General features: G+C 74.9%; 40 protein-coding genes and 1 riboswitch. Of the genes, 19 read left to right on the plus strand and 21 right to left on the minus strand.

Going from position 1 to position 52256, the window contains the following annotated elements; all coding sequences use genetic code 11:
• Both ABTZ17_RS15145 and kstD read left to right on the plus strand, forming a co-directional pair.
• The coding region (locus ABTZ17_RS15145) for a dihydrofolate reductase family protein (protein ID WP_352196049.1) at positions 1-199 on the plus strand (199 nt) is incomplete at its 5' end.
• A 90-nt stretch (positions 200-289) separates the two neighbouring features.
• Positions 290-2080 carry a 3-oxosteroid 1-dehydrogenase gene (gene kstD / locus ABTZ17_RS15150; protein ID WP_352196050.1) on the plus strand — a complete coding sequence of 597 codons (1791 nt, stop codon included), beginning with the start codon at positions 290-292 and terminating at the stop codon, positions 2078-2080.
• A 45-nt stretch (positions 2081-2125) separates the two neighbouring features.
• On the opposite strand, the gene ABTZ17_RS15155 is transcribed toward kstD, so the two are convergent.
• From ABTZ17_RS15155 to ABTZ17_RS15180, 6 genes are all read right to left on the minus strand, one after another.
• A complete protein-coding gene (locus ABTZ17_RS15155) occupies positions 2126-2626 on the minus strand; it encodes a hypothetical protein (RefSeq protein ID WP_352196051.1) in 501 nt (166 codons plus the stop codon).
• A gap of 185 nt (positions 2627-2811) precedes the next feature.
• The gene (locus tag ABTZ17_RS15160; protein ID WP_352196052.1) at positions 2812-5661 is read right to left on the minus strand and encodes an ATP-binding protein; all 2850 of its coding nucleotides are present in this window, start codon (positions 5659-5661) and stop codon (positions 2812-2814) included.
• A gap of 443 nt (positions 5662-6104) precedes the next feature.
• Positions 6105-7271: a thiolase family protein gene (locus tag ABTZ17_RS15165; protein ID WP_352196053.1), complete on the minus strand. Its 1167-nt coding sequence runs from the start codon at positions 7269-7271 to the stop codon at positions 6105-6107.
• Positions 7268-8338: a thiolase family protein gene (locus ABTZ17_RS15170; protein WP_352196054.1), complete on the minus strand. Its 1071-nt coding sequence runs from the start codon at positions 8336-8338 to the stop codon at positions 7268-7270. The genes ABTZ17_RS15165 and ABTZ17_RS15170 overlap by 4 nt, the downstream gene beginning before the upstream one ends.
• A complete protein-coding gene (locus ABTZ17_RS15175) occupies positions 8335-9309 on the minus strand; it encodes a Zn-ribbon domain-containing OB-fold protein (protein WP_352196055.1) in 975 nt (324 codons plus the stop codon). The genes ABTZ17_RS15170 and ABTZ17_RS15175 overlap by 4 nt, the downstream gene beginning before the upstream one ends.
• A gap of 133 nt (positions 9310-9442) precedes the next feature.
• Positions 9443-10243, minus strand: coding sequence for a crotonase/enoyl-CoA hydratase family protein (locus tag ABTZ17_RS15180; protein ID WP_352196056.1), 801 nt, complete (start codon positions 10241-10243; stop codon positions 9443-9445).
• A 160-nt stretch (positions 10244-10403) separates the two neighbouring features.
• Here ABTZ17_RS15180 and ABTZ17_RS15185 point away from each other — a divergent pair, with 160 nt between their 5' ends.
• On the plus strand, positions 10404-12095 hold the full coding sequence (locus ABTZ17_RS15185; protein WP_352196057.1) for an acyl-CoA synthetase: 1692 nt from the start codon (positions 10404-10406) through the stop codon (positions 12093-12095).
• Positions 12096-12156: 61 nt separating this feature from the next.
• Here ABTZ17_RS15185 and ABTZ17_RS15190 read toward each other — a convergent pair whose 3' ends face one another.
• Both ABTZ17_RS15190 and ABTZ17_RS15195 read right to left on the minus strand, forming a co-directional pair.
• Positions 12157-12882: a sporulation protein gene (locus ABTZ17_RS15190; RefSeq protein WP_352196058.1), complete on the minus strand. Its 726-nt coding sequence runs from the start codon at positions 12880-12882 to the stop codon at positions 12157-12159.
• Positions 12883-13018: 136 nt separating this feature from the next.
• A complete protein-coding gene (locus tag ABTZ17_RS15195) occupies positions 13019-13873 on the minus strand; it encodes an alpha/beta fold hydrolase (protein ID WP_352196059.1) in 855 nt (284 codons plus the stop codon).
• A gap of 203 nt (positions 13874-14076) precedes the next feature.
• Between ABTZ17_RS15195 and paaK the strand changes: the two genes are divergently transcribed.
• From paaK to ABTZ17_RS15210, 3 genes are all read left to right on the plus strand, one after another.
• Positions 14077-15492 carry a phenylacetate--CoA ligase PaaK gene (paaK, locus tag ABTZ17_RS15200; protein WP_352196060.1) on the plus strand — a complete coding sequence of 472 codons (1416 nt, stop codon included), beginning with the start codon at positions 14077-14079 and terminating at the stop codon, positions 15490-15492.
• A gap of 300 nt (positions 15493-15792) precedes the next feature.
• Positions 15793-16533: a YhjD/YihY/BrkB family envelope integrity protein gene (locus tag ABTZ17_RS15205; RefSeq protein WP_352196086.1), complete on the plus strand. Its 741-nt coding sequence runs from the start codon at positions 15793-15795 to the stop codon at positions 16531-16533.
• Between the two features lie 143 nt (positions 16534-16676).
• Positions 16677-19124 (plus strand): penicillin acylase family protein, encoded by a 2448-nt coding sequence (locus tag ABTZ17_RS15210; protein ID WP_352196061.1) that lies wholly within the window; start codon positions 16677-16679, stop codon positions 19122-19124.
• A gap of 117 nt (positions 19125-19241) precedes the next feature.
• On the opposite strand, the gene ABTZ17_RS15215 is transcribed toward ABTZ17_RS15210, so the two are convergent.
• The 3 genes from ABTZ17_RS15215 to ABTZ17_RS15225 all read right to left on the minus strand — a co-directional run bounded on the left by ABTZ17_RS15215 (position 19242) and on the right by ABTZ17_RS15225 (position 23272).
• Positions 19242-20348 (minus strand): calcium:cation antiporter, encoded by a 1107-nt coding sequence (locus ABTZ17_RS15215; protein ID WP_352196062.1) that lies wholly within the window; start codon positions 20346-20348, stop codon positions 19242-19244.
• Positions 20349-20538: 190 nt separating this feature from the next.
• Positions 20539-22122, minus strand: coding sequence for an acyl-CoA synthetase (locus ABTZ17_RS15220; RefSeq protein ID WP_352196063.1), 1584 nt, complete (start codon positions 22120-22122; stop codon positions 20539-20541).
• Positions 22123-22168: 46 nt separating this feature from the next.
• A complete protein-coding gene (locus ABTZ17_RS15225) occupies positions 22169-23272 on the minus strand; it encodes an NAD(P)H-dependent flavin oxidoreductase (protein ID WP_352196064.1) in 1104 nt (367 codons plus the stop codon).
• Between the two features lie 183 nt (positions 23273-23455).
• Here ABTZ17_RS15225 and ABTZ17_RS15230 point away from each other — a divergent pair, with 183 nt between their 5' ends.
• Entirely contained in the window at positions 23456-25363 is a 1908-nt protein-coding gene (locus ABTZ17_RS15230) for a serine hydrolase domain-containing protein (RefSeq protein WP_352196065.1), read from the plus strand.
• A gap of 91 nt (positions 25364-25454) precedes the next feature.
• On the opposite strand, the gene ABTZ17_RS15235 is transcribed toward ABTZ17_RS15230, so the two are convergent.
• From ABTZ17_RS15235 to ABTZ17_RS15265, 7 genes are all read right to left on the minus strand, one after another.
• A complete protein-coding gene (locus ABTZ17_RS15235; RefSeq protein WP_352196066.1) occupies positions 25455-27029 on the minus strand; it encodes a phytoene desaturase family protein in 1575 nt (524 codons plus the stop codon).
• A 99-nt stretch (positions 27030-27128) separates the two neighbouring features.
• Positions 27129-29606, minus strand: coding sequence for a serine/threonine-protein kinase (locus ABTZ17_RS15240; protein ID WP_352196087.1), 2478 nt, complete (start codon positions 29604-29606; stop codon positions 27129-27131).
• On the minus strand, positions 29588-30655 hold the full coding sequence (locus ABTZ17_RS15245) for an oxygenase MpaB family protein (protein ID WP_352196067.1): 1068 nt from the start codon (positions 30653-30655) through the stop codon (positions 29588-29590). The genes ABTZ17_RS15240 and ABTZ17_RS15245 overlap by 19 nt, the downstream gene beginning before the upstream one ends.
• A 36-nt stretch (positions 30656-30691) precedes the next feature.
• On the minus strand, positions 30692-31114 hold the full coding sequence (locus tag ABTZ17_RS15250; RefSeq protein ID WP_352196068.1) for a hypothetical protein: 423 nt from the start codon (positions 31112-31114) through the stop codon (positions 30692-30694).
• A 118-nt stretch (positions 31115-31232) separates the two neighbouring features.
• Positions 31233-32423, minus strand: coding sequence for an acyl-CoA dehydrogenase family protein (locus ABTZ17_RS15255; protein WP_352196069.1), 1191 nt, complete (start codon positions 32421-32423; stop codon positions 31233-31235).
• 294 nt (positions 32424-32717) lie between these two features.
• On the minus strand, positions 32718-33599 hold the full coding sequence (locus tag ABTZ17_RS15260; RefSeq protein WP_352196070.1) for a class II fructose-bisphosphate aldolase: 882 nt from the start codon (positions 33597-33599) through the stop codon (positions 32718-32720).
• Positions 33596-34486 (minus strand): SIS domain-containing protein, encoded by an 891-nt coding sequence (locus ABTZ17_RS15265; protein WP_352196071.1) that lies wholly within the window; start codon positions 34484-34486, stop codon positions 33596-33598. The genes ABTZ17_RS15260 and ABTZ17_RS15265 overlap by 4 nt, the downstream gene beginning before the upstream one ends.
• Before the next feature lie 229 nt (positions 34487-34715).
• Here ABTZ17_RS15265 and ABTZ17_RS15270 point away from each other — a divergent pair, with 229 nt between their 5' ends.
• Positions 34716-35504, plus strand: a complete 789-nt coding sequence (locus ABTZ17_RS15270) for a DeoR/GlpR family DNA-binding transcription regulator (RefSeq protein WP_352196072.1) — start codon at positions 34716-34718, stop codon at positions 35502-35504.
• A gap of 217 nt (positions 35505-35721) precedes the next feature.
• Positions 35722-36678 carry a LysR family transcriptional regulator gene (locus ABTZ17_RS15275; protein WP_352196073.1) on the plus strand — a complete coding sequence of 319 codons (957 nt, stop codon included), beginning with the start codon at positions 35722-35724 and terminating at the stop codon, positions 36676-36678.
• 151 nt (positions 36679-36829) lie between these two features.
• Here the strand turns inward: ABTZ17_RS15275 and ABTZ17_RS15280 are convergent, their stop codons facing one another.
• From ABTZ17_RS15280 to tdh, 3 genes are all read right to left on the minus strand, one after another.
• On the minus strand, positions 36830-37756 hold the full coding sequence (locus ABTZ17_RS15280) for a LysR family transcriptional regulator (protein ID WP_352196074.1): 927 nt from the start codon (positions 37754-37756) through the stop codon (positions 36830-36832).
• A 195-nt stretch (positions 37757-37951) separates the two neighbouring features.
• Positions 37952-39151, minus strand: a complete 1200-nt coding sequence (locus ABTZ17_RS15285) for a glycine C-acetyltransferase (protein WP_352196075.1) — start codon at positions 39149-39151, stop codon at positions 37952-37954.
• A gap of 189 nt (positions 39152-39340) precedes the next feature.
• Positions 39341-40369, minus strand: coding sequence for an L-threonine 3-dehydrogenase (tdh, locus tag ABTZ17_RS15290; protein ID WP_352196076.1), 1029 nt, complete (start codon positions 40367-40369; stop codon positions 39341-39343).
• Between the two features lie 222 nt (positions 40370-40591).
• On the opposite strand from tdh, the gene ABTZ17_RS15295 reads away from it, so the two are divergent.
• The 10 genes from ABTZ17_RS15295 (at position 40592) to ABTZ17_RS15340 (ending at position 52107) form a co-directional block, all read left to right on the plus strand.
• Entirely contained in the window at positions 40592-41491 is a 900-nt protein-coding gene (locus ABTZ17_RS15295) for an alpha/beta hydrolase fold domain-containing protein (RefSeq protein ID WP_352196077.1), read from the plus strand.
• A 241-nt stretch (positions 41492-41732) separates the two neighbouring features.
• Complete coding sequence (locus ABTZ17_RS15300; protein ID WP_352196088.1) at positions 41733-42668, plus strand: AAC(3) family N-acetyltransferase; 936 nt, start codon at positions 41733-41735, stop codon at positions 42666-42668.
• 82 nt (positions 42669-42750) lie between these two features.
• Positions 42751-44538, plus strand: a complete 1788-nt coding sequence (locus ABTZ17_RS15305; protein ID WP_352196078.1) for a serine hydrolase — start codon at positions 42751-42753, stop codon at positions 44536-44538.
• 252 nt (positions 44539-44790) lie between these two features.
• Positions 44791-45183 carry a hypothetical protein gene (locus ABTZ17_RS15310; RefSeq protein ID WP_352196079.1) on the plus strand — a complete coding sequence of 131 codons (393 nt, stop codon included), beginning with the start codon at positions 44791-44793 and terminating at the stop codon, positions 45181-45183.
• A 138-nt stretch (positions 45184-45321) separates the two neighbouring features.
• Complete coding sequence (locus ABTZ17_RS15315) at positions 45322-46083, plus strand: 3-hydroxybutyrate dehydrogenase (protein ID WP_352196080.1); 762 nt, start codon at positions 45322-45324, stop codon at positions 46081-46083.
• 195 nt (positions 46084-46278) lie between these two features.
• Positions 46279-46449, plus strand: a riboswitch (cobalamin riboswitch).
• A 229-nt stretch (positions 46450-46678) separates the two neighbouring features.
• Positions 46679-48178, plus strand: a complete 1500-nt coding sequence (locus tag ABTZ17_RS15320) for a CoA-acylating methylmalonate-semialdehyde dehydrogenase (protein ID WP_352196081.1) — start codon at positions 46679-46681, stop codon at positions 48176-48178.
• Entirely contained in the window at positions 48175-49329 is a 1155-nt protein-coding gene (locus ABTZ17_RS15325; RefSeq protein WP_352196082.1) for an acyl-CoA dehydrogenase family protein, read from the plus strand. Before ABTZ17_RS15320 ends, ABTZ17_RS15325 begins: the two co-directional genes overlap by 4 nt.
• Positions 49326-50426 (plus strand): enoyl-CoA hydratase/isomerase family protein, encoded by a 1101-nt coding sequence (locus ABTZ17_RS15330; protein WP_352196083.1) that lies wholly within the window; start codon positions 49326-49328, stop codon positions 50424-50426. The genes ABTZ17_RS15325 and ABTZ17_RS15330 overlap by 4 nt, the downstream gene beginning before the upstream one ends.
• Positions 50423-51337, plus strand: a complete 915-nt coding sequence (gene mmsB / locus ABTZ17_RS15335; RefSeq protein WP_352196084.1) for a 3-hydroxyisobutyrate dehydrogenase — start codon at positions 50423-50425, stop codon at positions 51335-51337. Before ABTZ17_RS15330 ends, mmsB begins: the two co-directional genes overlap by 4 nt.
• Positions 51334-52107: an enoyl-CoA hydratase gene (locus ABTZ17_RS15340; protein WP_352196085.1), complete on the plus strand. Its 774-nt coding sequence runs from the start codon at positions 51334-51336 to the stop codon at positions 52105-52107. The genes mmsB and ABTZ17_RS15340 overlap by 4 nt, the downstream gene beginning before the upstream one ends.
• Positions 52108-52256: the final 149 nt, after the last annotated feature.

The following is a 52256-nucleotide window of genomic DNA, read 5'->3' on the forward strand; positions in this document are numbered from 1 at the left end:
CATCGCCGAGGGCCTGGTGGACGAACTGCGCCTGATCACCATGCCGGTGCTGCTCGGCGGCGGTAAGTCGATCTTCCCGGCGGAGGGCGGGAAGCCGAGGGGCCGGCGGCCGTGCGCGCGGACCGTCGGCGGGCGGAGCGGGTCGGGGCGAGGGGCCGCCGGGGCGCGGCGCGGGCGCACGTGTCTTGACTTCACATGATCCCCCGAACACCTTGGCCGGCACCGCACTTCCGCCTCCGCATCAGGCTGCGCCCGCCGCCGATCCCCCTCGCCCCGCTGGAGCCCGCCCATGTCCTCAAGCGCCGCGTCCTCCTCCCGCCCGTCCCGCTCCCCCGCCGCCCCCTCCCGTCGCTCCGTGCTCGCCGGCGCCGGGGCGGGGGTGTTGGCCGCCGGACTGCCCTCGACCGCGGGGGCGGCGGAGGGGCCGCCGCTCGGCGAGTACGACGTGGTCGTGGTCGGTGCCGGGGCGGCCGGGATGACGGCCGCCCTGACCGCCGCCCAGCGGGGGTTGAGCTGTCTGGTGGTGGAGAAGGCGCCCACCTTCGGCGGTTCGGCGGCGCGTTCGGGCGCCGGCATCTGGCTGCCGAACAACAGCGTGATCCTGGCCGCGGGGGTCCCCGACACCCCCGCGAAGGCGGAGCAGTACCTGGCGGCCGTGGTGGGCGCGGAGGTGCCGGCCGCCCGACAGCGCGCCTTCCTGGCACAGGGGCCGCGGATGCTGGACTTCGTGATGGCGAACAGCCCGCTGAGGTTCCGTCACATGCCGGGCTACAGCGACTACTACCCCGATCTGCCGGGCGGGCTGGCGGGCGGCCGGTCCATCGAGCCCGACCAACTCGACGGCAACGTCCTCGGCGCCGAACTGGCCCGGCTGAACCCGGCGTACATGCCGGTCCCGGCGGGGATGGTCGTGTTCAGCCAGGACTACAAGTGGCTCACCCTGGCCGCGGTCAACGCCCGTGGCGCGGCGGTCTCCGCGGAGTGCCTGGCGCGCGGCGCCAAGGCGGCCCTGCGCGGGGAGAAGCCGCTCACGATGGGTCAGGCCCTGGCGGCGGGGCTGCGGGCCGGGCTCCAGCGGGCCGGGGTCCCGGTGTGGTTGGAGACACCGTTGGTGGACCTGGTTCAGGAGGGTGGCGCGGTCACCGGGGTGGTGGTGGAGCGGGGCGGGGCACGGGGGGTGGTGCGGGCCCGCAAGGGGGTGGTCGTCGGCTCGGGCGGTTTCGAGCACAGCGCTGAGATGCGGGCCCAGTACCAGCAGCAGCCGATCGGCACCCAGTGGTCGGTGGGCGCGAAGGAGAACACCGGTGACGGCATCCGGGCCGGTCGGCGGGCAGGGGCGGCGCTGGCGCTGATGGAGGACGCCTGGTGGGGGCCGACGATCCCGCTGCCCGGGGAGCCGTACTTCTGCCTGGCGGAGCGGACCCTGCCGGGCGGGCTGGTCGTGAACGGGGCGGGGGCCCGGTTCGTCAACGAGGCCGCCCCGTACAGCGACGTGGTGCACGTGATGTACGAGAAGGACCGGGGGGCGCCGGGTTCGCACATTCCCGCCTGGCTGGTCGTGGACCAGAACTACCGGAACCGGTACCTGTTCAAGGACGTGCTGCCGACCTTCGTGTTCCCGGACGCGTGGTACGCCTCGGGGGCGGTGAAGAAGTCCTGGAGCTGGGACGGGCTGGCGGGGCAGATCGGGGTGCCGGCGGCGGCGCTGCGGGCCACCCTGAACCGCTTCAACGCGCAGGCGTGGCACGGCACCGACGCCGACTTCCGGCGGGGCGCCTCCGCGTACGACCACTACTACACGGACCCGGCGGTGGAGCCGAACTCCTGCCTGGCCCCGGTGTGGGTGCCGCCGTTCTACGCCTTCCGGATCGTCCCCGGTGACCTGGGGACCAAGGGCGGGATCGTGACGGACGAGCGGGCCCGGGCCCTGCGGCCCGACGGCACGGTGATCCCGGGGCTGTACGCGGCGGGGAACGCCAGTGCGGCGGTGATGGGGCACAGCTACGCGGGGGCGGGTTCCACGATCGGGCCCGCGATGACCTTCGGGTACATCGCGGCGAACGATCTGGCCGCGGCCTGAGCGGGGGCCCGAAGGGGCCAGGGGGGCGCCCCCCGGGGCCCGGGTTCAGCCCTGCTGGAAGAGCTCGGCGGGGAGCGGCTTCAGGAGGGCGTACAGGTCGTCGCTGATGGGGCGGTCCCAGCTGGCGATGGTGACGAGGACGTTGTCGCTGCGGTCGAACTGCACGCAGGAGATCCGGGTCTCCGACAGCTTGATCTTGCGGACGATGAGGAGGTTGTCGCCCTGCATGACGGGGCAGTCCTCGATGCCGGTGACCTCGATCTCCTCGTCGTTCTCGAGGGCGTCGAGGAGCTGGGCCACCTCGAAGGGGACCTGCTTGTCGTCGAGCTCGCGGGCCGGGGAGCCCTCGGGGAGGTTGCCGATGATCATCGCGGGGCCGCGACCACCGAAGAGGTCGTAGCGGAGGAACACGCCCTGGCAGCTGCCGTCGGGGGCGGGGAGCAGACCCGCTCCGAGGTTGCCCGGCCAGTCACCCGGGTCCATGGCGAGGACGTCGAAGTCCGGCCCGGCGGGGGTGGCGGCGCTGCGGCGGCGGAGGAAGGACATGCCGCCATGGTACGTCCCCCGGCCCGGTTCCCGGCCCTCGGGGCGGGGCGCCCGCCGGGTGGGCGGGCCGGGTGGCGGAGGGGCGGGGGCGGGTGCACAATGCGGCGCGCGCCGCACGGGGCCCGCTCCCCCGCCCCCGGCCCCGCCCCCCTCGCGTGCTGGGCGCCCCCGAGGGCCCGGCCGGGTCAGCCCCGGGCGGGCGGGAGGGCCTCGTGGAGCCCGGCCCGGCTGGTGCCGAGCTTGCGGTACACGGAGGACAGGAGCCGGGACACCTCGGTCTCGTCGGTGGAGAGGTCCGCGGCGACCTTGGCCCGCGGTTCGCCGCCCGCGATCAGTCGGGCGGCCCGTTCCTCCCGGGAGGTGAGCTCGACCCCGCCGTTGAGCGGGGTCCTGGGTCGTGCCCCGACCGCGGCGAGTGCGGCCCGGGCGGTGGCGGCGAGCCCGTCGGCGCCGCAGTCCAGGGCTCCTTCGAGGCCCTCGTGCAGGAGTTCCGGTACGTGCTGTTCGGCGCCGAGGGTGACCTGGGCGCAGGCGAGCTCGTACGCGGCGGGTGAGGCGGCGAGGTGTTCCATGGCCTCGGCCAGGCCCTCGCCGGTGACCTCGTGGGCGAGGCGGAGGGCCTGTCCGATGGCGGAGGAGGTGCCGAACTCGCGGGCCCGCCGGACGGCGTCCTCGGCGAGGAACCGGGCGCGCTCGGGGTTGCGGCCGGCCTCGGCGCGGGCGAGGTGGAGCTGCCAGGGGCACCAGGACGGGTTCCGCACGCCGCGGGCGCCGAGCCGTTTGCCGACGGCTTCGAGTTCCAGGATGGCGGCCTTGGTGTTGCCGCGGGCCAGGAGCAGTTCGGCGTACACGGTCTGCGAGTCGGGGAAGACCACGGCGGCCGGGTACGCCTCGCCGAACTGGTGCTCCGCGGCGAGGGCCCACGCCTCCTCGACGCGGCCGCGGGCGAGCAGCACTTCGATGAGGATGCTGACGGCGTACCAGTGCACGGGGGTGCGGGGTCCCACGCGGCCCGCGAGGCGGAGTCCGTCGCGGGCGTAGCCCTCGGCCTTGATGAGGTCGCCGCGGCGGTAGCGGATGTAGCCGAGGAGGCTGTAGGCGAAGGCCAGGTGGGCGCCGCGCCAGCCGCGCTTCTCGAACTCGGTGATCCCGGAGGCGAAAAGGGCCTCGGCCTCGCCGGGGCGGTCGGCGTACATGAAGGTGAGGGCGACGATCACGGGCAGTTCGAAGCCGCGCTCCTCCTGGGCCCAGCTGAGGTCGTCGCCGAGGGCGCGACGGGCGTAGCCGAGGACGGTCTCGACGGGTTCGCCGCGCAGGGTGGCGTCCCAGGCGCGCATGCCGATGATCCAGCGTTCGGTGAGGCCGTTGCCGGGGAGGGCGCCCGCGAGCTTGCGGAGCCGTCGGGACCGGGCCGGGGCTTCCGGTTCGTCGGTGCGGAAGGCGTCCCACATGAACTGGTCGGCCTGGAGGCGCAGCTTCGCGCGGGCGTCCTTGGTGCGCAGGATCTCCTGGCCGAGGACGGCGGAGGCGTCGTCGTGGCGGCTGCTGTGGGCGAGTACCTGGGCGAGTCGGGTGATGATCTTCTGGCGGAGGTCCGGGTCGCGGTCGAGGTGGGGGTCGGCGAGGGCGGACTTGAAGTGGTTGACGGTGTTGTGGGGTTCGGTGAGCAGGGAGGCGCAGCCGAGTTCGAAGAGGACCTCGGCGCGGTCCTCGTCGGCGGGCGGTTCGAGGAGGGCGCGGTAGAGCTGTTTCCGGGCGGCCTCGGGTGCGCCGAGGCGGATGTTCTCGGCGGCGGATTCGCGGAGGGTTTCGACGACCCAGGGGTCGTCCTCGCAGCCGACCTCCAGCAGGTGGCGGGCCGCGGCGGTGGCGCCGTGTCCGGCGTCGATGACGGCGCGGGCGGCGAGGCCGTGCATGGCCACGCGCATGCTGTCGCCGATGCTGCGGTACACGGCGGTGGCGATCAGCGGGTGGACGAAGTCGAGGCGGACCTCGCCGCGGTCGGAGGCGGTGGTGAGGATGTTGGCCTCGACGAGGCGTTCGGTGGCGTCGACGGCCTCTTCGGCGCCCAGGGGTGCCAGCCGGGCGGCGAGGCTGCGGGGCACGTCGGTGCCGAGGACGGCGCATGCTTCCGCCAGGCGGCGGGAGGAGGCGCCGAGGCTCTTGAGCCGGCCGAGGTAGTGGCCGCCCTGGTTGGCGGCGGCCATGTCGCGGAGCTGGGAGGTGCCGCTCTCGTCGAGGGCGAGCTTGCGGTCGGCGACCTTGGCGACGAGTTCCACGGTGTGGAAGGGGTTGCCTTCGGTGAGGGTCCACAGCTCTTGGCAGAAGACCTCGTCGGCCTCGTCCCCGACGGCCTCGCGGAGGAACTGGCGGACGGCCTTGGGCGTGAGCGGGCCGAGGTCGCGCGGGCGCTGGCCGGGACCGCCCGGTTCGCGGAAGGCGCGGGCGTGTTCGGGGAGTTCGTCGGGTCGGTAGGCGACCACGACGAGCAGGGGCAGCTGTTCGGCGCGGTGGACGAAGGAGGCCAGCCAGCTCAGGGACTCGTTGTCGGCCCAGTGGGCGTCGTCGAGGACGAGGACCACCGGGGCCTGGGTCATGACGAGGTGGGACAGGACCCAGTCGAGGCCGTCGCGCAGACCCTGGGGGTCGGGCGAGACGCCGACGGGCGGGCACAGGCCGAGGGCGGGGCCGACGATGTCGAACCAGCTGCCGAGGCTGCGGGTGAGTTCGTCGGCGGAGTGCGGGGACAGCAGCGGGTACATCAGCTGGCGGGCGACGCGGAAGGCGAGTCCGCGTTCCTGTTCGCCGCCGCGGGCGGACAGGACGGTGCAGTTCCGTTCGCGGGCCCGTCTGCGGATCTCGGCGAGGAGGGTGGTCTTGCCGAGACCGGCGCTGCCCGCGAAGGCGAGGACTCCTCCGCCGGGACCGGCTCCTGGACCGGTTTCGGTCAGTTCGGCCAGGGCCTCGTCCACCGCGGCCAGTTCGGCTTCGCGTTCGAGCAGGTTGCGCCGCTTCCTGAGCTGGCGTTCCGTCATCGCTGGTACCCCCAAGGGCGGTTCAGAGGGTTCAGCGTACGCCCGCGCGTACGCGGGTGTGGCCCGGTGTCCGGCTCTGATCGGATCTTTTCGGGTGGTCGCCCAGGGGGTGGCTCCGGGCGTCCGGGGGCGTGCTCCGGGCGCTTCCGCGGGCGGGCGGCGGGCGCCGTCCGGAGGGGTCCGGGGCGGCTCCGCCGCTCACCCGTTCGGACCGGGGCGGCGGTGGCCGGGGAGTACGAGGTGATACGGCCTGTTCCGCGCGGCCGGAACTCGACGGGAAAGGGTGCATCCGGATCCGCGCCGGAGCGGAACGCGCGACTGTGGCGGGTGCCCGGCCCGCCCCGGCGGGCCGGGGCGGTGCCGTGGCGGACCCGCGGCGCCGGGCTCGGCCGGTGGGGGTCGGCCGGGCGGGGGCAGCCGGTGGGGGACAGCCGGTGGGGGGGTCAGCCGGTGGGGGGTTCGCTGCCGACCAACCACATCGCGAAGAACTGGGCGCCGCCCCCGTAGGCGTGCCCGAGGGCGCGGCGGGCCCCGGGCACCTGGTGTTCCCCGGCCCGGCCGCTGACCTGGAGGGCGGCCTCGGCGAACCGGATCATGCCGGAGGCGCCGATGGGGTTGGTGGAGAGCACCCCGCCGGAGGGGTTCACGGGGAGGTCGCCGTCGAGTTCGGTGACGCCCGCCTCGGTGAGCTTCCAGCCCTCGCCCTCCTCGGCGAAGCCGAGGTTCTCCAGCCACATGGGCTCGTACCAGGAGAAGGGCACGTACATCTCCACCGCGTCGATCTCGCGCCGCGGGTCGGTGATCCCGGCCTGCCGGTACACGTCCGCCGCGCAGTCCTTGCCGGCCTGGGGGGAGACGAAGTCCTTGCCCGCGAAGAGGGTGGGCTCGCTGCGCATGGCGCCGCCGTGCAGCCAGGCGGGCGGGTGCGGGGCGCGGGCGGCCCCGGCGCGGTCGGTGAGGACCATCGCGCAGGCGCCGTCGGAGGAGGGGCAGGTCTCCGAGTAGCGGATGGGGTCCCACAGCATCGGGGAGGACTGCACCTTCTCCAGGGTGATGTCGTGCTCGTGGAGGTGGGCGTAGGGGTTCTTGAGGGCGTTGCGACGGTCCTTGTAGGCGACGAGGGAGCCCACGGAGTCGGGGGCTCCGGTGCGGCGCATGTAGGCGCGGACGTGGGGGGCGAAGAAGCCGCCCGCGCCGGCGAGCAGGGGCTGCTGGAAGGGGACGGGCAGGGACAGCCCCCACATGGCGTTGGACTCGGACTGCTTCTCGAAGGCCAGGGTGAGGACGGTGCGGTGGACGCGGGCGGCCACCAGGTTGGCGGCGACGAGGGCGGTGGAGCCGCCGACGGATCCGGCGGTGTGGACGCGGAGCATGGGTTTGCCGACGGCGCCGAGGGCGTCGGCGAGGTAGAGCTCCGGCATCATGACGCCCTCGAAGAAGTCGGGGGCCTTGCCGATGACGACGGCGTCGACGTCGGGCCAGTCGAGGCCGGCGTCGTCGAGGGCGCGGCGGGCGGCCTCGCGGACGAGTCCGGCGATGGACACGTCGTGACGGGCGGCCACGTGTTTGGTCTGGCCGATCCCGGTGACGGCCACGGGCTCCTTGGTCATGCGGGGGTGTCCCCTTCCAGGACGGCGACCAGGTTCTGCTGGAGGCAGGGTCCGGACGTGGCGTGGGCGAGGGCGCGGTCGGATGCGCCGCGGTGGATGCGGGCGGCGGCCTCGCCGATGCGGATGAGGCCGGCGGCCATCATGGGGTTGGCGGCGAGGGGGCCGCCGGAGGGGTTGACGCGGACGGTGTCGTCCAGGCCCAGGGCCCTGCGGAGGACGACCTCCTGGGAGGTGAAGGGGGCGTGCAGTTCGGCGGTGTCCAGGGGCCGGTCGAAGGCTCCGGCCCGGTCGGCGGCGGTGCGGGTGGAGACGGAGTCGGTGAGGTCGCGCAGGCCGGGGCCGTGGGCCTCGATGCGGTGGTCGATGCCGGTGATCCAGGCGGGGCGGGCGCAGAGCCGGCGGGCGGTGTCGCCGGTGGCGAGGATGACGGCGGCGGCGCCGTCGCCGATGGGCGGGCAGTCGCCGGTGCGCAGCGGGCCGGCCTCCTGGCGGCCCTGCGGGCGGGGGCCGCGGAGCTGGGCGTGCGGGTTGTCGGCGGCGTCGGTGCGGCTGCGGGTGGCGATGGCGGCCAGGGCCTCGGGGTCGGTGTGTCCGGCGTCGATGAGGGCCTGGGCCTGGAGGGCGGCGAGGGCCACGGAGTCGGGCCAGAGGGGGGCGAGGTAGTAGGGGTCGAGCTGGCGGGTGAGGACGTCGCGGACGGAGCCGGGGGACGCCTTGCCGTAGGAGTAGACGAGGGCGGTGTCGGCCTCGCCGGTGCGGAGTTTGACCCAGGCTTCGTACAGGGCCCAGGCGCCGTCCATCTCGACGTGGGACTCGGAGATGGGGGGCCAGGCGCCGACCCCGTCGAGGGTCATGGTGAAGGAGAAGGCGCGGCCGGCGAGGTAGTCGCTGGAGCCGGAGCAGGTGAAGCCGATCTCGCCGGTCTTGAGGCCGGTCTGCCGGAGGACCTCGTGGAGCACCGGCATGACCATTTCGACTTCGCTGAGTTCGTCGGTGCGGCGGCGGTGGTCGCTCTGGGCGAACGCGACCACCGCGATGTCACGTGCCGCATTGCCGTGTGACGTCACAGCAGCTCCTTGTACGTGTCGTAGTCGGCGTCGGGTTCGCCGGTGGGCCGGTAGTGGTCGGGGTGGCGGCCGCCTTCGGTCCAGACGGGTTCGACGCGCAGGCCCATGCGGACCTGGTCGTAGGGGATGCCGCCGATCCGGGCGTGCAGGGCGAGGTCGGCGCCGTCGAGCGCGATGTGGGCGTAGACGTAGGGGACCTCGATGTCGAGGTTCTTGGCCTTGATGTTGACGATGCAGAAGGTGGTGACGGTGCCCGCGGGGCCGACCTCGACGCGTTCGGTGGTGGCCACGCCGCAGGTGGGGCAGGCGCCGCGGGGCGGGACGTACACCTTGTGGCAGGAGGGGCAGCGTTCGCCGACGGTGCGCCGTTCGGCGAGGGCGTTGATGTAGGCGGTCTGGGCGCGGCCGGGGCCGTAGGTGTAGTCGAGGCGGGCCTCGGCGACGATGCCGGTCACGGGGGCGTCGAAGCGGCCGTCGTGGGCGGTGGGGGCGGCGGGGTCCGGGCCGGGTTCCGTGACGGGCCCGCAGGGCTCGAAGCAGGCGATGTCGGTGATGGCTCCGGTGCGTTCGGCGGCCCAGCGGATCCGGACGCGGTCCCCGGTGCGGACGGCGTCGGGGCCGGGGGCGTCGAGGGCGTGGAGGAGGGCGGTGTCGGCGCCGTCGAGGCGGACGAGGACCCAGGCGAAGGGGGTCGTGAGCGGTTGGCCGGGGCGGGGGCGGGGGTTCCAGGCGAAGGTGGTGACGGTGCCGGTGGGGGCGACTTCGACGAGGTCGCGGATCTCCTCGGCGGTGACGGGGTCGTATTCGGTGGGCGGGACCATCACGGTGCCCCCGGCGGTGCGGACGCCGAGGACCACCCGTTCGCGCAGGCCGGTGAGGAAGGCGCTCTGGACGGGGCCGAGGGAGCGGGTGAAGGGGAATTCGACGACCAGGGGTGCGCGGAGCACCTCGGGGACGGGCGCGGCTGTCATGGGCTGCTCTCCGTAATCTCCGCGCGGACGGCGGCGGCTGCGGGGCGGTCGGTCGGGGCGGGGCCGGGGTGCGCGGCCGGGACGGCGGGCCGGGGTGGCATCGGGCGGGCCGGGCGCGGTGCGGTCGGGCGGGTCAGGCGCGCCGGTAGACGGGGGGCCGCTTCTCGGCGAAGGCGCGGGCGCCCTCCTTGGCGTCGGCGGTGTCGAAGACGGGCCATCCCCGGGTGAGTTCGGCGGCGAGGCCCTCGGTCTCGGTGAGTTCGGCGGTCTCGTACACGGACGCCTTCACCGCCTCGACGGCGAGCGGGCCGCAGGCGTTGATCTGCTCGGCGATCTCCAGGGCCTTGTCGAGGGCGCCGCCCTCGGGCACCACCTGGCCGACCAGGCCGATCCGGGCGGCCTCGGCGGCGCTGTACGGGCGGCCGGTGAGCAGCATCTCCAGGGCGTGGGTGCGGGGGATCTGGCGGGGCAGTCGGACGGTGGAGCCGCCGATGGGGAAGAGGCCGCGCCGGACTTCGAACAGGCCGAAGACTGCGGTTTCGGCGGCGACCCTGATGTCGGTGCCCTGGAGGATCTCGGTACCGCCGGCGACGCAGTACCCCTCGACGGCGGCGATCACCGGTTTGCGCGGCCGGTGGTGGCGCAGCATCGCCTTCCAGTGCAGGTCGGGGTCGGCCTTGAGGCGGTCCCGGTAGTGGTCGCCCGCCATGCCGCGGCCCGCGAGGGCCTTGAGGTCCATGCCGGCGCAGAAGTCGCCGCCCGCCCCGGTGAGCACCACGGAGCGGATCGAGTCATCGGCGTCGGCCTCCAGCCAGCCGTCGTACAGGCCCACGAGCAGGGGCAGCGAGAGCGCGTTCTTCGCCTCGGGCCTGTCCATGGTCAGCACCAGTGTGGCGCCGTGCCGGGTCGTGCGGAGGTGTTCCGTCCCACCCATTGCCGTCCTCCCGTCTCAAGACCTAGAACAGGTTGCAGGAGTGCCGGGTGCAGTTCAATAGCTTTCTGACACCCAGTCAGATTTTGTGGTCCGGCGCCTTCCCCTCTGCACCGCCCGGCGCTGTAATGACCGCCATCGGAACCCGGGGTCAGGAGGAACGGTGGAGTACAACCTTGCCGACCTGTTCGAATCGGTCGTCGACGTCGTCCCGGACCGCGAGGCACTGGTCTACGTGGACCACCCCGGCACCGGGGCGGAGCGGCGGCTGACGTACGCACAGCTGGACGAGGGCGCCAACCGGATCGCGCACCACCTGATCGACAGCGGGCTGCGCCCCGGCGAACACCTGGGCCTCCACCTCTACAACGGCACCGAGTACCTCCAGACCGTCCTGGCCTGCCTCAAGGCGCGCCTGGTCCCCGTGAACGTCAACTACCGCTACGTGGAGGAGGAACTGGTCTACCTCTACCGGGACGCCGACCTCGCCGCGCTGGTCTTCGACGGGGAGTTCACCGCCCGGGTGGCGGCCGCCCTCCCCCGCACCGAGAAGCTCCGCCACCTGGTCCGGGTGGGACCGGCACCGCAGGGCGCTCCCGAACCGGCGGTGCCGCCGGTGGAGTTCGCGGACGCCGAGGCCACGGGCGATCCCGGCCGGGGCTTCCCGCCCCGCTCCCCCGACGACCTCTTCATCATCTACACCGGGGGCACCACGGGCATGCCGAAGGGGGTGATGTGGCGCCAGGAGGACCTCTTCTTCGCGGGGTTGTTCGGCGGCGAACCCTCCGGGGAGCCGGTGAAGCGACCCGAGGAACTGGCCGAGCGGGTGGCCGCGCGCGGCGGCGGACTGACCTTCTTCCCCGCTCCCCCGCTGATGCACGGCACCTCCACCCTCACCTCCTTCGTGGCCTTCAACTACGGCCAGCGGATCGTCATCCACCGCAAGTACGTCCCGGAGGAGGTGCTGCGCACCATCGAGAAGGAGAAGGTGTCCAGCATCTCGCTGGTCGGGGACGCCATGCTGCGCCCACTGATCGACGCCCTCAACGGACCGCTGCGGGGCACCGACCTGTCCTCGCTGTTCAGCGTCTCCTCCTCGGGCGCGATCATGTCGGACTCGGTGCGGGAGGAGTTCCAGCGGCTGGTGCCGAACGTCCTGCTGCTCAACAACTTCGGCTCCAGCGAGTCCGGTTCGAACGGTCGGGCCACCGCCGACTCCGGCCGCGAGAAGGGCTTCCGACTGGAGGTCAACGAGGCCACCCTGGTGGTGGACCCGGCGACCCACGAGCCCGTCCCGGTGGGCGTGCCCGGCCGACTGGCCCAGCGCGGCCACGTGCCCCTCGGCTACTACAACGACCCCGCCAAGACCGCCGAGACCTTCTTCGAGCGCGACGGCAGGCGCTGGGTGCTGCTCGGGGACATGGCCACGGTGGACGAGCAGGGCATCGTCACGGTGCTCGGACGCGGCTCCCAGTGCATCAACACCGGCGGCGAGAAGGTGTACCCGGAGGAGGTCGAGCAGGCCCTCAAGGCCCATCCGGACGTGTACGACGCCCTGGTGGCCGGGGTCCCGGACGCCGTGTGGGGCAGCCACGTGGCCGCGGTGGTGCAGGTCCGCGCGGGAGCCGGACCGCTCACCCTCGCCGAGGTCCAGGGCCACTGCCGGACCCTGCTCGCCGGGTACAAGATCCCCCGCCAGTTGGTCCTGACCCCCGAGATCCAGCGTTCCCCCAGCGGCAAGGCGGACTACCGGTGGGCCCGGTCCGTGGCCGCGGAGGCCGACGCGGGAACCGGCCCGGACTCCCCCTCGGACACCGACCCCGGCGCCGCGACCGGGACCGGCACCAGGGCCTGACGGGCCGCCCGCCGGGGCCGGACCCCCTCGGGGCCGGGCCCGGCGGGCCGGAGGCCACCGGTCAGCCGAAGTGCGCGCGCAGGTGGGCGTCGAGGCGGGCGGTCAGCGCCGCCTGGTCGGCGGTCTCCTCGTGGCGCAGGGTCAGCGCGGGCACGCTGGTGCCCGGCCGCACGTCCAGCTCCTCCGGCAGCACCTGGAGCAGCAGCTCCAGGGTGCCGGGCCGGTACCCGGCCGGGAAGGCCAGTTCGATCTCCTGCCACCACGGGGTGTCCTGCCGGGACCCGTGGGCCGTCCCCGGCTTCACCTCGGCCTCCTCGTAGCGGAAGCCGAGGGCCGCGAAGGAGCGGAGCACGGCCTCCTGCGAGGGCAGCGCGTGCACCTGCACCTCGTCCAGGTCGCCGCGGTCCACCGCGTTGTCCACCGCCAGTTCGGTGCGGACGGCGCAGTACGCGCCCTTCAGCGGGCGCCCCTCGGCGTGCGTGAGCGGCAGCGTCAGGGGCAGGACGAAGGCGAACCGCTCGGTACGGACCTCGCCGGCGGCCAGGGTGAACCCGGCGGCCGGCACCTGCTCGGCCATCCGGTGCAGGTAGCGGGCCTCCTGCCCGTGGCCCTCGAAGCGGACCACGAGTTCCACGGCCAGCCGGTCCACGGCCACGTCCACCGTGCCGCCGCGCACCGTCACGGTGCCGGACAGCTCCCCGCCCGGTCGGACCGCGACCGAGTCCAGGACCGTCTCGACCTCGGGCGCGCCGACGCCCAGCGCGCTGAGCAGCTTGCGGAATGCCATGTGTGTTCTCCCCCCTCGACCGACTCCGGCACGGGCTCGGCGCCCGCCCGGTGAGGGCGCCCACGGTAGCGGGCCGCCGTCGGGTTCCGGCCGGCGGGCCGGCGGACACCGGACCACCGCCGCGCCGGTGGTCCGGTCAGTCCAGGAAGTCCCGCACCGTCCCGCGGAACCGTTCCGGGTCGTCCAGCCAGGGGAAGTGGCCCGCCCCGGGCTGTACGACCGTCTCGGCCCCCGGGAGCAGGGCGGCCGTCTCCGCGGCCCGCTCCGGGGTCGGGTTGCCGTCGAGCCCCCCGGCGAGGACCAGCACCCGGGCCCGCAGGGAGCGCAGTGCCTCGCGGGTGGCCGGCGGGTCGAAGACGCCCTCCTCGAAGCAGCGGGCCGCCGCCTTCTCGTTGGTCTGGTGCTCGCTCAGGGCGGCGTGGGCGGCGGCCCGGTCGTCCCAGCGACCGTAGAAGAAGGGCAGGATCAGCTCCCAGGCGGCGTCGTCGTCCCGCTCCCCCGCCATCACCTGCGCGAAGACCGGGTAGGCCGCCTCGAACCAGGGCTCACCGGACCGCAGTCGGGCCGCGGCGAGCTTGTGCTCCAGGGTGGCCGGCAGGTCCAGGGCCCGGGCCGGCACGGTGACGAGGACCAGGCTGCGGACCCGTTCGGGGTGGGCGGCGGCGTACAGCAGGGCGAGGTTGCCGCCCGCGGAGTGGGCCAGCAGGTCCATCCGGTCGAGGCCGAGGTCCAGGCGCAGCGCCTCCACGTCGGCGACCTGCCGGTCCATGCGGTACGTGGACTCGTCGAGCGGCACCTCGGAGCCCCCGGTGCCGCGGAGGTCGAGGAGGACGAGGCGGCGGTGCCGGTCGAGGCCGCCGAGGTCGTCCAGGTAGGCGGAGGCCCGCATGGCGCCGCCGGGGAGGCACACCAGGGGCTCTCCCGTACCGCGGTCGTGCCGGGCCAGTCGGGTTCCGTCGTACGAGGTGAAGGAGGAAGTGAAGATCGCCACGGGCCCATCCAAGCAGACTCCTTGACCGGCCCGCCGACCCTTTGATTGCCTGGGCACACCGAACGATCGGTCGGTGCGGGGTGTCGGGCGTCGCGGGCGCCCGTGACGGTGCGGTGCGACCTGTCGGATGTGACAGTGCAGGATCACAGCGCACTGTCACGGTGCGACGTCACCGGTACACCGGGATCTGCGAGGAGGCAGACGTGGCGGAACAGCGGGACACGGCCGGGCGAGATGACGACACTCGGGCACCGGAGGTCACGGGGGCCGCGACGGCCGCACCCGACCCGCTCCCCCTCACCCCCGCGCCGGCCCCCACCGCCGCACCCGGGCCGGGCGGCCCGGACCCGGCGGAGCTCCTCGACCGCGCCGGGCTCGAAGCCCTCCAGCTGGAGCGGCTGCGGGCCACCTTGCGGCACGCCTACGAGAAGGTGCCGTTCCACCGCGCCGCCTTCGACCGGGCCGGGGTGCGCCCCGAGGACTGCCGGACCCTGGCCGATCTGGCCCGGTTCCCCTTCACGACCAAGACCGACCTCCGGGACACCTACCCCTTCGGGATGTTCGCCGTGCCCCGCTCCGAGGTGCGCCGGATCCACGCCTCCAGCGGCACCACCGGACAGCCCACCGTGGTCGGCTACACCGCCCACGACCTGGACGTGTGGGCGGAGGTCGTGGCCCGCTCCCTGCGGGCCGCGGGGGTCCGCCCCGGCCACACCGTGCACGTGGCCTACGGGTACGGGCTGTTCACCGGCGGCCTGGGCGCCCACTACGGCGCCGAACGGCTCGGCTGCACGGTGGTCCCCGCCTCCGGAGGCGCCACCGAGCGACAGGTCCGGCTGATCCTGGACTTCGAGCCCGAGGTCATCATGGTCACCCCCTCCTACATGCTGACCCTGCTCGACGAGATGGAGCGGCAGGGCGTGGACCCGCGGTCCACCTCGTTGCGGACCGGGGTCTTCGGGGCCGAGCCCTGGACCGAGGAGATGCGCCGCGAGATCGAGGGCCGCCTCGGCATCGACGCGGTGGACGTCTACGGGCTGTCGGAGGTGATGGGTCCCGGGGTGGCGCAGGAGTTCGCCACGCACAAGGACGGGCTGACCGTGTGGGAGGACCACTTCCTCCCCGAGGTGGTGGACCCGATCACCGGGGAGGTGCTCCCGGAAGGCGAGCCGGGCGAGCTGGTGTTCACCTCGCTCACCAAGGAGGCCCTGCCCGTGGTCCGGTACCGCACCCGCGACCTGACCCGGCTGCTGCCCGGCACGGCCCTGTCCGCTTTCCGGCGCATGGAGAAGGTGACGGGCCGCAGCGACGACATGATCATCGTCCGGGGGGTGAACCTCTACCCCACCGCCATCGAGGAGATCCTGCTGCGCACCCCCGGCGTGGCCCCGCACTTCCAGCTCCGGCTGACCCGGGAGGGCCGGCTCGACTCCCTGACCGTGCGTGCCGAGGCCCGTCCGGGCGCCGACGCCGGGACGCGGGAGGCCGCGGCGGCCTCGGTGGCACGCGCCGTCAAGGAGGGTCTGGGACTCTCCGCGGCCGTGGAGATCGTGGCCCCGGAGACCTTGGAGCGGTCGGTCGGGAAGATCAAGCGCGTCGTGGACCTCCGGAAGGACTGAACGGGTCCGGGGCCGGGCCCGGACCACCCGTTCGGAGTCCGGATCGGCCGGGTCCCGGCCGTCACGGGGTAGTCGGATCCTGTGACGCACCAGCACCACCGGCACGGAGACGACCACGGGCAGCACCACGGGCAGGACGACGCACACGATCGCGAGCACGCACACGGCCGGCACCGCGGCCGGCACCACGGACCCGAGGACGGGCCGGAGGGCGGGCACCCGCGCGGGCACGCCTTCCACCGCTTCCACGACCGCGTCCGGGCCTCGGCCGCGGGCCTGGCCTGGAGCCGCGGCCGGCAGATGGAGCTGATGCACCGGGCCATGGGATTCGCCGCGCTCGGCTTCCTGACCCTGGTGCCGCTGCTCATCGTGGTGGCCGCGGCGGGGCCCTCCAGCGGAGAGGGCTTCGGCCGCTGGCTGGGGCAGGCCCTCGGGGTCTCGGAGTCCTCCCGGCGGCAGGTGGAGGTGCTGTTCGGGATGCCGGGGCAGGCCCTGGAGCGGACCACCGCCTTCGGCCTGGCCGCGCTGTGCGTGTTCGGGCTGACCTTCGGATCGGTGGTGCAGACCGGCTACGAGAAGGTGTGGGACCTGCCCACGGCCCGTTGGCACACCCTGTGGCGGCACGTGGTCTGGCTGGCCCTGCTGATCTTCTACCTGGGGGTGCTGGTCGCGGTCTCCGCCTCCGGCAGCGGCGTGTGGAGCACCCTGGCGGGCGCCGCCGCCGACCTGACCAGCACCTGCCTGTTCTTCTGGGGGTCCCAACGCCTCCTGCTGGGCGGGCGGGTCCGCTGGCGCGCGCTGCTGCCGGGAGCGGTGGCCACCAGCCTGGGCCTGCTCGGGCTGCGGATCTTCTCGCAGCTGGTGTTCTCCCCCCTCATCGCCTCGAACGCCGTCACGTACGGGCCGTTCGGAACCCTGCTGGTGGCCCAGTCCTGGCTGGTCGGGGTGGGCTTCGTGGTGTACGGCGGGGCGCTGGTGGGGCGCCTGGCGCACGAACACCTGCTGCGGCGCAGGCTGGTCCGCTCGGGCCGGCTGCCCTGACCGGGCGGCCCGGCGCAGGTCCACCTCAAGGTCAACCAGGGTCATCCTCAAGGTTGTTGACACTTCCTCAGTTCCTCTGATGGGTTCGGGTACGTCCCCGTCGGGGCCGGTACGTCCCGCTCTCCACCGCACCGGGAGGAACCTTGTCCGTCCGCATCCGCCTGCGCCGCGTCGCCTTGTGCGGCGTCGCCGTCCTCGCCGTGACGGCGGCCGTGCCGCCCGCCGGGGCCGCGCCCCCACCGGACTCCGCCCGCCTCTCCGGGGGCGGGTTGTCCGCGGTGATCCGCTACACCGAGTACGGGATCCCGCACGTCCTCGCCGCCGACTACGCCGGCCTGGGCTTCGGGACGGGCTACGCGCAGGCCGCCGACCAGGTGTGCGTGCTCGCGGACGGGTTCGCGACGGTGCGCGGGGAGCGGTCCCGCTGGTTCGGCGCGGAGGGGGTCCCGGACGGTTCGCTGTCCTCCGCCCGCACGAACCTCTCCGGTGACCTGTACTTCCGCGGGGTGCGGGAGTCCGGCACGGTGGAGCGGCTGCTGGCGGCCCCGGCCCCGGCGGGCCCCGGCCGGCAGGTGCGGGAGCTGATGCGGGGTTGGGCGGCCGGGTACAACACGTGGCTGGAGCGGAACCGGGAGCGGATCACCGATCCGGCCTGCCGGGGCGGGGGCTGGGTGACGCCCGTGACCACGCGGGACGTGGCCGCGCGGGCCTTCGCCCTGTCGGTGCTGGGCGGCGAGGGCCGCGGCGTGGACGGGATCACGGCGGCGGTGCCGCCGGGCACGAGGGGGGCGGCGGGTCCGGCGGCCCGGACCGGTGGCGCGCTGCCGGACGGCGCGGCGGCCGCCGCGGCCGCCCGGGAGCTGTTCGCGACGCAGCGGGCCGACATGGGGTCGAACGCGGTGGCCTTCTCGGGCGGGGTGACGGCGAACGGACGCGGACTGCTGTTGGGGAACCCGCACTACCCCTGGCACGGCGGGCGGCGGTTCTGGCAGTCGCAGCAGACCATCCCCGGGGAGCTGAACGTGTCGGGGGCCTCGCTGCTCGGTTCGCCGGTGGTGTCCATCGGGTTCAACGCGCGCGTGGCGTGGAGCCACACCGTGGCCACGGGGGTGCCGGCGGCCCTGCGCCAGCTGGTGCTGGACCCCTCGGATCCGACCGCGTACCTGGTGGACGGGCGGCCGGAGCGGATGGTCGAGCGGAAGGTGACGGTCCCGGTCCGGGGCGGGGCCCCGGTGACGGCGACGCAGTGGTGGACCCGGTACGGGCCGGTGCTGACCTCGCTGGGGTCCTCGCTGCCGTTGCCGTGGACGGGTACGACGGCCTTCGCGTTGACCGATCCGAACGCGGCGAACCTGCGGGCCTTCGACACGGCGTTGGCGCTGGGCCGGTCCTCCTCGGTGGCGGGGGTGCGGCGGGCGCTGGCCCGGACCCAGGGGCTGCCGTGGGTGAACACGGTGGCGGCGGACTCGGCCGGCGGCACCCTGTTCACGCAGGCGCAGGTGCTGCCGCGGATCACCGACGAGCTGGCGGCGCGCTGCTCGACCCCGTTGGGGCGGGCGGTGTACCCGGCTTCGGGGCTGGCGGTGCTGGACGGGTCGCGCGGGGAGTGCGCGCCCGGTTCGGATCCGGACGCGGTCCAGCCCGGGGTGTTCGGGCCGGGGCGGACCCCGGTGCTGGTGGGCGCCCCGTACGCGGAGAACTCCAACGACAGCGCCTGGCTGGCCAACGCGGACCGGCCGCTGAGCGGGTACGAGCGGGTGTGGGGGGACTTCGGGACCCCGCGGAGCCTGCGGACCCGCGGTGCGGTGGCGGACGTGTCGGCGTTGGCGGCGCGGGGCGGGCTGAAGGTGTCGGACCTGGAGCGGCTGCAGTTCGCGAACGGGGCGCCCGCCGGGGAGCTGGCGGCGCGGGAGGCCGCGGCGGCCTGTGCGGTGCTGCCGGGCGGTCGGGCCACCGGCAGTGACGGCGCGGTGGTGGACGTGTCCGCGGCGTGCGGGGTGCTGGAGCGTTGGGACCGGACCACGGGCACCGACAGCCGGGGCGCCCTGCTCTTCGACCGGTTCTGGCGGCGGCTGACGGCGCTGACCCCGGCGCAGCAGCTGTGGAAGGTGCCGTTCTCGGCGGCGGACCCGGTGCGGACCCCGCGCGGGTTCGACGCGGCGACCCCGCACCTGGGGCGGGCCCTGGCGGACGCGGTGACGGAGCTGCGGGCCGCGGGGGCGGCCCCGGACGCCGCGCTGGGGGCGCACCAGTTCGTGGTGCGCGGCGGGCAGCGGATCCCGGTGAGCGGCGGGACCGAGTCGCTGGGCGTGTGGAACAAGACGGAGGCGGTGTGGAACCCGGCGGGCGGGGGCTACACCGAGGTGGTGCACGGCTCCAGCCACGTGCAGGCCGTCGGCTGGGACGGCAGCGGCTGCCCGGTGGCGCGGACGCTGCTGACGTACGGGCAGTCCTCGGACCCGGGTTCGCCGCACTCCGCGGACCAGACCCGGCTGTACTCGGCGGGCACGTGGGTGCGGTCGCGGTTCTGCGAGCGGGACGTGCTGTCCTCGCCGGCGCTGCGGGTGGTGTGGGTGCGCGAGCGGCGCTGAGCGGCACGGAGCGGTGGGGGGCGGCCGGTACGGGTGCGGCCCCGGCACCGGATGTCCGGTGCCGGGGCCGCGGGCCCGTGGGGGGGTCGGGGGTCGGGGCCGGTGCGGCCGGGGCCCTCAGGGGCTGACGGCGAGGAACAGGTAGGCGGCGAGGATGACCAGGTGGACGCCGCCCTGGAGGAGGGTGGCGCGGCCGGGTACCACGGTCAGGGCGCCGACGACCACGGTGAGGGCGAGCAGCACCATGTGGGTGGCGTCGAGGCCGAGGGTGAGGGGGCCGGAGAGCCAGATGGTGGCCAGGGCGATGGCCGGGATGGTCAGGCCGATGCTGGCGATGGCGGAGCCGTAGGCCAGGTTGAGGCTGGTCTGGACGCGGTCCCGGCGGGCGGCGCGCACCGCGGCCAGCGTCTCGGGGAGCAGCACCAGCAGGGCGATGATCACGCCGACCACGGCGTGCGGGAGGCCCGCGTCCGCGACCCCGGACTCGATGGTGGGCGAGACGGCCTTGGCGTCGCCGACGACCGCGATCAGGGCGGCCATGAGCAGGGCCAGGCTGACGAGGGCGGCGCGGGAGGTGGGCGGGTCGGCGTGGTCCTCGGGGGCGCAGGTGCCGCCCTCGGTGGGCACCGGGAGGAAGTAGTCGCGGTGCCGGACGGTCTGCACGGCGACGAACAGCCCGTACAGGGCCAGCGAGGCGACGGCGGCGAAGCCGAGTTGGGCGGCGGAGAACTCGGGGCCGGGCTTGCTGGTGGTGAAGGTGGGGAGGACCAGGCTGAGGGTGGCCAGGGTGGCGACGGTGGCGAGGGCCGCTCCGGAGCCCTCGGCGTTGAAGACGGCCACCCGGTTGCGGAGCGCGCCGACGAGCAGGGACAGGCCGACGATGCCGTTGCAGGTGATCATGACGGCCGCGAAGACGGTGTCCCGGGCCAGTGAGGAGGTCTTCTCCCCGCCGCCGTCCGCCATCAGGGTGACGATGAGGGCGACTTCGATGACGGTCACGGCCACCGCGAGGACCAGGGAGCCGAAGGGCTCCCCGACCCGGTGGGCGACCACCTCGGCGTGGTGCACGGCGGCGAGGACGGCCCCGGCCAGGCACAGGGCCACCAGGGCGACGGCCGGGCCCGGCAGGTCCCGGCCCCAGCTCAGGGCGAGGGCGACGAGCGCCACGAGGGGGACCACCACGGTCCAGTCGGTCAGCGGGCTTCTGCGGGTCGCCGTACTCATGGCGGTCACGCTGCCAGACGGTCCCCGCCGAGCCCGGTCAACACGCGCGCGGCGCCCGGCGGACGGCGGAGACCCGGGCCGTGCTCGCGGCCCGGGTGGGGGTCGGGTGTCGGCCGGCGGGGGCCGGGCGGTGCGGCGGGGTACCGCGCCGCCCGGCTCCGCTCCCGGGGGGATGCCGCCCGGTCCCGGGTCAGAGGGGGCGGTCGTGGCCCTCCCAGTAGGGCTCGCGGAGCCGCCGCTTGTAGAGCTTGCCGTTGGGGTCCCGGGGCATGGTGGTGATGAAGTCGACCGTGCGGGGCCGTTTGTACCCGGCGAGGCGGCGTTCGCAGTGGGTGAGGATCTCGGCGGCGAGGGCCGGGCCGGGGGTGAAGCCCTCGGCGGCCTCGATGACGGCCTTCACCTCCTCGCCCCGGTCGGCGTGCGGGATCCCGAAGGCGGCGGCGTCGGCCACGGCCGGGTGGGTGAGGAGGGCCGACTCGATCTCGGCGGGGTAGATGTTCACCCCGCCCGAGATGATCATGTCGATCTTGCGGTCGCGGAGGAAGAGGTAGCCGTCCTCGTCGAGGTAGCCGAGGTCGCCGACGGTGAAGAACTCCCCGATGCGGTTCTTGCGGGTCTTGCCCTCGTCCTTGTGGTAGCTGAAGCCGCCGGTGCTCATCTTCATGTAGACGGTGCCGACGCTGCCCGCGGGGAGCCGCTCGCCGTCGTCGTCGAAGACGGCGAGTTCGCTGATGGGCCAGGCGCGGCCGACGGTGCCGGGCTTCTTCAGCCAGTCCTCGGCGGTGGCGAAGGCGCCGCCGCCCTCGCTGGCCGCGTAGTACTCCTCCACGCAGGAGCCCCACCATTCGATCATGGCCCGCTTCACGTGGTCGGGGCAGGGCGCGGCGCCGTGGATGGCGTGGCGCATCGAGGAGACGTCGTAGCCGGCGCGGACCTGCTCGGGGAGGGCGAGGAGGCGGTGGAACTGGGTGGGGACCATGTGGGTGTGGGTGCAGCGGTGGGCGTCGATGAGGCGGAGCATGTCCTCGGGGGCCCAGCGGTCCATCAGGACGAGGGGGTGGCCGATGTGCAGGGCCGCGCCCGCGAACTGGAGGACGGCCGTGTGGTAGAGCGGGGAGCAGACCAGGTGGACGTTCCCGTCGAAGGGGCGGATGCCGAAGATGCCGAGGAAGCCGCCGAGGTGGGCCTCCTCGGGGGCCTTGCCCTGGAGGGGGCGGCGGATGCCCCGGGGGCGGCCGGTGGTGCCGGAGGTGTAGTTCATCACCCAGCCGAGGGTGCGGTCGGCGGGGGCGGATTCCGGTTGCCCGTCGAGGAGTTCCTCATAGGGGCGGAAGCCGGGTACCTCGCCGACGGCGTAGCGGCGGTCCGCGGGCAGGGCGGCCTCGTCGGCGGCGGCGCCGGCGGCGTCCGCGAAGCGTTCGTGGGCGATGAGGACCTTGGCGCCCGAGTCGGCGACGATCCAGGCGATCTCGGGTCCGACGAGGTGGTGGTTGACGGGCACGAGGTAGAAGCCGGCCTGGGAGGCCGCCAGGTAGGCGGTGAGGAACTCCACGCCGTTGGGCAGGACCACGGCGAAGACGTCCCCGCGGTCGAGTCCGGCGGCGCGGAGGCCGTGGACGAGGCGGTTGACGCGGCCGTGCAGGCGGCCCGCGGTCCACTGTTCCCCGTCGGGGGCGGTGAGGACCACCCGGTCGGGGTCGGCCTCGGCCTGGGCCCAGAATCCGTTCGGTGGCCGCGTGGGCTGCGCGGGCCGCGTGGGCTGCGTACCGGTCATCGGGGTCCTCCTCGGGGGGCGTACGGGCGTGCGGGCGTCGTGGGGGTCAGGACCGGCCCGCGATGCGCGTGATGCGGTCCACGGCCCGTTCGAAGCCCCGGGTGAGGTCGTCGAAGACGGCCTGGACGCTGCGTTCGGAGTTCATGCGGCCGACGATCTGGCCCACGGGGGTGCCGAGGAGCGGCTCCACCTCGTACTTCTGGATGCGGGAGACCGCGTCGGCGACGAGCAGGCCCTGGAGGGGCATGGGGAGCGGGCCGGGGCCGTTCGGGTCCTCCCAGGCGTCGGTCCAGGCGGTGCGCAGTTGGCGGGCCGGTTTGCCGGTGAGGGCCCGGGAGCGGACGGTGTCGCCGGAGCCCGCGGCGAGGAGCTTGCGCGTGAGGGCCCGGGAGTGCAGGTCGGCTTCGGTGACGGTGAGCCAGAGGGAGCCGAGCCAGACGCCCTGGGCGCCGAGGGCGAGCCCGGCGGCGATCTGTTCCCCGCTGCCGATGCCGCCCGCGGCCAGGACGGGCAGCGGGCCCACGGCCTCGACGACCTCGGGGACGAGGACCATGGAGGCGATCTCCCCGGTGTGGCCGCCCGCTTCGTACCCCTGGGCCACGACCACGTCGATGCCGGCCTCGGCGTGCCGGCGGGCGTGGCGGGCGCTCCCGGCGAGGGCGGCGACGAGGACGCCCCGGTCGTGGGCGCGGGCGATCACGTCGGCGGGGGGTGAGCCGAGGGCGTTGGCGAGGAGTCGGATGGGGTAGTCGAAGGCGACGTCGAGCTGGCTGCGGGCGACCTGTTCCATCCAGCCGGTGATGCGCCAGCCGGACGCCTCGCCCTCGGGGAGGCCCGGTACCCCGTGCTCGGCCAAGGTGTCGCGGACGAACTGCCGGTGCGCGGCCGGGATCATGGCCTCGACCTCGGCCTCGGTGACCCCTTCGACCTTCTTGGCGGGCATCACCACGTCCAGGCCGTAGGGGCGGCCGTCGGTGTGCTCCTGCATCCAGTCGAGGTCGCGGGCCAGGTCCTCGGGGGCGGTGTAGCGGACGGCCCCGAGGACCCCGAAGCCGCCGGCGCGGCTGATGGCCGCGGCGACCGCGGGGAAGGGCGTGAAGCCGAAGATGGCGTGCTCGGCTCCCAGGGTCCTGCTCAGCTCCGTCTCCATGGGCGGCAGGATGCCGCAGCCCGGCGACCGAGGGAAGAGTTTTCTGATGACTCGTCAGATTCTTTGCGGGCCGGTCAGGTCGGGGAGCGGGGGGCGCGCGGGCAGATACTCGGTGGCGGGAACGGCAGCACCGGCGGCCCCGGCGCGACCGGTGGGAGCAGGCAGAGGACAGGAGGACCGGCCATGACGGAGCCCACGGGGGCGTGGCGGGGGTCGGGCGGCACGGACGGCGGGCCCGTCCGCCGCGGTGGACCGGAGGAGGGACCGACGGCCGGGGCGGCGGAGGCGACGGGCGGGCACCCGACCCTCGGGCACCGCCCCCTCGGCCGCAGGCGGCTCGGCCTGCGGCTGCTCGCCCTGGGCGGGGTGCTGTGGTGCGCGGCCCTGCCCGGGGGCGCGGGCGCCGCGGGCGGCCCCGCCGAGCGGCGCGTGCTCCAGGGGCTGCGGCTGCGCTACGGATCGCCCCGGCAGGCCGGACTGGTGGAACGGCACCTGGAGCGGGTGGCCGCCGAGGCCGCCCGCTACCTGGAGCCCGCACCCGAACGGCCCTACTACGCGGGCTGCGTGGTCCTCGCGGGTCGGGGCCGGACCGTGGCGCTGCACCGCGCGGCCGGGTACGCCCTCCGCTACCGCGACTACGACGGCCGCACCGACGAGGCCGTGGAGTTCCCCGCCACGGAGCGGATCCCGATGACCGAGGACACCGTCTTCGACCTCGCCTCCCTCACCAAGCTGTTCACCTCCGTGCTCGCGGTGCAGCAGATGGAGCGCGGCCGGCTGGACCTGGAGGCCCCGGTCCGCCGCCACCTGCCCCTGTTCACGGGCGGCGGCAAGGAGCACGTCACCGTCCGGCACCTCCTCACGCACACCTCGGGGCTCCGCTCGTGGGCGCCGTTCTACCACCGGCCCACCCGGGCCGAACAGCTGCGACTGCTGTGGTCGGTGACCCCGCAGGACGCCCCCGGCAGCGTGTACCGCTACTCGGACCTCAACCTGATCGCCCTGCACCTGCTCCTGGAGAAGGTCACCGGCCGCCCCTTGGAGACCCTGCTCCGCGAGGAGATCACCGGCCCCCTCGGCATGCACCGCACCCGGTTCCACCCGCCGCTGTCCTGGCAGCGGATCACCGCCGCCACCGAGGTGCAGCGGCCGCCCTGGTCCGGCCTGGACCGCGGGCTGGTCTGGGGCCGCGTCCACGACGAGAACGCGCACGCCCTGGGTGGCGCCGCCGGGCACGCCGGGGTCTTCGGCACCGCCTGGGACCTCGCCGTCCTGGCCCGCGCCCTCCTCGACGGCGGGGCCTACGCCGGCAAGCGCGTCCTGCGCCCGGCCTCCGTGGAACTGCTCTTCACCGACTTCAACACCGCCTTCCCCGGCGAGGACCACGGCCTCGGCTTCGAGCTCTACCAGCACTGGTACATGGGCGCCATGGCCACCCCGCGCTCCGCGGGCCACACCGGTTTCACCGGCACCTCCCTGGTGTTGGACCCGTCCACCGACTCCTACCTCGTCCTGCTCGGCAACTCCGTGCACCCGGTGCGGACCTGGCGGGCGGGCAGCGCCCCACGGGTCGCCACCGGCAACGCCTTCGCCCGCGCGGTGCCGGTGCGGACCCGGCACGGCGGCCACGCCTGGTTCTCGGGGATGGTCCCGGGCTCCGCCGGCACCCTCACCCTGCCCCCGGTCACCCCGACCGGCGACCGGGCCCGGTTCCGCTGCGCCCTGTGGTGGGACACCGTGCCCGGTCAGGGCGCCTTCCACCTGGAGTGCTCGGGCGACGGACGGAGTTGGGAACCGCTGCCCTTCACCACGGTCCGATCCACGGGCGGCAGCCCCGAGCACTGGCCCCGGGGCACGGTGGAGGGCTGGTCGGGGCGCATCTGGCACCGGCTGGAGGCCCCGCTGCCCGGCTGGGCCGGGCGGCCGGTGCGGCTCCGGCTGCGGCACACCGCCGCCGGCCGGTACGTGGGCCGCGGGATCTACGCCGACCTGCTGCGGATCTCCGGCCCGGAGGGTCTGCTGTTCTCGGAGGAGAGCCCCGACGACGGCTCCCGGATCGAGTCCGAGGGCTGGGTCCGTTCGGCCGACTGACCCGCGGCCCCCGGTCCGGGCCCGGCCCGCCCGGCCCCCGTACCGGCCGTGCCGGTCGTGCCGGGCCGGGTGCCGGCACGACCTTCGCGGTTCAGCGGCCGAGGACCGCCATGGCCGCGTTGTGGCCGGGGACCCCGCTGACCCCGCCGCCGCGGGCCGCGCCCGCCCCGCACAGCAGGACGTTCGGGTGCCCCGTGGCCACGCCCCAGCGGCCGGTGCCCTCGGCGGCCTCCGCGTACGGGAAGACCAGGTCCCGGTGGAAGATGTGGCCGCCGGGCAGGCCGAGTTCGCGTTCCAGGTCCAGCGGGGTCTTGGCCTCGATGCAGGGCGCGCCCGCCGCGTCGGGGGCCAGGCAGTCGGCCAGGGGCTCCGCGAGGTGCTCGTCGAGGGCGGCCAGGGTGCGGCGCAGGAGTTCGGCCCGGGTGCCCTCGTTGTCCTCGCGGAACAGCCGGGCCGGGGCGTGCAGTCCGAAGAGGGTGAGGGTCTGCCAGCCGCGGGCCGCGGCCTCCCCGCCGAGGATGGACGGGTCGGTGAGGGTGTGGCAGTAGATCTCGGAGGGCGGCACCTCGGGCAGTTCGCCCGCCGCCGCCCGGCTCCGGGCCCGGGCCAACTGCTCGTAGCCCTCGGCCACGTGGAAGGTGCCGGCGAACGCCTCGCGCGGGTCCGCGTCCGGGTCCTTCAGTCGGGGCAGCCGGGTGAGCAGCATGTTCACCTTCAGCTGGGCACCCTCCGGGGCGGCCGGCGGGGTCTCGCCGAGCAGGCTCGCCAGGGCCCTCGGGGAGGCGTTGACCAGGACGTGCCGGGCGGCGATCCGGCCCTCGCCGTCGGCGGTCCGGTAGCCGACCTCCGCCTCCGTGCCGTCGGTGTCGATGCGGACGGCCTCGTGGCCGGTGCTGATCTCGGCGCCCGCCGCCCGGGCCGCGTCGGCGAGGGCGTCGGTGAGGGCTCCCATGCCGCCCACCGGAACGTCCCAGTCCCCGGTGCCGCCGCCGATGACGTGGTAGAGGAAGCAGCGGTTCTGGAGCAGGGAGGGGTCGTGGGCGTCGGCGAAGGTGCCGATGAGGGCGTCGGTGAGGACGACCCCGCGGACCAGGTCGTCGGTGAACCACTCCTCCACCGCCCGACCCAGCGGCTCCTCGAACAGCATCCGCCAGGCCCGCTCGTCCCCGACGCGCTCGCGCAGCGCGGCCCGCTCCGGCAGCGGCTCCGTGAGCGTCGGGAAGACCCGTTCGGCGACCCGGGCGGTCAGCGCCTGGAACTCCTGCCAGCGCGCGTACTCCCGGTCACTCCCGGTGAGCCGGGCGAAGGAGGCCCGGGTGCGGTCCCCACCGCCGCCGACCAGCAGCCCGGTGGGCTTTCCGTCCCGTACGACCGGCGTGTAGGAGGACACGGTGCGTTTGCGGACCTCGAACCCGAGCCCCAGGTCCCGGACGATCCGGCCGGGCAGCAGCGAGACCAGGTAGGCGTAGCGGGACAGCCGGGCCTCCACCCCGGCGAAGGGCCGGGTGGACACGGCGGCTCCCCCGGTGCGGTCCAGTCGTTCCAGGACCCGTACGGACTTCCCGGCGCGGGCCAGGTAGGCCGCGGCCACCAGCCCGTTGTGCCCGCCACCGACGACCACCACGTCGTATCCGCGCCCGGGGGCGCCCTCACGCTCTCGGCTCATGGCCCTTCGTAACACGCTCCCGCGGCCCCGTACCAGGGGGCGTACCGGCCGGCGGCCGGGAGTCGGGCGGGAGGAGTCGGGCGGGGCCCCCGGCCGGGGTCAGACGTCCACCGGGGGCATGGCGCTGCCGTAGGGGAGGCCCTGGCCGCGTTCGGCGGCGACCTTGCGGTACAGGGCGGCCGCCTCGGCGGTGCGCCCCAGGCGCTCCAGGCAGTGGGCCTCGTCCCCGTGGGCGGCGAGGGTCTCGGGGTGACCGGGTCCGAGGGTCCGCTCGCGGGCCTCGGCCACCGCCCGGTACAGCGACAGCGCCTCCTCCCAACGGCCCAGCCAGCCCAGGCCGACGGCCACCTCGCGGCGGCTGACCAGGGTGTCGGGGTGGTCGGGGCCCAGCACCCGGGCCCGGATCCCGCCCACCTGCCGGGCCTCGGCCACGGCCTCCTCCCAGCGGGCGAGCCGGCCCAGGTTGACGCCGAGACCGTGCCGGGCGCGCAGGGTCTCCGGGTCCTCCGCCCCGTAGGCGCGGGTGCGGTCGCGGACCAGGCCGCGGTAGAGGTCCAGGGCCTCGGCGCTGCGGCCGAGCCGGCCCAGGCCGATGCCGGTCTCGTAGCGGGCGGCGAGGGTGTCGGGGTGGTCCCGGCCCAGGGTGCGCTCCCGGGCGGCGGCCACCGAGCGGTAGGTCTCCAGGGCCTCCTCCCAGCGGCCGAGCCCGCCGAGCAGGTAGGCGACCTCGTAGCGGCTGGTGAGGGTCTCGGCGTCCTCGGGTCCCAGGAGCCGGGCCCGGTCGGCGGCGACCGCGGTGACCGTCGCGAGGGCCTCCGCCGGGCGGCCGAGTCCGCTCAGGCTGTGGGCGAGGTTGTGGCGGCAGCGCAGGGTGTCGGGGTGGTCCGGTCCGGCGGTCCGCTCCCGGATCGCGAGGACCTGCGCGTACAGCTCGTACGCCTCCTGGTGACGGCCCAGCCGGTCGAGCACGTACGCCATCTCCTGGCGGGCGGCCAGGGTGCCGGGGTGCTCGGGGCCGAGGGCCGTGCCGCGCAGCTCCGCGACGCGGCCGTACTCGATGAGCGCGTCGGCGGCCCGGCCCGCCCGGACCAGCGCGAAGGCCAGGGCGCAGCGGCCCGCGAGGGTGGCGGTGTGTTCGGGGCCGAGGGTCTCGGCGCGGCCGGCGGCGGCCTCCCGGTGGGCCTCGACGGCCTCGGTCCAGCGGCCGGCCCGGCCGAGGGCCAGGCCGTGGGCGTAGCGCGCCTCGGGGTCGGGGCCGGTGGCCGCGGCGGTTCCGGCGGGGCCGGACAGTCGGGGGTCGGCGGGGCGGGCGGGGCCGCTCCCGGCGGCGTGCCGGGGCGGGGGCCCCGAGGGCGCGGGCCGGGCCGGGCGGGTCCAGACCCCGGTGAGGGCGCGGGCCCAGGCGCCGCTGTCGCGGGTGCCGGCGGGCAGTACCCGGGGTCCGTGGCCCAGGGCGCGGGCCCAGGGGGGCAGCGGGGGCGCCGGGGTGGTGGGGTCGGTGCCGGCCGCGGGTCCGACGGGGGTCGGAGGGGCGGCGGTGTGGCCGGTGGGGGCCGGGTAGGCGGCGTGGGCGGTGGGAACCCCGCCGACGGCACCGGATGCCGTCGGTGCCCCGAGGTCGCCGGTGGTGTGGTGGGTCCGCCCGGTGCCGGGGCCGGGCGGGGCCGACAGCGGGGCGGGTGCGGCGGGGACGTGGGGCCGGGCCGGGCCGTGTTCGGCGGTCCGGGCGTCGGTGAGGCGGAAGAAGAGGGTGCGGGCGTCCCGTGGGCGGGCCTCCGGCTCCTTGGCGAGCAGGTCGAGGACGGCCGCCTCGAAGGAGGCCGGGAGTTCGGGCCGGTGGGTGCGGAGCGGCTCGGGCTCGGTGTCACGGTGCCCCACCAGCACCGACCAGGAGTCCCCGAGGTCGAACGGCGGGGCGCCGGTGGCGATCTCGTAGAGGACGCAGCCGAGGGAGTACAGGTCGCTGCGGTGGTCGACCTCGTTGCCGGCGATCTGTTCGGGCGACATGTAGTGCGGGGTGCCCATGGCCATCCCGCCGCCGTTCAACTTCGCGGTGAAGCCGATGTCGTGGGCGAGGCGGGCGATGCCGAAGTCGCAGATCTTCACCGTGCCGTCGGTGAGCCGCATGATGTTGGCGGGCTTGAGGTCCCGGTGCACGATGCCCTGCTCGTGGGTGTACGCGAGGGCGGCCGCGACCTGTTCGGCGATGTCGAGGACCTCCTCGACGGGGAGCGGGCGCTGCTCGTTCTCGTCGAGGAGCTGGCTGAGGTTGCGGCCGTGCAGCAGTTCCATGACGAGGAAGAGGGCGCCGCCCTCGGCGCTGTCGTCGCCGAAGTCGTGGACCACGGTGACCCCGCGGTGCTGGAGCGAGGCGGCCACGCGGGCCTCCCGGCGGAAGCGCTCCTTCAGGACGCGGGCGAAGTTCGGGTCGTGGTCGGGTCCGAACGCCTTGAGGCATTTGACGGCGACCTGCCGTCCCAGGGACTCGTCGCGTGCCCGCCAGACCTCGCCCATGCCACCGCGCCCGATGAGATCGAGCGGCCGGTACCTGCCCTGGATCAGTCTGGTTTCCGCCAGTTCCGCCATGTCGTGTTGCCGCCCCCGTCGTGGTGCCGTGCCCTCCCCGGCCCGACCAGTATGGCCGTCCCCCCGTGCAGTGTGTACGGGGAGGGGCGGCTGCCGGGACCCAGGCGCGCCATCGCTCTCAAGATGTGACCCGGCGGCAGCCGCCACCGCAACCGGGCGGGGACGGCGCGCAGCAGGAGGCCGGTGAGGCGCAGGCGACGGGTGACGCGGTGGGCCGGTGGGACGGCACGACCGTACAGGTGGTGCGCGTATCCGGGCAGGCAGCCGTAGGCCAGGGCGGCCACCGGGGGCCACAGCAGGGCCCGGAAGGGGCGGAGGACGGCGGGGACCGGGGGGCGCCTCAGGAAGGCGTCGACGGCCCGCGCGTCGGGCCCCGCGGCGAGCTCGGGGAGGACCTTCCGGAAGTACGCGGCGAGGGCGGCGGTGCTGTCGGGGACCCGTTCCGGATCGAGTCCGACGAGCCGGGCGGACCTACGATTTTCGGCCACGTAGGCGTCGGCCTGGGCGTCGGTGAGGCGGACTCCGGAGCGGCGCAGCACGTGCAGGAAGGAGTCGATCTGTGCGCAGTGCACCCAGAGCAGGAGGTCCGGGTCGTCGACCCGGAAGGGGGTGCCGGTGGTGGGGTCGTCCGCGCCGAGGCGGGCGTGGATGCCGCGGACCCGGGCCCCGGCGCGCTCCGCGGCCTCGGTGGTGCCGTAGGTGACGGTGCCGACGAAGTCGGCGGTGCGCAGCAGCCGTCCCCAGGGGTCCTGGCGGAAGTCGCTGTTGGCGAGGACGCCGCGGACGGCCCGGGGGTGGAGGGCCTGGAGCCAGAGGGCGCGGATCCCGGCGATCCACATGACCGGGTCCCCGTGCACGTTCCAGGTGACGGAGCCGGGTCCGTGGAGGCCGGGGTCGGGCGGGGCCGCCCCGCCGGGCCGGGGGCCGGATCGGGACCGCGGGCCGGGCCGCGGCGCGGACTCCGGTACGGGCTCCGACGCGGGGTCCGGTACGGACGCGGAACCGGGCTCCGGTACGGGCTCCGGTACGGGTGCGGTCATCCGTGGCCTCCTGCGGCCGGGTCGCGCGCGGCCGGGTCACTTGCAGGCGAAGCGGATCGCCTCCACCGGGCGGAACTCCATGGGCGGCAGACCGGCCGCCTCGAAGACGACCACGTCGCTCGACTCCAGTGTGATCCATCCGGCGGTCTCGTTCGCCTTCCGGTCCGCGCGGGGGCCGTCCACCCCGCTGTCGACGTCGGTGCGCAGGCGGCTGAGTTCCCAGTGCCGCCCGCCGAAGGTGAGGTTGCCCACCCCGCAGTGGGTGTAGAGGTCGTACGGGTACCAGGTGCCTTGGCGCGGTGCGGCGGGCCCGCGGCGCGGGTGGTCGGCGTCGGGGGCGCCGAGCGCGGGCCGCTCCTCCCCCGCGGCCACCGGCCGGGGGGACGCGACCGCTCCCGCGCAGCCGGTGAGCGCGAGGAGCAGCGCCAGGGCGGGGAACAGCCGGGGCGTGCGGGGCATGAGGGGCACCTTCCGTCCGAAACGGTGATCCCCCCTGTGACGCGCCGCCCCCGCCCCCGGTTCCCCTCCCGCCCTGGTCACCGGGTCGGGCCGGGGGCTCCGGGAGCGGTGGGCGGGGTCAGCGGCGGACGCGGGGCATGCCGAGGCCGATCCAGGAGATGATCTCCCGCTGGATCTCGTTGTTGCCGCCGCCGAAGGTGAAGATGACGGCGCTGCGGTAGCCGCGTTCGAGTTCGCCGTGCAGGACCGCGCCGGCGGAGCCGTCCTTGAGGGATCCGGCGGAGCCGACGACCTCCATGAGCCAGGCGTAGGCGTCGCGGCGGGCCTCGGAGCCGTAGACCTTGACGGCGGAGGCGTCCTGGGGGGTGAGGGTGCCGTCCTGGGCGGCGTTCACCATCTGCCAGTTGAGCAGTTTCATGGCGTCGAGCCGGGCGTGGGTGCGGGCCAGTCGGCCGCGGACCCAGCCGAGGTCGATCACGCGTCGCCCGTCGGCCAGTTTGGTCTCGGCGGCCCAGCGCTGCACGTCGTGGAGGGCGCGGATGGCCATGGTGCCGTGGGCGGCGAGGGTGACCCGTTCGTGGTTGAGCTGGTTGGTGATCAGGCGCCAGCCCTTGTTCTCCTGGCCGACCCGGCGGGAGGCGGGGACGCGGATGTCCTCGTAGTAGCTGGCGGTGGTGTCGTGGGAGGCGAGGGTGTTGATCACGGTGCAGCTGTAGCCGGGGTCGGACGTGGGGACCAGCAGCATGGTGATGCCCTTGTGGGCGGGGGCCTGCGGGTCGGTGCGGACGGCCAGCCAGACCCAGTCGGCGGTGTCGCCGTTGGTAGTCCAGATCTTCTGGCCGTTGACCGTGTAGGTGCCGGTCTCCTCGTCGCCCTCGCGGACGGCCTTGCACTTCAGGGCGGCGAGGTCGGTGCCGGCGTCGGGTTCGCTGTAGCCGATGGCGAAGTCGATCTCCCCGGAGAGGATCCCGGGGAGGAAGTACCGCTTCTGTTCCTCGGTCCCGAACTGCATGATCGTCGGGCCGACGGTGTTGAGGGCCATCAGCGGCAGCGGGACCACGGCCTGGGCGGCCTCGTCGAAGAAGATGAACTGGTCCATGGCGGACATCCCGCGGCCCCCGTACTCCCGGGGCCAGCCGACGCCGAGCCATCCGTCGGCGCCGAGCCGGCGGATGGTCTCGCGGTAGAACCTCTTCTGGGCCGCGGGGTCCCCGTAGCGCGTGGAGACGTCCGCGGGCACCAGCTCGGCGAAGTAGGCGCGCAGTTCCGCGCGCAACTGCTGCTGCTCAGGCGTGTATTCGAGGTGCACGGCCCCTCCAGGACTCCGGCTGCTCGGCGGCGCACAGAGTAGAACCTGTTCCAAGAATCCGGAAGGGGCCCGGGGTCGGACCGCCCGCTCCCGGCGGTCCGCCCGGGAGCGGGCCGCCGGACGGTGGACGAGGCGCCGACCGCGGGCCGACCGCCCCGCGGAAGCTCCGAACGGACGGCCCGGGTCCGACTCGGATCGAACGACTCGGGTCGAACGGAGTCGGACGGGGCGGGTCGGGGCGGTGTGCGGGGCGGGTCGGGCCCGGACGGCGCCCGTCCGGGCGGACGGTTCGGATCAGACGGCGGCGGGGGCGACCGCCGGCCGCCCCGCGCCCAGGGCGGTGATGAGGTCCGCGGCGGCCCGGACCATCGCGGCCCGTCCCGCCGACAGGTAGGTGCGGGAGTCCACGGCGCCGGGATGGGCGTCGAGGTGGGCGCGGATGGCGTCGGTCATGGCCACGTTGAGGGCCGTGCCGATGTTCACCTTGGCGATGCCGCCGGCCACGGCCGCCGCGAGCTCCGCGTCCGGGAGGCCGGAGGACCCGTGCAGGACCAGCGGGACGTCCACGGCGGCGGACAGCCGGGCCAGCAGGGCGTGGTCCACGGCCCCGGTGCGGGTGGTCATGGCGTGCACGGAGCCGATGGCCACGGCCAGGGCGTCCACCCCGGAGGCCGCCGTGAAGGCGCGGGCCTCCTCGGGATCGGTGCGGGCGCCGGGGGCGTGCGCGTCGAGGGGGGCGGCCCCGCCCTTGCCGCCGACCTCGCCGAGTTCGGCCTCGATCCACAGTCCGTGGGCGTGGGCCCACTCGGCGGCGTCCCGGGTGGCGGCCAGGTTCTCGGCGTAGGGCAGGTGGGAGGCGTCGATCATGACGGAGCCGAACCCGGCCGCGGCGGCCTGCCGCAGCAGGGCGGGGCTCTTGACGTGGTCGAGGTGGAGGCCGACGGGAACGGCCGCCTCCGCGGCGGCCGCGGCGGCCGCGGCGGCCAGCGGGAGCAGCCGGCCCTGCCGGTACTTGACGGCGTTCTCGCTGATCTGGAGGACCACGGGGCTGCCCACGGACTCGGCCCCGGCGATGACCGCCTCGGCGTGCTCCAGCGTGATGATGTTGAAGGCGGCGATCGCGCCGCCCCCGGCGGCGGCGCCGGCGACCAGGGTGCCGGTGGGGACGAGGCTCATCGGGCCTCCCCGGCCAGGATCACCGAACGGGTCAGGTGGCGGGGGCTGTCCGGGTCCAGGCCGCGGCGGGCGGCCACGGCCAGCGCGAGGCGCTGGGCGCGGACGAGTTCGGCGAGGGGGTCCAGGGTGCCCTGGACCCACTGGCCGCCGGTGGCGGCGACCTGCTCGGGCAGGCCTGTCGGGGCCTCGCCGAACATCCAGGTGGCGCTGGTCTCCCCGGTGACGCTGATCGGGCCGTGCCGGTACTCCATCGCCGGGTACGCCTCCGCCCAGGAGAGGGACGCCTCGCGCATCTTCAGGGCGGCCTCCTCGGCGAGCCCGGCGGTCCAGCCGCGGCCGAGGAAGGTGAACTGGGCGCGGCCGTCGAGCCCTTCGGGGAGGGGGTCGGCCAGGGCGGTGCGGGCGTCGGCCACGGCCCGGGGGGTGTGCGCGCCGACGTGCGCGCGGAGCAGGGTGAGGGCGGTGGTGGCGAACCGGGTCTGGACCACGGAGCGTTCGTCGGCGAAGTCCAGGGTGACCAGGGCGTCCGCGAGGGCGGCGACCGGGGTGTCGGGGTCGCCGATGACGGCGGTGGTGGGGACGGTGCCTCGCAGGGCGGCGAGCAGGTCGAGGACCTCGGTGGTGGTGCCGGAGCGGGTCAGGGCGATCACCCGGTCGTAGCGGCGCCCGGTGGGGAACTCGGAGGCGGGGAAGGCGTCGGTCTCCCCCAGTCCGGCGGACTCCCGCAGGGCGGCCGCGGCGCGGGCCATGAAGTAGGAGGTGCCGCATCCGGTGATCGCGACGCGTTCCCCGGGGGCGGGGAGGGCCGTGCGGTGGGCGGGGGCCAGTTCGGCGGCGCGCTGCCAGCACTCCGGCTGCGAGCCCAGTTCCTGCGCTGCGTGACTCATTCCAGACGACTCCCTCGGGACCTCTGTGCGTGTTCATGCAAGTTAGCGCGTGGTTTCGAGCAACTTCAAGCATCGACGGGAGGAAGGTGCCCGCCGGTGGGCCGTGCGAGGGCCCGTCGTCGCGCTCCTGGGCCGCCGTGTCGGGACCCTGCCCCGGGACGGCGCGTACGATGCCGGTCGGCCCGGACCCGCCCGCCGAGGGGCCGGACCCCGACCCCGAGGATGCCCCATGTCCCGCGACGCCCGTTGGAAGACACTGCTGGACCTGCTCGTCGAGCGCGGCCGCCTGGACGTGGACAGCACCGCCGCCGAGCTGGGGGTCTCCGCCGCCACGGTGCGCAGGGACTTCGACCAGCTCGCCGAGCAGCAGTTGCTGGTCCGCACCCGTGGCGGGGCCGTGGTGCACGGCGTGTCGTACGAGCTGCCGCTGCGCTACCGCGGCTCCCGGCAGGCCGCCGAGAAGCAGCGGATCGGCACGGCCGTCGCGGAACTGGTCGCCCCGGGCGAGGTGGTGGGCCTGACCGGCGGCACCACCACCACCGAGGTGGCCCGCGCCCTCGCGAGCCGGGCGGACCTGGCCGGGGAGGGCCCGGGCACGGTCACCCTGACGGTGGTCACCAACGCCCTCAACATCGCGGCCGAGCTGGCCATCCGCCCCCAGTTCAAGGTGGTGGTCACGGGCGGGGTGGCCCGCCCGCAGACCTACGAGCTCACCGGACCGCTCGCCGACGGGGTGCTGGGGCAGATCTCCCTGGACACGGCCGTCCTCGGCGTGGACGCCTTCGACCCGCGGGACGGGGCCGGCGCCCACGACCAGGACGAGGCCGCCATCAACCGACTGCTGTGCGAACGGGCCCGGCGGGTGGTCGTCGCCACCGACTCCAGCAAGCTGGGGCGGCGCGCCTTCGCCCGGATCTGCGCCGCCGACCGGGTGGACGTCCTCGTCACGGACGGGTCGGTGGCCCCGGCGACGGTGGCGGAGTTCCGTGACGCGGGTGTCGAGGTGCAGGTCGTCTGAACCCCCGTTCCCGACGAACTGCCGTACTCCCCGGCACCCGCGCCACGCGACGGAGCGCCCCTGGCGGGCGGCGGAACGGGCGGACCGGACCGGCCCCCGGCGGGCGGCACGCGGGCAGCGGGGCACGCCCCGGCCCGTACGGCCCTCCCACCTTCGGTCACGCCCCCGGCCGGGAACAACGCCGAAAGCTGCAACAATCGGTCACTCTGGATGACCGATGGAGGTAGGGGTGCTGGAACGGCACGAGCTGGAGGGTTTCCTGGCCCTCGCCGAAGAACTGCACTTCGGACGTGCCGCGGACCGCCTCACGGTGTCCCGCGCCCACATCAGCCAGACCATCAAGAAGCTGGAGCGGCGGATCGGCGCCCCGCTGTTCCTCCGCACCAGCCGTCGGGTGGCGCTCACCCCGATCGGCGAGCGGCTGCGCGCGGACCTGCTCCCGCACCACCGCGGCATCACCGAGGCCGTGCACCGCGCGATGGCCGCCGCCCGGGGCACCACGGGCACGCTGCGCGTCGGCTTCGTCGGGGCGCTGTGGGGCCAGTTGTTCGTGCTGGCCGCCGACGCCTTCCGGGACTCGCACCCCGACTGCTGTGTGGACCTGCGGGAGTACGCCTTCGGCGTGGCCCAGGAGCCGGTCCGCAGCGGCGAGGTGGACCTGATGAACGCGAGCTTCCCGGTGCTGGAGGAGGACCTCGTGACGGGCCCGCCGCTGGTCCGCGAGCCCCGCATGCTGGCGATCTCCTCGGCCCATCCGCTGGCCGCCCGCCCGTTCCTGACGATCGCGGACCTGGCCGGCCTCACGATGATCCGCACCCCGACGATGCCCGACTACTGGACCCGCTCCCGGACCCTGCTCGGCGACGAGGAGCCGCTGCCCGCCACCCCGCAGGGCCCCCGCGCGACCTCGCTCCAGGAGGGCCTGGCGCTGATCGCCGCCGGCAAGGGGGTGTACCCGGTCGGCGCCCAGGTGGTCCGCTTCTACCAGCGCCCCGACCTGGCGTACGTCCCCCTCACGGACGCCCCGGTGCTGGACTGGGGCCTGGTCTGGAAGGCGGGCCACGAGACCCCCCTGCTGCGCGCCTTCACCGCGACCCTCGCCACCGTGGCGGCCGCCTCCGACCACCCCGGCACCCCCGACGCGTCCTCCGCGGTGTTCCCCGCCCGGGACTGACCCGTCCGGGACTGGCCCGTCCGGGTGACCGTCGCGGACGGGCGGAGCGGCGCGCCGGGGAGCGGCCCGTCCGCCGGGCTCCGTCCACGAGAGCCGATCCGCCGACGGTGACTGGCCGGGGCCGGGGCTTCGGCAGGGCCCCGGTGGTGGGTCAGGGGTGGGCCGGGTGGGGGGAGAGGTGGGCGGCCTCCTGGGTGAGGGCCGTGAGGACGCGGGCGAGGAGGGGGTGGGTCTCGGCGCCGCGGCGGACCGCGGCGAAGACGCGGCGGGTGGGGCCGGAGCCGGTCACGGGGCGGACCACGGTCTCCTTGAGTTCCGTGCCGCGCAGGGCCGAGCGGGGGACGAGCGCGACCCCGGCGCCGGCTCCCGCGAGCGCGACCACGGCCCGGAAGTCGTCGGAGGTGTGGGCCATGCGGGGCTGGAAGCCGGACTGTTCGCAGGCCAGGACCACCACGTCCTGGCAGGGGTTGCCGGGGCTCTGGCCGATCCAGTCGTCGTCGGCGAGGTCGGCGAGGGCGACCGAGGGGTGCGGGGCCAGCGCGTGCGAGGCCGGCAGCACCGCGTCGAAGGGCTCGGCGTAGAGGGGGATCAGGGTCAGGCGGGCGTCGTCGGCCCCCGGGGCCCCGCGGTACTCGACGGTCAGGGCCAGGTCGGCCTCGCCGTCCAGCAGCAGCCGCATGCTCTCGTCGCCCTCGGCGTCGCGGACCCGGACCCGGATGCCGGGGTGCTCGCGGCCCAGCCGGGCCAGGGCGGGGGCCAGGACCTCGGCGATGCCGGTGGCGAAGGCCGCCACCGTGACCTCGCCGGCCGCCCCGGCGGCGTACGCGGCCAGCTCGGCCTCGGCCCGTTCGAGCTGGGCGTGCACCTCGTGGGTGTGCGCGAGCAGGATCTCCCCGGCGGCGGTCAGCCGGAGGCCCTGGCTGCTGCGGGTGAACAGGGCGTGCCCGGTCTCCTGCTCCAGGGCGGCGAGCTGCTGGGAGACGGCGGAGGGGGTGAGGTACAGGGCGGCGGCCGCGGCGGTCACCGTACGGTGGTCCGCCACGGCGCGCAGGATGCGCAGCCGGCGGGGGTCGATCACCCCGCCATTCTGTCAGGCCGGCGGGGCCCCTCCGGACGGCCTGCCTCCGCTCCCGGCGGGCCGGCGCGGGCCGCCGTACGCGGCCCCGACGGGCCCCGCGGGCCCCGCGGCTCCGGCGGGCCGTGCAGCGGGTCCGGCGGAGAACTCCGCCGGACCCGACCGGACCCGACGGACCCCCGGACCCGCTCGACGCGGTCAGCCCTGGAGGGCGGCGCGGGCGTCGACGAAGGCGGCCACGGCGCGCTCCACGTCGGCCGTGGAGTGGGCGGCGGAGAGCTGCACCCGGATGCGGGCCTGGCCCATCGGGACCACCGGGTAGGAGAAGCCGATCACGTAGACCCCGCGCTCCAGCAGCAGTTCGGCCATGCGGGCGGCCTCCGCGGCGTCGCCGATCATGACGGGGGCGATGGCGTGGTCCCCGGGCAGGATCTCGAAGCCTGCCTCGGTCATCTTCGTGCGGAACAGCGCGGTGTTCGCGGCGAGCCGCTCGCGCAGGTCCCCCGCCGACTCCAGCAGGTCCAGGACCTTCAGGGAGGCGGCGGCGATGACCGGCGCGAGGGAGTTGGAGAAGAGGTACGGGCGGGAGCGCTGGCGCAGCAGCTCGACGATCTCGGTGCGGGCCGCGACGTAACCGCCGGAGGCGCCGCCGAGGGCCTTGCCGAGGGTGCCGGTGATGATGTCGACCCGGTCCATGACCCCGTGCAGCTCGGGGGTGCCGCGGCCGCCCGCGCCGACGAAGCCCACGGCGTGGGAGTCGTCCACCATGACCATGGCGCCGTAGCGGTCGGCCAGGTCGCAGATCTCCGTGAGCGGGGCCACGTAGCCGTCCATGGAGAAGACGCCGTCGGTGACGATCAGGGTGCGGCGGGCCCCGCCCTCGGCGGCCGCCTTCAGCTGGGCCTCCAGGTCGGCCATGTCGCGGTTGGCGTAGCGGAAGCGGCGGGCCTTGGAGAGGCGGATGCCGTCGATGATCGAGGCGTGGTTGAGGGCGTCGGAGACCACCGCGTCCTCGGCGCCCAGGAGGGTCTCGAACACGCCGCCGTTGGCGTCGAAGCAGGAGGAGTACAGGATCGTGTCCTCCTGCCCGAGGAAGGCCGACAGGCGCTGCTCCAGCTCCTTGTGGACCTCCTGGGTGCCGCAGATGAAGCGGACCGAGGCCATGCCGTAGCCCCAGCGGTCCAGGGCGTCCTTGGCGGCGGAGACGACCTCGGGGTGGTCGGCCAGGCCGAGGTAGTTGTTGGCGCAGAAGTTGAGCACCTCGCCGGGGGCGCCGCCCGCGGTGACGGCGACGGAGGCGTTCTGCGGGGTCCCGATGACCCGCTCGGGCTTGTGCAGGCCGGCCTCGCGGATCTCGTCGAGGGTGGCCCGGAGGTCGGCGCGTACGGACTCGAACATGCTGCGGTCTCTCCCGGAGTGCGGTCGGAATGCGGTGGACGTGACGGCTGGGGGGTGGGGCCGGACCCCGCGGAGGGGGGAGGGTGGTGCGGGGTCCGGCGCCCGCGGAAGGGGGTGGTGGACCGACCCCCGTGGATGGTGCGGGTGCCCGCCGGTCCGTTCGCGCGGGCCGGCGGGGCGGGGTGGGGCTCAGGCGGTCCAGTCGAGGATGATCTTGCCGCTGCGGGCGGTGGCGGCCTCGTCGAACGCGGCCTCGAAGTCCCGGAAGGAGTAGCGGCCGGTGATGACCGGGCTCAGGTCCAGGCCGCCTTCGAGCAGCACCGTCATCGCGTACCAGGTCTCGAACATCTCCCGGCCGTAGATCCCCTTGATGGTGATCATGGAGGTGACGATCTTGGCCCAGTCCACCGGGAACTCCTGGGCGGGCAGGCCCAGCATCGCGATGCGGCCGCCGTGCGTCATGTTGTCGATCATGTCGCGCATGGCCTCGGGACGACCCGACATCTCCAGGCCGATGTCGAAGCCCTCGCGCAGGCCCAGCCGCTCCTGCGCGGCGGCGATCGAGGATTCGGCCACGTTCACCGCCAGGGTGGCCCCGGCCTTGCGGGCCAGCTCCAGGCGCTCGGGACTGATGTCGGTGATGACCACGTTGCGGGCGCCGGCGTGCCGGGCCACCGCCGCCGCCATGATGCCGATCGGGCCCGCGCCGGTGATCAGCACGTCTTCGCCGACCAGCGGGAAGGACAGCGCGGTGTGCACGGCGTTGCCGAAGGGGTCGAAGATCGCGGCCACGTCCAGGTCCACCTTGGTGCGGTGCACCCAGACGTTGGAGGCGGGCAGCACCACGTACTCGGCGAAGGCCCCGTCCCGGCCCACGCCCAGGCCCACCGTGCTGCGGCACAGGTGGCGACGGCCCGCCAGACAGTTGCGGCACTTCCCGCACACCAGGTGGCCCTCGCCGCTCACCAGGTCGCCGACCGCGATCTCCCCGGCGCCCGCGCCGACCGCCGCGACCTCGCCGACGAACTCGTGGCCGAGGATCAGCGGGGCCTTGACCGCGCCCTGCGCCCAGCCGTCCCAGGCCCGGATGTGCAAGTCGGTACCGCAGATCCCGGTCCGCAGGACCTTGATCAGGACTTCGCCGGGTCCGTACTCGGGCTCGGGCACGTCCATGAGCCGGAGTCCGGGCTCGGCCTGGTGCTTGACGAGTGCCTTCATGGGTTCGGCTCCGCGGGGGGTGAGGGGGTGTGCGCCTCGCGGGAGACCCACGCGCCACACGGTCATCGTTGACGATCACCAATCTGACCGGTGACCGGCTGGACGTCCATCGAGGATTTCTTAAGCGGGCCGACAGCGGAACTTCACGCCTATGCTCCTCACGTGCCGTCGGGCACGGGCCGCGGTGGGCGCCGCGGGGAGGGGTGAGTGAGGGTGACGGGCGTGCCGAGCCTGCGGAGCCGTGCGCTGTCCGCAGCATTCGTGATGGCCGGGAGACGCAGACGGTGGGCGAGCGCCGAGGCGGTACGGGCCCAGGTGGCCTCGACCGCGCGGCGGCCCGCCTCCCACCTGCCGCCGCGGAGCCTGGCCCGGGCCGCGACGGTGTCCCGGAGCATCGTGGGCGCCTGGCCCGTCTACGACGTGGCCCCCCGCGACCGGGAGCCCGCCGCCCGGGTGCTGTACCTGCACGGCGGCGGCTTCATCGACGAGCTGGTCCGCCCGCACTGGTCCCTGGTGCGCACCCTGGTGGCCGCGGCGGGCGCGCACTGCGTGGTCCCCGCCTACACCCTCGCCCCGCGCGGCACCGCCGACCGCACGGTCCCCGTGGCGGCGGACCTGCTGAGCGGGCTGGTGGAATCGGGCGGGCCGGGCCCGACGGTGCTGATGGGGGACGCGGCCGGGGCGGGACTGGCCCTGGCGGCCGCGCAGCGCCTGCGCGACCGCAACGGCGTGCAGCCGGACCGGATCGTCCTGATCTCCCCCTGGCTCGACCTGTCGCTGAGCCACCCGGACCAGTCCGCGCTGGAGGCCCGGGACCCGGTGCAGACGCGGGCCGGGCTGCGGGAGGCCGGCCGGCTGTACGCGGGCACCCTCGACGCCCTGGACCCGCGGGTCAGCCCCCTGTACGGCTCCCTGTCGGGGCTGGCGCCGCTCACGGTGTTCAGCGGCACCCGGGACGTGCTGGCCACGGACAGCCGGGAGCTGATCGCTCGGGCCCGCGCGGCGGGCACCCCGGCCGAGCTGTTCGAGGCGGAGGGACAGGCCCACTGCCACCCGCTGCTGCCGGTGCCGGAGGGCCGGGCGGCGCGCGAGCACATCGTCCGCATGCTGGCCGAGAGCTGACCGGGACGAAGCGAGCGGGCGCGAGCGGACCCGAGCGGACGCGTGCCGACGCCGGTCCGTGCGGCGCCGGGGCCCGGCGGCGGGTCCCCTCGTTCGGGTGAGCGTACGTCCGGGCCCTTGCGGACCGTGGCCGGCCGCCTACGCTGACGGGATCGCGGCCGGTCACGAGAGCTCGGGCGAGGTGGACTGGGTGGACACGGAACGGAGCGGGACGGGCGCGGGCCCCGGCACGGGCGGCCCGCTGCGGCGCCGCGGACACACCGAAGCCGGGCTCACCGCACAGCTGGCGGCCCTCGGCCTCGCCCCCGGCTCGGCGCTCCTGGTCCACGCCTCGATGCGCTCGGTGGGGCCGGTGACGGCCGGCCCGAACCCGCCGCACGACCGCGGCACGGGCGGCGGCAGCGGCACGGGACCGGACGGTGGGGCCGCCGCCGTGGTGCGGGCCCTGCGGAGGGTCCTCGGACCGGCCGGGACCGTGGTGGTGCCCTCCTTCACCCCGGAGAACTCCGACACCTCGACCGCCTACCTGCGTCGGATCCGCGGCATGGACCCCCGGCAGGCGGCCGAACTCCGGGCGACGATGCCGCCGTTCGACCCGGACCGCACCCCGGCCCCCGGCATGGGGATCCTCTCCGAGACGGTCCGGCGCTCCCCCGGCGCCCTGCGCAGCGGCCATCCGCAGACCTCCTTCGCGGCCCTGGGCCCGGCCGCCGACAAGGTGCTCTCCGGGCACCGGCCGGACTGCCACCTCGGGGAGGACTCCCCGCTGGCCCGGCTGTACGAGCTGGACGCGCCGGTCCTGCTGCTGGGCGTGGGCTTCGACCGGTGCAGCGCCTTCCACCTGGCCGAGTACCGGGTGCCCGCGGCCCCGCGCCGCCGCTACCGGTGCGTGACCGCGCCCGACGGGGTGCGCCGCTGGTGGGAGTACGAGGACGCGGTGCTGGACGACTCCGACTTCGGGGCGCTCGGGGCGGACCTCGCCCGCGCGCACCCGGAGCTGGTGCGCTCCGGTCCGGTGGGCGCCGCGGCGGCCCGGCTGCTGCCGCTGCGCGCCGCGGTGGACTTCTCGGTGGACTGGCTGCCCCGGAACCGGTCGTACGGTTCGCCCGGCGACGGAGCCCGGGTCGATCGGGCCGCGTCCGACGAGGGTCCCGGCCCCGGGCCGGCCGACCGCTGACGGGGGTGCCCGGAAGTCGACGCACCGGCCCCCGCACCCGCTCCGGGCGACAGCTCCCGGACCTCGGCGTTCAATGGGCTGTATGGGTGGAACACCGGGCAGGACGGACCGGGGGGCCGGAAGGCGGCGCGCGGCCGGAGGGCGGCGGAGAGCCGTCCTCGGCGTCCGCGGCCCGCTCGTCGTATCGGGGCTGGCGGCCGTGCTGCTGGTCGCCGGGACCACCGGGGCGGTCGGCCTGCCGGCCGCCGGTCCGGGGGCGGCGACCGTGGCCGCCGCGGATCCGGTGCTGCCGGCGCCGCCGGGGCCTCAGCTGGACCGGGCGAAGGTGGACCGTGCCCTGGACCGCCTGGACTCGTACGTGGACACCGTCATGAAGAGCACCGGAGTGCCGGGGATCTCGGTGGCCGTGGTCTACCGGGACGAGGTGGTCTACCAGAAGGGGTTCGGCGTCCGTGAGGTCGGCAAGAGCGCCGCGGTCGACCCGGACACCGTCTTCCAACTGGCTTCCGTCTCCAAGCCGCTGGCGTCCACCGTGGTGGCGGGCGTGGCCGGTGAGAAGGGCGGGCCGGGATGGGACACCCCGGTGGCGGAGGAGCTGCCCGGGTTCACGCTGAAGGACCCGTGGGTGGGCTCGCACGTCACCGTCGCGGACCTGTTCTCGCACCGCAGCGGCCTCCCCGACCACGCCGGTGACCTGCTGGAGGACCTGGGCTTCGACCAGCAGTACATCCTGGACCACCTCAAGGAGGAGCCGCTCGCCCCCTTCCGCGACTCCTACGCGTACACCAACTTCGGGCTGACGGCGGCCGCCGAGGCGGTGGCACGGGGCCGGGGCACCAGCTGGCAGGCGCTGAGCCAGGAGGTGCTGTTCGGGCCGGCCGGGATGGAGGACACCAGTACCGAGTACGCGGCCTTCGCGGCGGCGACGGACCGGGCGGTGGGGCACGTCAAGGGCGCGGACGGGGCCTGGCGCCCGGGGCCGGTGCGGGATGCCGACGCGCAGGCCCCCGCGGGCGGCACCTCCTCCACGGCCCGGGACATGGCCCGCTGGCTGCGGCTCCAACTCGCGGGCGGCACCCTCGACGGCCGCCGGATCGTGCCGGAGCAGCAGCTCCTGGACACGCACCGGCCGCAGATCACCTCGCAGCCCGCGCGGAACCTCACCGGCCGCACCGGCTTCTACGGGCTGGGCTGGAACGTCTCCTACGACGACCAGGCCCGGCTGCGGCTGAGCCACACCGGCGCCTTCGACCTGGGCGCCAACAGCAACGTCACCATGCTGCCGCTGGAACAGCTGGGCATCGTGGTGCTGAGCAACGGAACCCCGGTCGGTCAGGCCGACGCGATCGCGCTGGACTTCTTCGACACCGCCCAGTACGGCAAGCCGCGCACGGACTGGCTGCCGGTGACCGCCGCCCTGTACGCGCAGGCGGAGGACGAGCACCCGGACGCCCGCTTCGACCGGCCGCCCGCCTCCCCCGCTCCGGCGGGCCCCGACACGGACTACACCGGGACCTACCGGAGCGCGTTCTACGGCCCGCTGACGGTGCGTTCGGGTCCGGAGGGGCTGACCCTCTTCCTGGGTCCGGAGCCGATGCGGTTCCCGCTGCGGCACTTCGACGGGAACACGTTCAGCATGGAGACCCGCGGCGAGAACGCGGTGGGCCGGACGGCCGTCGAGTTCGGGGACGGCACGGTCCGCATCGAGTACCTGGACGAGACGGGGCTGGGCACCTTCACCAAGGCGTCCTCCGACCCCTCGGCGGAACCCTCCGGCACCGCGCGTCCGACCGGAACCGCCACGGGCGGCCCGAGCGGAACCCCGACCGGCCCCTCCGACAGCGGCGCTCCGAGCCCGTCCGGGGAGTGACGGACGGGCTCCCCGCACCGCCTTCGGTATCGATTTCGCTGGAGTCGGCCATTCCTCTGGCGGCGCCGCGACCCTGGCCCATAATCGTCTGCACCAGCGGCCTGAAACACACTCGGGGCCGGGTCGGGGGACACGTATGCGACGGGGGGCAGCGTGCCGGAAGACGAACCGAGGGACCGGGTGCCCGGAGGGTGCCCCGGGACCGCCCGGCGGGGCACCGTACCGGGCCGCGCACAGGAACTGTCCCGGCTCATGACCGCCGTCCGCCGGGGCCGGGTGGTCACGGTCACCGGGCGGCGCCGGGCGCCCGCCGGACTGCTCGTCCGCTCGCTCGCGGACCGGCTGTCCTCCAACTTCTTCGACGGCGTGGCCCTGGTGGCCCTGGACCGGCCCTCCGGACCGGCCGAGCTGACCGGTGCGCTCGGCGCGCTGCCGGGCATGCCCTTCCTGCCCTGCGGCTGCACCGATCCGCTCTCCTGGCTCGCCGAGCGGGACATGCTCCTCGTCCTCGACGGCACCGAGGAACTGACTCCCGAAGGGCTGGACTGGCTCGGCCTGTTACTGGGGTCCGCGCCCGGCGTCCGGGTCCTCGCGGCCGGCCGGCACCCCCTGGGGCTGCCCCGGGAGCGCGTCCACCGCATGTAGGGCGCCGGCGGCCCGGGAACCGGAAGGCCACGGGGCCGGGGTGCCGTGCGGGCATGGGCGCCACCGCCACCCCCCGGGCACCAGGTGTGGTGCTCGGAGCCATGGGCAGGGCACGGGGGCGTGCCTAACGTTCCCGCCATGACGAACCACAACCGGCCGGAGCCGATCGGCCGCACCGCCCTGGTCACCGGCGGGGGCAGCGGCATCGGGCTGGCCTGCGCCCGCGCCCTGGCCGCCGCCGGGGCCACCGTGCACATCGTCGACCGCAACGCCGTCGCGGCGAAGGAGGCCGCCGCGGAGACCGGGGGTCACGCCCACGTCGTGGACCTCGCCGATCCGACGGCCGTGGCCGGACTGCCCGCCGCCGTGGACATCCTCGTCAACAGTGCCGGGCTCCAACACGTGGCCCCCGTCGAGGAGTTCCCACCGGAGCGGTTCGAGCTGATCCAGCGGGTGATGGTGACGGCCCCGTTCCTGCTGGTGCGGCACTGCCTGCCGCACATGTACGCCCGGGGCTGGGGGCGGGTGGTGAACATCTCCAGTGTGCACGGGCTGCGGGCCAGCCCCTACAAGTCGGCCTACGTGGCGGCCAAGCACGGGCTGGAGGGGCTCAGCAAGGTGGTGGCCCTCGAAGGCGCCGCGCACGGGGTGACCAGCAACTGCGTCAGCCCCGGATACGTGCGCACGCCCCTGGTGGAGGGTCAGATCGCCGCGCAGGCGGCCGTGCACGGCATTCCCCCCGACCGGGTCGCGGCCGAGGTGCTGCTGGACCGGACGGCCATCAAGCGGCTGATCGAACCGGAGGAGGTGGCCGCCGTCGCGCTGTGGCTGTGCGGCCCCGACACCGGCTTCCTCTCGGGAGCCTCGATACCGGTGGACGGGGGCTGGACCGCCCGCTGACCGGGCCCGCTCCCCCACGCGGCCGCACCCCGGCCCGTACGGCGCCCCGTCCTCCGCCCGCGCGGAGGGCGGGGCGCCGTCCATCCGTCGGGCGGTCGGGCGGGGCACCGGGGCGGCCGGTCGGTCATCGGACGGTCTGCGCGACGCGGCTCACGCCGGGCGGCCCTGGACTTACTAGGACGTCCAACTATATGTTCGTGGCACAAGGTCCGCGGTGCAGGGAAGCCGGTGTGAATCCGGCACGGTCCCGCCACTGTGACCGGGGAGTGTGCCGCCGTCCCCACGCCACTGGCGAAGTCTGCCGGGAAGGCGGGCGGCACGCGGGGATCCGGGAGTCAGGATACCGGCCGCGGAACGTTCCGTGTTGTCCACGAGGATGGAGCAGACACGCATGGCACCGGTCCGTACCCACGACCCTGGTGATCCGGCGAAGCGAACGACGGCGCCCCGCGCGTCCGCGTAGCTCCGCGACGGCCTGGCGCTCCGCCGCCGCCGTCGCTGTCCCACGGCCCGCCCCCGCGCACCCACCCACCCGGTGCGGGCGCCGGTGTGCCGTGCCATCCCCGGATCCGACCTGACGAGAGAGCAGGCAACCATGGTCCGTGAACTCACCCACTTCATCGGCGGAAAGCACACCACCGGCACCTCCGGGCTGTTCGCCGACGTCCACGACCCCAACACCGGCGCCGTCCAGGCCCGCGTCCCGCTGGCCGGACGCGCCGACACCGAGGCCGCCATCGCCGACGCCGAGGCGGCGCAGGTCGACTGGGCGCGCTGGAACCCGCAGCGGCGGGCCCGCGTGCTGCTGCGCTTCCTCCAGCTCGTCGAGGGCGAGCGCGAGGCGCTGGCCCGACTGCTGTCCGCCGAGCACGGCAAGACCGTGGCCGACGCCCACGGCGATCTCCAACGCGGCCTGGAGGTGGTGGAGTTCGCGGCGGGGATCCCGCACCTGCTGAAGGGGGAGTTCACCGACAACGCCGGTACCGGCATCGACGTGCACTCCCTGCGCAGCCCCCTCGGGGTGGTCGCGGGCATCACCCCCTTCAACTTCCCCGCGATGATCCCGCTCTGGCAGGCGGCCCCCGCCCTGGCCTGCGGGAACTCCTTCATCCTCAAGCCCTCCGAACGGGACCCGTCGGTGCCGCTGCGGCTCGCGGAGCTCTTCCTCGAAGCGGGGCTGCCGCCGGGCGTGCTCAACGTGGTCAACGGCGGCAAGGAGGCCGTGGACACCCTGCTGGAGGACCCCCGGGTCCAGGCCCTCGGATTCGTCGGCTCCACGCCGATCGCCGCGCACATCTACGCCACCGCCGCCGCGCACGGCAAGCGCGCCCAGTGCTTCGGCGGCGCCAAGAACCACATGATCGTGATGCCGGACGCCGATCTCGACCAGGCCGTGGACGCCCTCCTCGGCGCCGGATACGGCTCTGCGGGGGAACGCTGCATGGCCATCTCGGTGGCCGTGCCCGTCGGGGAGGAGACCGCCGACCGGCTGGTCGCCGCCCTCAAGGAACGGATCGCCGGCCTGCGGATCGGCCGCTCCGACGACCCCGAGGCCGACTTCGGCCCCCTGGTGAGCCGGGACGCCCTGGACCGGGTCCGCCGCTACGTGGACATCGGCGTCGGCGAGGGTGCCGAACTCGTCGTGGACGGACGGGACTTCTCCCTGCCCGGACACGAGAACGGGTACTTCACCGGAGCCACCCTCTTCGACCGGGTCTCCTCCCGCATGCGCGTCTACCGCGAGGAGATCTTCGGCCCCGTGCTGTGCGTGGTACGGGCCGCGAACTTCGAGGAGGCGCTGCGGCTGCCCAGCGAGCACCCCTTCGGCAACGGCGTGGCGATCTTCACCCGGGACGGGGACACCGCCCGCGAGTTCACCCGGCGCGTCAACACCGGCATGGTCGGCGTGAACGTGCCCATCCCGGTGCCGGTGGCCTACCACACCTTCGGCGGCTGGAAGCGGTCCGGTTTCGGCGACCTGAACCAGCACGGCCCGGACTCGGTGCGCTTCTACACCCGGACCAAGACCGTCACCACGCGCTGGCCCTCCGGGGTCAAGGAGGGCGCGTCCTTCACGATCCCCACGATGGGATGAGCGCCGTGAGCAGCACCCTCACCGAGGACCAGCTCGCCCTCGCCGAGGTCACCCTCGACTTCGCACAGGAGCGGTTGGCCCCCTACGCCGTCACCTGGGACCGCACCAAGCACTTCCCCGTGGACACCCTCCGGGAGGCGGCCGCGCTCGGGCTCGGCGGCGTGTACGTCCGCGAGGAACACGGCGGTTCCGGGCTGTCCCGGACCGACGGCGTGCTCGTCTTCGAGACCCTGGCCACCGGCTGCCCCTCCATCGCGGCCTACCTCTCCATCCACAACATGGTCGGCTGGATGATCGACCGCTACGGAGACCGGTCCCAGCGCGCCCGCTGGCTGCCCGGCCTCTGCTCCGCCGCCACGCTGGCCAGCTACTGCCTGACCGAACCGGGGGCCGGCTCCGACGCGGCGGCCCTGCGCACCCGGGCCGTCCGCGAGGGCGACCACTACGTCCTGACCGGGGTGAAGCAGTTCATCTCGGGGGCCGGGGCGGCGGGCGTCTACCTGGTGATGGCCCGCACCGGCCAGGACGGTCCCGACGGCATCTCCGCCTTCGTGGTCGAACGCGAGGACCCCGGGGTCTCCTTCGGGCCCGACGAGCAGAAGATGGGCTGGAACGCGCAGCCCACCCGCCAGGTCGTCCTCGACGGCGTGCGCGTCCCCGCCGACCGGCGGCTCGGCGCCGAGGGCGACGGCTTCCGCATCGCCATGAACGGCCTCAACGGCGGACGGCTCGGCATCGCCGCCTGCTCCCTCGGCGGAGCCCAGAGCGCCCTGGACCGCAGCCTGTCCTACCTGGCCACCCGGCGCGCCTTCGACCGGCGGCTCCTGGACGCGCAGGCCCTCCAGTTCCGGCTGGCCGACATGGCCACCGAACTCGCGGCGGCCCGCGCCCTCGTACGCCAGGCGGCCGAGGCCATGGACGCCGGCGACCCGATCGCCCCGCGCCTGTGCGCCATGGCCAAGCGGTTCGCCACCGACACCGGGTACGCCGTCGCCGACGCGGCCCTCCAACTCCACGGCGGCTACGGCTACCTCAGCGAGTACGGCATCGAGAAGATCGTCCGCGACCTGAGGGTCCACCAGATCCTGGAAGGGACCAACGAGATCATGCGCGTCATCGTCGCGCGCGGGCTCACGGAGAACCTGCGATGAGCAACGACATCCCCACCGCCCCGGCCGCCGGGGACGAGGAGCACGTCCTCCTGCGCACCGAGGGCCGCGCCGCGTACCTCACCCTCGATCGCCCCCGGGCCCTCAACGCCCTCACCCACCCCATGGTGCTGCGCCTCGAACGGGCCCTGCGGGCCTGGGCCGAGGATCCGGCCGTCGAGGTGGTCGTCCTGTCCGGGGCGGGCGAACGGGGGCTGTGCGCGGGCGGCGACATCCGTGCCATCCACGCCGACGCCCGTGCGGGCGGCACCGCCTCGGCCGCCTTCTGGCGGGACGAGTACCGGCTCAACGCCCTCATCGCCCGCTACCCCAAGCCGTACGTCGCCCTGATGGACGGCATCGTCATGGGCGGCGGCGTGGGCGTGTCCGCCCACGGCAGCGTCCGCGTGGTCACCGAACGGTCCCGGGTGGCCATGCCCGAGACCGGCATCGGCTTCGTGCCCGACGTGGGCGGCACCTACCTGCTGGCCCTCGCCCCGGGGGAACTCGGCACCCACCTGGCCCTGACGGGCGCCCCGGTGGGCGCCGCCGACGCCCTGTTGTGCGGGCTCGCGGACCACTTCGTGCCGTCCGCGGACCTGCCCGCCCTCGCGGCGGAGCTGGCCGAGTACCCGGTCCGCTCGGTGCTGGAGCGGTACGTCCGGCAGCCGCCGCCGGGCGAGCTGGCCGCCGCCCGCCCGTGGATCGACCACGGATACGCCGGCGACGACGCCGAGGAGATCGTCGACCGGTTGCTGTCCGCCGGGGAACCGGCGGCCAAGGCCGCCGCGGACACCCTGCTCGGCAAGTCCCCCACCGCCGTCAAGGTCACCCTGGAGGCCCTGCGCCGGGCCCGGCGCCTCGGGCCGCTGGAACGCGTCCTGGAGCAGGAGTACCGCGTCTCCTGCGCCGCGCTGGCCTCCCCCGACCTGGTCGAGGGGATCCGCGCCCAGGTCATCGACAAGGACCGCGCCCCGCGCTGGTCCCCGGCCCGCCTGGCGGAGGTCGACGCCGCCGACGTGGACCGCTGGTTCGCCCCGCGCGGCGCGGACGAGCTGCGGCTCGACGCGCCCTCCCCGACCCAGGAGGTCGTCTGGTGAGCAGCACCGTCGCATTCTTCGGACTCGGTCACATGGGCGGTCCCATGGCCGCCAACCTCGTGAAGGCCGGGTACCGGGTCCTGGGCTTCGACCTCGTCCCCGAGCTCGTGACGGCGGCCGTCGCCGCCGGGGTCGAGGCCGCCCCCTCGGCCGCCGGGGCCGTGGCCGAGGCCGACGCGGTGGTCACCATGCTGCCCGCGGGGCGGCACGTCCTGGCCCTGTACCGGGAGCAGGGCGTGCTGGCGGCGGCCCGGCCCGGGACGCTCTTCGTGGACTGTTCCACCATCGACGTGGCCGACGCCCGGGCCGCCCACGAGGCCGTGGTCGCCGCCGGGCACCGGGCCCTGGACGCCCCGGTGTCCGGCGGAGTGGTGGGCGCCGAGGCGGGCACCCTCACCTTCATGGCGGGGGGCGGGGCGGAGGAGTTCGCCGCGGCCGCTCCGCTGCTCGACGCGATGGGCCGCAAGGCCGTGCACTGCGGGGACGCGGGCGCCGGGCAGGCCGCGAAGATCTGCAACAACATGATCCTCGCCGTCTCCATGATCGGCGTCAGCGAGGCCTTCGTGCTCGCCGAGAGCCTGGGCCTGGACCACCGGGCGCTGTACGAGGTGGCGTCCACGGCCTCGGGGCAGTGCTGGGCCCTGACCGTGAACTGTCCCGTGCCCGGGCCCGTCCCGGGCAGCCCCGCCAACCGGGAGTACCGTCCCGGTTTCGCGGCCCCGCTGATGGCCAAGGACCTCGGGCTCGCCGCGAACGCGCTGCGGGCCGGCGGGGTCGAGGCTCCGCTGGGTCTCAAGGCCGCAGAGATGTACGCCGCGTTCGCCGCCGGGGAGGGAGCCGAGCTCGACTTCTCGGCGATCGTCCGCACCCTCCGCCCCGCCGGCACCCGAGAGAACGGAACCCCCGCATGACGTACGAGACCATCCGGCTGGAGCGCAAGGGCCGCGTCGCCCTGCTCACCCTGGACCGGCCCGAGGCCCTGAACGCCCTGAACCTCCAGGTGATGCGGGAGGTCGTGGCCGCGACCGAGGAGCTGGACCGGGACCCGGACGTCGGCTGCATCGTGCTGACGGGTTCCGCGAAGGCGTTCGCCGCGGGCGCCGACATCAAGGAGATGCGTCCGCAGGGCTACCTGGACATGTACCTCTCGGACTGGTTCACGGCCTGGGACCGGCTCGGGGCGGTCCGTACCCCCACCCTCGCCGCGGTGTCCGGCTACGCCCTCGGCGGCGGCTGCGAACTGGCCATGCTCTGCGACGTCCTCCTCGCGGCGGACACCGCGAAGTTCGGGCAGCCCGAGATCAAGCTCGGGGTGATCCCGGGCATCGGCGGATCGCAGCGCCTGACCCGGGCCGTCGGCAAGGCCAAGGCGATGGAGCTGTGCCTGACCGGCCGCACCATGGGTGCCGAGGAGGCCGAACGCGCCGGGCTGGTCTCCCGGATCGTCCCGGCCGACGAGCTGTTGGACGAGGCCCTGGCGGTGGCGACGACCATCGCCGGGATGTCCAAGCCGGTCGCGATGATGGCCAAGGAGGCCGTGAACCGGGCCTTCGAGACCACCCTCACCGAGGGGGTCCGCTTCGAACGGCGGCTCTTCCACGCGGTGTTCGCCACCGCGGACCAGAAGGAGGGCATGACGGCCTTCGCCGACAAGCGACCGCCGCTCTTCACGCACCGCTGACGCCCGTCCCCGACCACCACCGCTGACACCCACTGCCACGCGTCGCGGGGCCGGGAGACGAAACGCGTTCGACCAAGACCGTACGAGTGAAGAAGTGAAGTCCTGAATCACGGCCCGCAGGGGGCCGGACGGGGAGAGGGGGAAGGGCC

The organism is Streptomyces sp. NPDC097619, assembly GCF_040302735.1.
Classification (GTDB): domain Bacteria; phylum Actinomycetota; class Actinomycetes; order Streptomycetales; family Streptomycetaceae; genus Streptomyces.

Excerpts from the sequence above, each read along its gene's own strand:
- kstD (WP_352196050.1), top strand. The coding sequence starts at position 290 with ATGTCCTCAAGCGCCGCGTCCTCCTCCCGCCCGTCCCGCTCCCCCGCC.
- ABTZ17_RS15155 (WP_352196051.1), bottom strand. The coding sequence starts at position 2,626 with ATGTCCTTCCTCCGCCGCCGCAGCGCCGCCACCCCCGCCGGGCCGGAC.
- ABTZ17_RS15160 (WP_352196052.1), bottom strand. The coding sequence starts at position 5,661 with ATGACGGAACGCCAGCTCAGGAAGCGGCGCAACCTGCTCGAACGCGAA.
- ABTZ17_RS15165 (WP_352196053.1), bottom strand. The coding sequence starts at position 7,271 with ATGACCAAGGAGCCCGTGGCCGTCACCGGGATCGGCCAGACCAAACAC.
- ABTZ17_RS15175 (WP_352196055.1), bottom strand. The coding sequence starts at position 9,309 with ATGACAGCCGCGCCCGTCCCCGAGGTGCTCCGCGCACCCCTGGTCGTC.
- ABTZ17_RS15180 (WP_352196056.1), bottom strand. The coding sequence starts at position 10,243 with ATGGGTGGGACGGAACACCTCCGCACGACCCGGCACGGCGCCACACTG.
- ABTZ17_RS15190 (WP_352196058.1), bottom strand. The coding sequence starts at position 12,882 with ATGGCATTCCGCAAGCTGCTCAGCGCGCTGGGCGTCGGCGCGCCCGAG.
- ABTZ17_RS15205 (WP_352196086.1), top strand. The coding sequence starts at position 15,793 with ATGGAGCTGATGCACCGGGCCATGGGATTCGCCGCGCTCGGCTTCCTG.
- ABTZ17_RS15215 (WP_352196062.1), bottom strand. The coding sequence starts at position 20,348 with ATGAGTACGGCGACCCGCAGAAGCCCGCTGACCGACTGGACCGTGGTG.
- ABTZ17_RS15220 (WP_352196063.1), bottom strand. The coding sequence starts at position 22,122 with ATGACCGGTACGCAGCCCACGCGGCCCGCGCAGCCCACGCGGCCACCG.
- ABTZ17_RS15225 (WP_352196064.1), bottom strand. The coding sequence starts at position 23,272 with ATGGAGACGGAGCTGAGCAGGACCCTGGGAGCCGAGCACGCCATCTTC.
- ABTZ17_RS15230 (WP_352196065.1), top strand. The coding sequence starts at position 23,456 with ATGACGGAGCCCACGGGGGCGTGGCGGGGGTCGGGCGGCACGGACGGC.
- ABTZ17_RS15235 (WP_352196066.1), bottom strand. The coding sequence starts at position 27,029 with ATGAGCCGAGAGCGTGAGGGCGCCCCCGGGCGCGGATACGACGTGGTG.
- ABTZ17_RS15245 (WP_352196067.1), bottom strand. The coding sequence starts at position 30,655 with ATGACCGCACCCGTACCGGAGCCCGTACCGGAGCCCGGTTCCGCGTCC.
- ABTZ17_RS15250 (WP_352196068.1), bottom strand. The coding sequence starts at position 31,114 with ATGCCCCGCACGCCCCGGCTGTTCCCCGCCCTGGCGCTGCTCCTCGCG.
- ABTZ17_RS15260 (WP_352196070.1), bottom strand. The coding sequence starts at position 33,599 with ATGAGCCTCGTCCCCACCGGCACCCTGGTCGCCGGCGCCGCCGCCGGG.
- ABTZ17_RS15265 (WP_352196071.1), bottom strand. The coding sequence starts at position 34,486 with ATGAGTCACGCAGCGCAGGAACTGGGCTCGCAGCCGGAGTGCTGGCAG.
- ABTZ17_RS15270 (WP_352196072.1), top strand. The coding sequence starts at position 34,716 with ATGTCCCGCGACGCCCGTTGGAAGACACTGCTGGACCTGCTCGTCGAG.
- ABTZ17_RS15275 (WP_352196073.1), top strand. The coding sequence starts at position 35,722 with ATGGAGGTAGGGGTGCTGGAACGGCACGAGCTGGAGGGTTTCCTGGCC.
- ABTZ17_RS15285 (WP_352196075.1), bottom strand. The coding sequence starts at position 39,151 with ATGTTCGAGTCCGTACGCGCCGACCTCCGGGCCACCCTCGACGAGATC.
- tdh (WP_352196076.1), bottom strand. The coding sequence starts at position 40,369 with ATGAAGGCACTCGTCAAGCACCAGGCCGAGCCCGGACTCCGGCTCATG.
- ABTZ17_RS15305 (WP_352196078.1), top strand. The coding sequence starts at position 42,751 with ATGGGTGGAACACCGGGCAGGACGGACCGGGGGGCCGGAAGGCGGCGC.
- ABTZ17_RS15310 (WP_352196079.1), top strand. The coding sequence starts at position 44,791 with ATGACCGCCGTCCGCCGGGGCCGGGTGGTCACGGTCACCGGGCGGCGC.
- ABTZ17_RS15315 (WP_352196080.1), top strand. The coding sequence starts at position 45,322 with ATGACGAACCACAACCGGCCGGAGCCGATCGGCCGCACCGCCCTGGTC.
- ABTZ17_RS15320 (WP_352196081.1), top strand. The coding sequence starts at position 46,679 with ATGGTCCGTGAACTCACCCACTTCATCGGCGGAAAGCACACCACCGGC.
- ABTZ17_RS15325 (WP_352196082.1), top strand. The coding sequence starts at position 48,175 with ATGAGCGCCGTGAGCAGCACCCTCACCGAGGACCAGCTCGCCCTCGCC.
- ABTZ17_RS15330 (WP_352196083.1), top strand. The coding sequence starts at position 49,326 with ATGAGCAACGACATCCCCACCGCCCCGGCCGCCGGGGACGAGGAGCAC.
- ABTZ17_RS15340 (WP_352196085.1), top strand. The coding sequence starts at position 51,334 with ATGACGTACGAGACCATCCGGCTGGAGCGCAAGGGCCGCGTCGCCCTG.